Origin of the sequence: Kitasatospora sp. NPDC008115, assembly GCF_042957205.1 — a bacterium.
Lineage (GTDB): Bacteria > Actinomycetota > Actinomycetes > Streptomycetales > Streptomycetaceae > Kitasatospora.
This window is the reverse complement of record NZ_JBIBHU010000011.1, coordinates 178404-236074: the sequence shown is the minus strand read 5'-3', so window position 1 is coordinate 236074 and position 57671 is coordinate 178404. Positions and strand designations below refer to the sequence as shown.

Annotated in this window: 50 protein-coding genes, 2 pseudogenes and 1 riboswitch (2 of these 53 cut by a window edge); of the genes and pseudogenes, 13 read left to right on the top strand and 39 right to left on the bottom strand. The window is 73.4% G+C overall.

Annotation, left to right across the window (positions count from 1 at the left end; genetic code table 11):
- A protein-coding gene (locus ACFZBX_RS16760; RefSeq protein ID WP_391534498.1) for a DUF664 domain-containing protein crosses the window boundary here: on the top strand, nt 1-450 show its 3' portion. The gene continues 42 nt to the left of window position 1, outside the view; only the last 450 of its 492 coding nucleotides appear in the window; its start codon lies off the left edge, out of view; it ends in the stop codon at nt 448-450.
- Between the two features lie 4 nt (nt 451-454).
- Here the strand turns inward: ACFZBX_RS16760 and ACFZBX_RS16755 are convergent, their stop codons facing one another.
- Complete coding sequence (locus tag ACFZBX_RS16755; protein ID WP_391534475.1) at nt 455-1462, bottom strand: helix-turn-helix domain-containing protein; 1008 nt, start codon at nt 1460-1462, stop codon at nt 455-457.
- Between the two features lie 56 nt (nt 1463-1518).
- On the opposite strand from ACFZBX_RS16755, the gene ACFZBX_RS16750 reads away from it, so the two are divergent.
- Both ACFZBX_RS16750 and ACFZBX_RS16745 read left to right on the top strand, forming a co-directional pair.
- Nucleotides 1519-2754 carry an MFS transporter gene (locus ACFZBX_RS16750; RefSeq protein ID WP_391534474.1) on the top strand — a complete coding sequence of 412 codons (1236 nt, stop codon included), beginning with the start codon at nt 1519-1521 and terminating at the stop codon, nt 2752-2754.
- Between the two features lie 120 nt (nt 2755-2874).
- Nucleotides 2875-3333, top strand: coding sequence for a hypothetical protein (locus ACFZBX_RS16745; protein WP_391534473.1), 459 nt, complete (start codon nt 2875-2877; stop codon nt 3331-3333).
- 31 nt (nt 3334-3364) lie between these two features.
- Here the strand turns inward: ACFZBX_RS16745 and ACFZBX_RS16740 are convergent, their stop codons facing one another.
- The gene (locus tag ACFZBX_RS16740; RefSeq protein ID WP_391534472.1) at nt 3365-4729 is read right to left on the bottom strand and encodes an FAD-dependent oxidoreductase; all 1365 of its coding nucleotides are present in this window, start codon (nt 4727-4729) and stop codon (nt 3365-3367) included.
- Nucleotides 4730-5041: 312 nt separating this feature from the next.
- Here ACFZBX_RS16740 and ACFZBX_RS16735 point away from each other — a divergent pair, with 312 nt between their 5' ends.
- The 5 genes and pseudogenes from ACFZBX_RS16735 (at nt 5042) to ACFZBX_RS16715 (ending at nt 10373) form a co-directional block, all read left to right on the top strand.
- Nucleotides 5042-6163: a hypothetical protein gene (locus ACFZBX_RS16735; RefSeq protein ID WP_391534471.1), complete on the top strand. Its 1122-nt coding sequence runs from the start codon at nt 5042-5044 to the stop codon at nt 6161-6163.
- 612 nt (nt 6164-6775) lie between these two features.
- Nucleotides 6776-7933: pseudogene (locus tag ACFZBX_RS16730) on the top strand (type III PLP-dependent enzyme); the annotation flags it as partial.
- Between the two features lie 105 nt (nt 7934-8038).
- Nucleotides 8039-8392: a DUF6204 family protein gene (locus ACFZBX_RS16725; protein ID WP_391534497.1), complete on the top strand. Its 354-nt coding sequence runs from the start codon at nt 8039-8041 to the stop codon at nt 8390-8392.
- A gap of 47 nt (nt 8393-8439) precedes the next feature.
- A complete protein-coding gene (locus tag ACFZBX_RS16720) occupies nt 8440-9441 on the top strand; it encodes a ChbG/HpnK family deacetylase (RefSeq protein WP_391534470.1) in 1002 nt (333 codons plus the stop codon).
- A complete protein-coding gene (locus tag ACFZBX_RS16715; RefSeq protein ID WP_391534469.1) occupies nt 9438-10373 on the top strand; it encodes a hypothetical protein in 936 nt (311 codons plus the stop codon). The genes ACFZBX_RS16720 and ACFZBX_RS16715 overlap by 4 nt, the downstream gene beginning before the upstream one ends.
- Nucleotides 10374-10380: 7 nt before the next feature.
- On the opposite strand, the gene ACFZBX_RS16710 is transcribed toward ACFZBX_RS16715, so the two are convergent.
- On the bottom strand, nt 10381-11121 hold the full coding sequence (locus ACFZBX_RS16710; RefSeq protein WP_391534468.1) for a helix-turn-helix domain-containing protein: 741 nt from the start codon (nt 11119-11121) through the stop codon (nt 10381-10383).
- Nucleotides 11122-11452: 331 nt separating this feature from the next.
- Between ACFZBX_RS16710 and ACFZBX_RS16705 the strand changes: the two genes are divergently transcribed.
- The gene (locus ACFZBX_RS16705; RefSeq protein WP_391534467.1) at nt 11453-12412 is read left to right on the top strand and encodes a LysR family transcriptional regulator; all 960 of its coding nucleotides are present in this window, start codon (nt 11453-11455) and stop codon (nt 12410-12412) included.
- Nucleotides 12413-12763: 351 nt separating this feature from the next.
- Here the strand turns inward: ACFZBX_RS16705 and ACFZBX_RS16700 are convergent, their stop codons facing one another.
- The 5 genes and pseudogenes from ACFZBX_RS16700 to def all read right to left on the bottom strand — a co-directional run bounded on the left by ACFZBX_RS16700 (nt 12764) and on the right by def (nt 20867).
- Nucleotides 12764-16957 carry a hypothetical protein gene (locus ACFZBX_RS16700; protein WP_391534466.1) on the bottom strand — a complete coding sequence of 1398 codons (4194 nt, stop codon included), beginning with the start codon at nt 16955-16957 and terminating at the stop codon, nt 12764-12766.
- Nucleotides 16958-17277: 320 nt separating this feature from the next.
- A pseudogene (locus tag ACFZBX_RS16695) lies at nt 17278-17605 on the bottom strand (transposase); the annotation flags it as partial.
- Nucleotides 17606-17770: 165 nt separating this feature from the next.
- Entirely contained in the window at nt 17771-19261 is a 1491-nt protein-coding gene (locus ACFZBX_RS16690) for an RsmB/NOP family class I SAM-dependent RNA methyltransferase (RefSeq protein WP_391534465.1), read from the bottom strand.
- Nucleotides 19262-19330: 69 nt separating this feature from the next.
- On the bottom strand, nt 19331-20272 hold the full coding sequence (gene fmt, locus ACFZBX_RS16685; RefSeq protein ID WP_391534464.1) for a methionyl-tRNA formyltransferase: 942 nt from the start codon (nt 20270-20272) through the stop codon (nt 19331-19333).
- A gap of 49 nt (nt 20273-20321) precedes the next feature.
- Complete coding sequence (gene def, locus ACFZBX_RS16680) at nt 20322-20867, bottom strand: peptide deformylase (RefSeq protein WP_391534463.1); 546 nt, start codon at nt 20865-20867, stop codon at nt 20322-20324.
- 264 nt (nt 20868-21131) lie between these two features.
- Here def and ACFZBX_RS16675 point away from each other — a divergent pair, with 264 nt between their 5' ends.
- A complete protein-coding gene (locus tag ACFZBX_RS16675) occupies nt 21132-21788 on the top strand; it encodes a hypothetical protein (RefSeq protein WP_391534462.1) in 657 nt (218 codons plus the stop codon).
- Between the two features lie 99 nt (nt 21789-21887).
- Here ACFZBX_RS16675 and ACFZBX_RS16670 read toward each other — a convergent pair whose 3' ends face one another.
- The 14 genes from ACFZBX_RS16670 to pyrR form a co-directional block, all read right to left on the bottom strand.
- Nucleotides 21888-23978 (bottom strand): primosomal protein N', encoded by a 2091-nt coding sequence (locus ACFZBX_RS16670; RefSeq protein WP_391534461.1) that lies wholly within the window; start codon nt 23976-23978, stop codon nt 21888-21890.
- 100 nt (nt 23979-24078) lie between these two features.
- Nucleotides 24079-25287, bottom strand: a complete 1209-nt coding sequence (gene metK, locus ACFZBX_RS16665) for a methionine adenosyltransferase (protein ID WP_391534460.1) — start codon at nt 25285-25287, stop codon at nt 24079-24081.
- A 152-nt stretch (nt 25288-25439) separates the two neighbouring features.
- Entirely contained in the window at nt 25440-26675 is a 1236-nt protein-coding gene (gene coaBC, locus ACFZBX_RS16660) for a bifunctional phosphopantothenoylcysteine decarboxylase/phosphopantothenate--cysteine ligase CoaBC (RefSeq protein ID WP_391534459.1), read from the bottom strand.
- A 159-nt stretch (nt 26676-26834) separates the two neighbouring features.
- On the bottom strand, nt 26835-27101 hold the full coding sequence (gene rpoZ / locus ACFZBX_RS16655; protein ID WP_030056185.1) for a DNA-directed RNA polymerase subunit omega: 267 nt from the start codon (nt 27099-27101) through the stop codon (nt 26835-26837).
- A gap of 36 nt (nt 27102-27137) precedes the next feature.
- The gene (gene gmk, locus ACFZBX_RS16650) at nt 27138-27695 is read right to left on the bottom strand and encodes a guanylate kinase (RefSeq protein WP_380750268.1); all 558 of its coding nucleotides are present in this window, start codon (nt 27693-27695) and stop codon (nt 27138-27140) included.
- A 48-nt stretch (nt 27696-27743) separates the two neighbouring features.
- Nucleotides 27744-28070: an integration host factor, actinobacterial type gene (gene mihF / locus ACFZBX_RS16645; RefSeq protein ID WP_030056187.1), complete on the bottom strand. Its 327-nt coding sequence runs from the start codon at nt 28068-28070 to the stop codon at nt 27744-27746.
- Between the two features lie 360 nt (nt 28071-28430).
- Nucleotides 28431-29264, bottom strand: coding sequence for an orotidine-5'-phosphate decarboxylase (gene pyrF / locus ACFZBX_RS16640; protein WP_391534458.1), 834 nt, complete (start codon nt 29262-29264; stop codon nt 28431-28433).
- Nucleotides 29265-29296: 32 nt separating this feature from the next.
- The gene (locus ACFZBX_RS16635) at nt 29297-30409 is read right to left on the bottom strand and encodes a quinone-dependent dihydroorotate dehydrogenase (RefSeq protein WP_391534457.1); all 1113 of its coding nucleotides are present in this window, start codon (nt 30407-30409) and stop codon (nt 29297-29299) included.
- A gap of 66 nt (nt 30410-30475) precedes the next feature.
- Entirely contained in the window at nt 30476-33787 is a 3312-nt protein-coding gene (carB, locus tag ACFZBX_RS16630; RefSeq protein ID WP_391534456.1) for a carbamoyl-phosphate synthase large subunit, read from the bottom strand.
- Nucleotides 33780-34937, bottom strand: coding sequence for a glutamine-hydrolyzing carbamoyl-phosphate synthase small subunit (gene carA / locus ACFZBX_RS16625; RefSeq protein ID WP_391534455.1), 1158 nt, complete (start codon nt 34935-34937; stop codon nt 33780-33782). Before carA ends, carB begins: the two co-directional genes overlap by 8 nt.
- Nucleotides 34934-35503: a hypothetical protein gene (locus ACFZBX_RS16620; RefSeq protein ID WP_391534454.1), complete on the bottom strand. Its 570-nt coding sequence runs from the start codon at nt 35501-35503 to the stop codon at nt 34934-34936. The genes carA and ACFZBX_RS16620 overlap by 4 nt, the downstream gene beginning before the upstream one ends.
- Nucleotides 35500-36804: a dihydroorotase gene (locus tag ACFZBX_RS16615; protein ID WP_391534453.1), complete on the bottom strand. Its 1305-nt coding sequence runs from the start codon at nt 36802-36804 to the stop codon at nt 35500-35502. Before ACFZBX_RS16615 ends, ACFZBX_RS16620 begins: the two co-directional genes overlap by 4 nt.
- Nucleotides 36801-37778 carry an aspartate carbamoyltransferase catalytic subunit gene (locus ACFZBX_RS16610; protein ID WP_391534452.1) on the bottom strand — a complete coding sequence of 326 codons (978 nt, stop codon included), beginning with the start codon at nt 37776-37778 and terminating at the stop codon, nt 36801-36803. Before ACFZBX_RS16610 ends, ACFZBX_RS16615 begins: the two co-directional genes overlap by 4 nt.
- Nucleotides 37779-37783: 5 nt before the next feature.
- A complete protein-coding gene (pyrR, locus tag ACFZBX_RS16605) occupies nt 37784-38407 on the bottom strand; it encodes a bifunctional pyr operon transcriptional regulator/uracil phosphoribosyltransferase PyrR (RefSeq protein WP_391534451.1) in 624 nt (207 codons plus the stop codon).
- A gap of 329 nt (nt 38408-38736) precedes the next feature.
- On the opposite strand from pyrR, the gene ACFZBX_RS16600 reads away from it, so the two are divergent.
- A complete protein-coding gene (locus ACFZBX_RS16600) occupies nt 38737-39240 on the top strand; it encodes a transcriptional regulator (RefSeq protein ID WP_045692870.1) in 504 nt (167 codons plus the stop codon).
- 148 nt (nt 39241-39388) lie between these two features.
- On the opposite strand, the gene ACFZBX_RS16595 is transcribed toward ACFZBX_RS16600, so the two are convergent.
- The 6 genes from ACFZBX_RS16595 to ACFZBX_RS16570 form a co-directional block, all read right to left on the bottom strand.
- A complete protein-coding gene (locus ACFZBX_RS16595; protein ID WP_391534450.1) occupies nt 39389-40309 on the bottom strand; it encodes a hypothetical protein in 921 nt (306 codons plus the stop codon).
- Between the two features lie 228 nt (nt 40310-40537).
- The gene (locus tag ACFZBX_RS16590) at nt 40538-41377 is read right to left on the bottom strand and encodes a thioesterase family protein (protein ID WP_391534449.1); all 840 of its coding nucleotides are present in this window, start codon (nt 41375-41377) and stop codon (nt 40538-40540) included.
- Between the two features lie 164 nt (nt 41378-41541).
- A complete protein-coding gene (gene nusB / locus ACFZBX_RS16585; protein WP_391534448.1) occupies nt 41542-41979 on the bottom strand; it encodes a transcription antitermination factor NusB in 438 nt (145 codons plus the stop codon).
- Nucleotides 41980-41983: 4 nt separating this feature from the next.
- On the bottom strand, nt 41984-42544 hold the full coding sequence (efp, locus tag ACFZBX_RS16580) for an elongation factor P (RefSeq protein ID WP_391534447.1): 561 nt from the start codon (nt 42542-42544) through the stop codon (nt 41984-41986).
- Nucleotides 42545-42609: 65 nt separating this feature from the next.
- Nucleotides 42610-43716: a M24 family metallopeptidase gene (locus ACFZBX_RS16575; protein ID WP_391534446.1), complete on the bottom strand. Its 1107-nt coding sequence runs from the start codon at nt 43714-43716 to the stop codon at nt 42610-42612.
- 80 nt (nt 43717-43796) lie between these two features.
- Entirely contained in the window at nt 43797-44918 is a 1122-nt protein-coding gene (locus tag ACFZBX_RS16570) for a HoxN/HupN/NixA family nickel/cobalt transporter (protein ID WP_391534445.1), read from the bottom strand.
- A 29-nt stretch (nt 44919-44947) separates the two neighbouring features.
- Nucleotides 44948-45141, bottom strand: a riboswitch (cobalamin riboswitch).
- Nucleotides 45142-45223: 82 nt separating this feature from the next.
- Between ACFZBX_RS16570 and ACFZBX_RS16565 the strand changes: the two genes are divergently transcribed.
- Both ACFZBX_RS16565 and ACFZBX_RS16560 read left to right on the top strand, forming a co-directional pair.
- A complete protein-coding gene (locus ACFZBX_RS16565; protein ID WP_391534444.1) occupies nt 45224-45598 on the top strand; it encodes an ArsR/SmtB family transcription factor in 375 nt (124 codons plus the stop codon).
- Nucleotides 45599-45650: 52 nt separating this feature from the next.
- Entirely contained in the window at nt 45651-47336 is a 1686-nt protein-coding gene (locus ACFZBX_RS16560) for a hypothetical protein (protein ID WP_391534443.1), read from the top strand.
- Nucleotides 47337-47341: 5 nt separating this feature from the next.
- Here ACFZBX_RS16560 and ACFZBX_RS16555 read toward each other — a convergent pair whose 3' ends face one another.
- From ACFZBX_RS16555 to ruvX, 11 genes are all read right to left on the bottom strand, one after another.
- On the bottom strand, nt 47342-47509 hold the full coding sequence (locus ACFZBX_RS16555) for a hypothetical protein (RefSeq protein WP_391534442.1): 168 nt from the start codon (nt 47507-47509) through the stop codon (nt 47342-47344).
- Between the two features lie 64 nt (nt 47510-47573).
- Nucleotides 47574-48404, bottom strand: a complete 831-nt coding sequence (locus ACFZBX_RS16550; RefSeq protein WP_391534441.1) for an Fpg/Nei family DNA glycosylase — start codon at nt 48402-48404, stop codon at nt 47574-47576.
- Nucleotides 48405-48496: 92 nt separating this feature from the next.
- Entirely contained in the window at nt 48497-49387 is an 891-nt protein-coding gene (locus ACFZBX_RS16545; RefSeq protein ID WP_391534440.1) for an AAA family ATPase, read from the bottom strand.
- Between the two features lie 124 nt (nt 49388-49511).
- A complete protein-coding gene (aroQ, locus tag ACFZBX_RS16540) occupies nt 49512-49940 on the bottom strand; it encodes a type II 3-dehydroquinate dehydratase (protein WP_380764119.1) in 429 nt (142 codons plus the stop codon).
- Nucleotides 49941-49948: 8 nt separating this feature from the next.
- Entirely contained in the window at nt 49949-51037 is a 1089-nt protein-coding gene (gene aroB, locus ACFZBX_RS16535; protein WP_391534439.1) for a 3-dehydroquinate synthase, read from the bottom strand.
- Entirely contained in the window at nt 51030-51551 is a 522-nt protein-coding gene (locus ACFZBX_RS16530) for a shikimate kinase (protein WP_391534438.1), read from the bottom strand. Before ACFZBX_RS16530 ends, aroB begins: the two co-directional genes overlap by 8 nt.
- Nucleotides 51548-52732: a chorismate synthase gene (aroC, locus tag ACFZBX_RS16525; protein ID WP_391534437.1), complete on the bottom strand. Its 1185-nt coding sequence runs from the start codon at nt 52730-52732 to the stop codon at nt 51548-51550. Before aroC ends, ACFZBX_RS16530 begins: the two co-directional genes overlap by 4 nt.
- Before the next feature lie 368 nt (nt 52733-53100).
- Nucleotides 53101-53934: a shikimate dehydrogenase gene (locus ACFZBX_RS16520; RefSeq protein WP_391534436.1), complete on the bottom strand. Its 834-nt coding sequence runs from the start codon at nt 53932-53934 to the stop codon at nt 53101-53103.
- Nucleotides 53935-53974: 40 nt separating this feature from the next.
- Complete coding sequence (gene mltG, locus ACFZBX_RS16515) at nt 53975-55855, bottom strand: endolytic transglycosylase MltG (protein WP_391534435.1); 1881 nt, start codon at nt 55853-55855, stop codon at nt 53975-53977.
- Between the two features lie 166 nt (nt 55856-56021).
- Nucleotides 56022-57275: an endolytic transglycosylase MltG gene (gene mltG / locus ACFZBX_RS16510; protein ID WP_391534434.1), complete on the bottom strand. Its 1254-nt coding sequence runs from the start codon at nt 57273-57275 to the stop codon at nt 56022-56024.
- Between the two features lie 116 nt (nt 57276-57391).
- A protein-coding gene (gene ruvX / locus ACFZBX_RS16505) for a Holliday junction resolvase RuvX (protein WP_344325577.1) crosses the window boundary here: on the bottom strand, nt 57392-57671 show its 3' portion. 200 nt of this gene lie beyond the right edge of the window; 280 of the gene's 480 nt are visible here — the last part of the coding sequence; the start codon falls outside the window, past its right edge — the gene reads right to left on this strand; it ends in the stop codon at nt 57392-57394.

Here is a 57671-nt window from a genome sequence, read left to right as displayed (position 1 = left end):
CCCGTACTGCCCTCCGGCCGGCACTGCCTCGGGCCGGTCCAGCACCTCGCGCTGGACGTCGAACGGTTCTGGTTCCGCGCGGTGGCCGCCGGGGACGAGGCGGTCATCCGGCACCTCGCGGAGGAGGACGACGCCTGGCGTGTGAGCGCCGATGTGCCCGCCGCCGAAGTCCTCGCCCGCTACCGCCGGGAAGCCGGGCGCGCCGACGCCGTCATCGCCGCCGGCCCGGCCGACCGCGCCCTCGCCCGGCGGCCGCACGACCTGTTCGGCGAGCCGCATCCGCACGACCTGTTCGGCGAGCCGCATCCGCACGACCTGTTCGGCGAGCCGCATCCGCACGCCCTGGGCGACGTCCTGCTGCACGTGATCACCGACACCGCCTGCCACGCCGGCCATCTGGACGCCGCCCGCGAACTCCTCGGCGGGCGCCGCCGGCCGGTGCTGCCCTGAGCGATCACCCACCGCCGCCCGCCAGTCGGTCGCCGAGCGCGGTCCGCCGGTAGAGCACCTGGCGGCCGTCGCGGGCCCGGACGAGCAGGCCGGCGGCGCGCAGCACCCGCAGGTGCTGGGAGACGGCGCTGGGCGTCACCCGCAGCCGCCGGGCCAGTTCGGCGGTGGAGAGCGGCTCGTCGAGCATGGTGAGCAGCCGGGCCTTGGCGGCCCCGACCAGCGGCGCCAGCACGGCGAGCGCGGGGGCGTCGACGACGGGCGGCGGGGACCAGAGGGTCGCCAGGCCCCGGCAGGGATAGGCGAGCACGGGCGCGCCGTCCGCGCCGAGCGGCGGGGCCGGCTTGTGGGAGAACACGGACGGGATCAGCAGCAGGCCGCGCCCGGCGGCGGCGACGTGGTGGTGGCTGAGCATGTCCGAGATGTGCAGGACACCGCGGTTCCAGCGCAGGAACGGGTGCATGTCCGCGAAGAGCAGCCGGGCGCCGCCGACGGCCAGCCGGCGGGCGCGGTAGGTCATGTCGGCCTCCAGCAGCAGCCGCATCCTCGGCCACTCCGACCGGAGCGCGATCTCCCAGTACCGGCCGAGGAGTTCGCAGATCCGGTCGCGCAGCGCCCGCACCTCGGCATCGCCGGCGCCGGCGAGGGCGGTGCGCAGCGGCCCGGGCGGCGGGTCCGGCAGGTGGGTGTCCGCCAGGTCGCGCCGGACCACCTCGGCGGCGGTCCGGCGGACGGCGGCCAACTCCTCCTCGAAGGCGGGCGCGAAGACCGGTGGGCGCGGCGTGAGGAAGTCCGGCACGGTCCGCCGCGCGGCGACCAGGGAGAGCAGCAACCCGGCGTCGAGGTCGCCGAGTTCGCCGATCGCTCGGAGCGCCGCCCGCCGCCACGGCAGGTGCAGCGCCGACAGCCCTGGATCGCGCAGCACGCGAAGGCTGAGCACGGTCTCGTGCAGCGGGGAGAGGGCGAAGCGGGTGTCCGCGAGGTCCTCGACGCCCAGCTCGAAGGTGACGACCATGAAGCCCCACGCTACATCGTTTGTGGGCGGGCCCGGTGGCGCGCCAACCTCCCCCCATGACCCGCCGACTCCTCCTGCTGCTCTCCCTCACCTGCGCGGTCGGGGTGGGCACCATCTACTTCGCGCAGGCGATCACACCGCTGATCGCCGCAGGCCTGGGCATATCCAAGGGCGCCGCCGCCTCGGTGGTGACGGCCACTCAGATCGGCTACTCCACCGGGATATTCCTCCTGGTCCCGCTCGGCGACCGGCTGCCCAACCGCCCGCTGCTGGTCAGCCTGCTCGGGCTGACCGGGCTCGAACTGCTCGCGGCGGGCTGCGCGCCGACGCTGCCGGTGCTGCTCGTCGCGAGCTTCGCCGTCGGCGTCACCACGGTCGCCGCCCAGGTGATCTCGCCGATGGCGGCCGGGCTGGTGGCCGCCGACCGGCGCGGGGCGGTGCTGGGCACGCTGCTGAGCGGATCGACCGGCGGCATGCTGCTGGCCCGGACGTTCGGCGGCACCCTCGGCGAGTGGCTGGGCTGGCGCGCGCCGTACCTGGCGGCCGGGGCGCTGACGCTGCTGCTCGCCGCCGTCCTGACCCGGGCGCTGCCGGGCGTCACCGCCGCCGTCCCGCCCGGCCGGGCCCCGTACCGGGCGCTGCTCGCGGCGCCGCTGCGGCTGCTGCGCACGGAGCCGGAGCTGCGCCGCTCCGGCTTCTACCAGGCGACGGTCTTCGCGGGCTTCTCCGCCGTCTGGACCTGCCTGCCGCTGCTGCTGACCGGCCCCGAATACGGGCTGGGCGCCTCGGCGGCGGGGCTGGTCGCACTGGTCGGCGCGGCGACGATGGTCTGCACGCCGTTCGCCGGACGGGTGGTGGACCGCCGGGGCGCCGAGCCGGTGAACCTGGTCTCGATGCTCGGCGTCCTGGCCTCGGCCGCCGTCCTGTCGGCCGCGGGCGGTGGCGGCGCGGCGGGCCTGGCCGTCCTGGTGGCGGGCACGCTGCTGCTGGACGTCGCGATGCAGTCCGGCATGATCGCCAACAAGACCCGGGTGTACGACCTGCGCGCCGACGCCCGCAGCCGGCTCAACACCGCGTACATGACCGTCGGCTACCTCGGCGGCAGCGCCGGCTCCTGGCTCGGGTCGCGCGCCCACGCGCTGGCCGGCTGGCCCGGCGTCTGCGCCCTGCTCGCCCTCCTCGCCACCCTCGCCCTCACCCGCCACCTCACGGCAGGACGGAAGCGGAGGGCCGGGGCGGCACCTGATCCGGAGCCCGCGCTTCTCCTGCCGGACCCGCCGCCGGAGCGTTAACGTCACGTTCATGACAGCAGACAGTGAGGACAACCACCCTCCCCGCGACCACCTGTCCTAGCCGCCCGCTAGCGTGTGGGGCGCCCGTCCGAACCGCTCCATCCCGACCGGAGGTCGCCCGTGGCCAGGCTCCACGTCCGCAGCGGCATCAACCCCGACGACCCGGACGCGCCCGTGGTGGCGCTGCTCGTCGACCCGGACGGCCCGCCCGGGGAGCGGGCCGTCGCGAAGCTGGGCCGCTACGGCCACGAGGGGGACGGCGCGTTCTTCCTGCTGCCCACCGACGGCTGGGCGGAGCACGCCCTCGACGGCGGCCGGCTGACCGTCGCGGTGGCGGCGTACCCGTTCGCGCTCCGGCAGATCGGCGCCGACCCGGAGGCCTTCCCGGAACGCTCGCCCGCCGTCCCCGGGGCGGCACTGCTGCTGCGCGCGGACGCGGCCGTCGACCCGGAGCTGTACGCCCGGGCCGACGCCGCGACCGCCGTGTTCACCGCAGGGCCTGGGCTCGCGCTGGACGACGTGCTGGCCGGCGAGGACGCCTGGCCGCTCGTCCTCGCCCCGCCGCCGTCGGAGGCCTGACGGCCCGAGGCCCGACCCGAAGGCTTGGCCCTCAGGCCCCGCTGCGCCGGAGCATCTCCTCGCGCTCCACCACCTTGACCCGCTCGCGCCCCTCCGCCGCGCCCAGCGCGCGCTCGTGGGCGTCCAGCTCGTGCCAGCCCTGCCAGGTGGTGAACCGAACCCCGCGCTCGCGCAGGTGGCCGACGACCGCCTCGGGGTCGGGCTCGGCGGCGCCGGGCAGGCGGCCCTCGGTGTGGTCGGCGAGCAGGCAGGCGACGGTCTCGTTGGCGTCGCCCTTGGTGTGGCCGATGAGGCCGACCGGCCCGCGCTTGATCCAGCCGGTCACGTACACGGCGTCCTGGTGCGAGCCGTCGGCGGCGAGCACCCGGCCGGCCGCGTTGGGGACGGTGCCGGAGACCGGGTCGAACGGCAGCTTGGGCAGTTCGTCGGAGTAGTACCCGATGGCCCGGTAGACGGACTGCACGTCCCAGTCGGTGAACCGGCCGGTGCCGCGCACGTTGCCGGTGCCGTCGAGCTCGGTGCGCTCGGTGCGCAGGCCGACCACCCGGCCGTCCTCGCCCAGCACCTCCACCGGGGACTCGAAGAAGTGCAGGTAGAGCCGGTGCGGGCGGTCGCCGACATCGCGGATGGCCCAGTTCTCGATGGTCGAGGCGACCATGTCGACGTGCTTGGCGCCACGCCGCTCGGCGATCGAGCCGTCGTCGTACTCGATGTCCTCGGGGTTGACGATCACCTCGATGTTCGGCGAGTGGTCGAGCTCGCGCAGCTCCATCGGGCTGAACTTGGCCTGGGCCGGGCCGCGGCGGCCGAAGACGTGCACCTCCAGCGCCCGGTTGCGCTTCAGGCCCTCGTGGACGTTCGGCGGGATCTCGGTGGGCAGCAGCTCGTCCGCGGTCTTGGCGAGGATGCGGGCGACGTCCAGGGCGACGTTGCCCGCGCCGAGCACGGCGACCTTCTCGGCCTCCAGCGGCCAGGTGCGCGGCACGTCCGGGTGGCCGTCGTACCAGGAGACGAAGTCGGCGGCGCCGTACGAGCCGTCGAGCCCCACACCGGGGATGTCGAGCGCGCGGTCGGCCATCGCGCCGGTGGAGAAGACCACGGCGTCGTAGAACCGGTGGAGGTCGTCCAGCGCGAGGTCGGAGGGGTAGTCGACGTTGCCGAACAAACGTATCTGCGGCTTGTCCAGCACCTGGTGCAGCGCGGTGATGATGCCCTTGATCCGCGGGTGGTCGGGCGCCACGCCGTACCGGATCAGTCCGAACGGCGCGGGCATCCGCTCGAAGAGGTCGATGGAGACCCCGGGCTGCTGGGCGGCGTCGGACTTCAGCAGGGCGTCGGCGGCGTAGATGCCGGCGGGGCCGGCGCCGACGATCGCGACGCGGATCGGGCGGGTCATGGCGGGACCATCCTCCGAACGGGGACGAACGAAACGGGGACGAACGAAACGGGGCGGAACAGGGCGGAACCCGTCCGGACAGGACAGGCGGGACGGGCGAGGGTGACCCACTCCCACCCAACCGGGCCGGACCTCGCCACTGTAGGCGGTGTCGATCTATGACCCCATAGACCGAACCTATGGCCGAACCGGGAACAGCACCCGCCTCCCCCGTCCGCACAAGGTCCAAAAACCGACGCCGCAAGGCCGCCCGGGTGCCCTAGCGTTGCCCTCGCACCACGACATGAGGTCTAGACCACAGAGTGGGGATTCATGAATTCGCGTGTGTGGAAAGCCCATTGGAGCGGAGCCCTGGCAGCTGCCGCGGCGCTCCTGCTGACCGGGGCCGGCGCCGGGGCAGCCGTCGCCGACCCGGCACCGGGAGCCGGCACCACCACCGCCACGGCCAACGGCACCGCCGTCGGCTGGCGGGCGCTCGGGCTGGCCGTCAGCCCGGAGGGGACCAAGGCGTACGTCGTGGCGGCCGACCGGGCCGGCGCCCGCACGCCGGTCGCGCTGCGGACCGTGGACCTCCGCAGCGGCGCGGTCGTCGCCGAGCTGCCGCTGGCCGAGGACGGCGCCGCCGGGAGGCCCGTGGTGAGCCAGGACGGCCGGCGGCTCTACGTGGTCGTGGCGGACCGACTGGTGGCGGTGGACACGACCACCGGCACCGTGCTCTCACGCACCCCGGCACCGGAGCAGCCGCGCCCGGCCGGCTGGACGCCGGGCGCGCTCACCGGGCTGGCGGTGAGCCCGGACGGCTCGAAGGTCTACGCCGGCCAGTACGGCCCGGCCGCCGACGGCCAGGGCGTGCTCCCCGGCCGGGTCCTGGTGTTCGGCGCCGACCGGGGCGCGTTCACCGGCGCCCTGCCGCTGCGCGGCCACGGCGTGAACGGGCTGGCCCTCCAGGCGGGCGGCGCCGCCGCGTACGTCGCCACCGACCTCGGCGTCGAGCACCTCGACACCACCACCCCGGTGCCGACCGCGCTGCGCACCGTCGAGCGGCTCGGCGCCGCCACCGAGCTGGCCGCCTCGCCGGACGGCCTGCGGCTGTACGCGCTGGGCGCGCAGGCCTCCGCCGGCACCGGCTACGCCGTGAACACCGGAACCGACGTCGCGCGGCCGCTCTTCACCTTCGCCAACTCACCCGTAGACCTCCACTACGTGGCGGTGAGCCCGGACGGCGGGCGGCTCTATCTGCTCAAGGACAGCTGGACGCCGCAGGCCTCGGTACTCGCCTACGACACCGCCACCGACGCCAACCTCCCGGGCGAGACGCTCACCGGCTTCGGCCTGGACGGCGTCTCGGCCGCCGCCGTCGCCCCGGGCGGCCACGCCCTGCTGCTGGCCGGGATCCGCGGCGACGGTTCGTACCTGCGGACCGTCGCGCTCTGAGCCGGCCCAGGCCGCTCCCCCTCGGGCCCGGGGGCCCGAGGGGGAGCGGCCTCGGCCATGCTCCTCGGGCCGGTGGCGATCGCACCGGCACCTGACATCAGGGACACATCACGATGGCCTCGCACCCGACCCGGACACCCGCCCGGATCCCGCGGACACGCCATCTCGCCCGCCCCGGGCGCCACTTGCCCCTTGAGGAAGCCGCCTGCCCGAACAGGCACCCCCCGATTCCCCCTTCGATCTGACGTTGCGCCAAACCCGCCGCACCCGAACTCCGTTGCAGGTCAAGGCCGGTCGCCCACTGACCGACGATGGCGGCCGGTGGCCGGAGGGGCGAGGGTTGACACTGAAAGTTGGTCTAGTCCACCGTAGGGCCACCTTCCGTTGGCGCGGCTGAAACAAGCGGCGGCACCCATCTGCCGGACGCGAAACCCCTCCCTGATCCCCGCGCCCCGGCCCCGCACCGCCCTGCCCCGCGGCCACCCCTCCGACCGCCGCGCAGGGCCACCGACCGACCAGACCTCCGACCCGAACCGTGGAGTGACGTGATGCCTAAGCCCGACTCCTGGCACCCCTCCAGCACCGGCACCGACGCCGACACCAACGCCGCCGATGCCTGACTACGGACGCCTGCGCACCGCCCTGGCCTCCGCCGAGGACGACCGGATCATCTTCGACCTCGACGGCATCGAGGCCCAGTACGACGCCCTGCTGCGCGAACTGCCGGGCTTCGACGTCCGGTTCGCCATGAAGGCCTGCCCGGTCGACGAGGTGCTCGCCTGCCTGGCCGCCCGGGGCGCCGGCTTCGACGCCGCCGGTCCGCAGGAGATCGCCCAGGCGCTGCGCACCGGTGTGCCGGCCGGGCGGGTCCACTACGGCAACACCATCAAGTCCGACCGCCAGATCGCCGAGGCGTACCGGCTCGGCGTGCGCGACTTCGCCACCGACAGCCTGGCCGACGTCGCCGCGATCGCCGAACACGCCCCCGGAGCAAGGGTGTTCTGCCGGCTCGCCACCACCGGCGAGGGCGCCCTGTGGGGGCTGAGCCGCAAGTTCGGCTGCTCGCCCGAGGACGCGATCCGGATACTGGCGGCGGCCCGGGCCGCCGGACTGGTCCCGGCCGGCCTGTCCGTGCACGTCGGATCGCAGCAACTCACCTCCGAGGCCTGGCAGTACGCCCTGGAGACGGCCGCCCCGCTGATCGAGGAGGCCAACCGGCTCGGCATCGCACTGGACCACGTCAACCTCGGCGGCGGCCTGCCCGCGCTCGGTGTGCTGGACCGGCGCGGGAACCCGCTCCACCCCCCGCTGGACAAGATGTTCGCGGTGATCCGGGAGGGCGTGCAGCACCTGCGCGAGGTCTCCGCCGGGCCGCTGGAGTTCCTGCTGGAGCCGGGCCGCCACCTGGTCGCCGACCACGGCGCGATCCGCTCCCACGTCACCCGGCTGACTGAACGCCAGAAGCTCGACGGGGAGCGGGTCCACTGGCTCTACCTGGGCTGCGGCAAGTTCAACGGCCTGTACGAGATGGACGAACTGCGCTACCGGCTGGAGTTCCCGACGCACCCCGGTGCGCCGACCGTGCCCGCCGTGGTCGCGGGCCCCACCTGCGACAGCGACGACGCCTACGACGACGAGTGCGCCGGCGTGCCCGTCCCCCAGGACGCCGCCTCGGGCGACCCGGTGTGGATCCTCTCCTGCGGCGCCTACGCCACCTCGTACACCACCCGGGGGTTCAACGGCTTCCCGCCGCTCCCCTACAGCTGCGTCCGGGCGGACCACGGCTCCCACCTCGACGAGGACGCCCCGGGCCGCCCCGCCGGCTCCCCCGAAAACCCGTCGCCCGCCCCGCCGGGCACCGCATACGCTCGCCCGATGACCACCCGCACCTTCCGCATCACCGTCCGCGGCGTCTTCGACGGCCTCACCCCCGAGCAGCACGCCGAGTTGCAGTCGCGCGCCGCGGAGCACGACATCCTCTTCGCCGCCTTCACCCCCGAGGGCAGGCTCAGCTACGACCTGAGCGCCCGCGCCGTCTTCACCTTCCGCTACCAGGACACCGGCGAGGCCGAGGAGGACATCCTCGACGCCACCGAGCGCGCCGAACGGTCCGCCCGCGACTGGCTCGACGAACGCGGCTACGGCTACAAGAACCTCCGCTCCCAGGCCGAGGACCTCTCCCAGGCCCCGCTCGGCAAGCGACAGCGCCGCGCCGCCCGCGAAGGCTGAGGAAAACCCGGCTGCGCCGCCCGCTCCGCCCCGGCAGACTTGCGGAGGTGACCCAGCCGACCACCCTCGCCACCGAGCTGCTCGGCCACCCGCCGGGCACCCGCCTGCTGCTCCTCAACTGCGACGACTTCGGCCTGAACGAGGACGTCAACCTCGCCGTCGTCGAGGCGATCGAACACGGCGTCGCCGCCTCCTGCAGCCTCATGACCGGCTGCCCGGGCTCCGCACACGCGCTGCGCCTGCTGCGCGAGCGCCCCGGGCTGCCGTTCGGGATCCACCTCACCCTGGTCTGCGACACCGACGAGCCCGGCCACCGCTGGGGCCCGGTCGCCCCGGCCGCCGCCGTCCCCTCACTGCTCGACCCCGCGGGCCGGCTCCTCCCCGCCACCCCCGAGGGCCGCGCCCGGCTGCTCGCACGGGCTCAAGCAGCCGAGGTCGAAAGGGAGTTCAGGGCCCAGATCGAGGCCGCCACCGGACCGGGACCGCACCCGACCCACCTCGACTTCCACTGCTTGGCCGACGCCGGCCGCCCCGACCTCCTCGACCTCGCGCTCGCGCTCGGCGCCGAGTACGGCCTGGCCGTGCGGATCTGGCTCGCCCCCGCGCTGGAACGCCTGCGCGCCCGCGGGCTGCCGGTGGTCGACCACCCCTTCCTGGACAGCTTCTCGGTCCCGCTCGACGACAAGCCCGCCCACTACGCCCGCCTGCTCGCCGCACTCCCCCCGGGCCTGACCGAGTGGGCCGTCCACCCCAGCCTCGCCACGCCCGCCACCCGTCCGGGCGACGGCGGCTGGCGGGTGCGCCGCTCCGATTACGTCTTCCTCCTCGCCCCGCGCACCCGCGAACTGCTCGCCGAGCACGGTGTCACCGTGACCGACTACCGCCCGCTGCAGTCCTGCTGGGCCCGGGCGGCCGCGTCCGGCACAGCGTCCGACGGTACGTCCCGCACCGCGTCCTACGCCGTGTCCGACACCGTGTCCGACGCCGCGTCCTCCGCGTCCGAATCGTTCAAGACCGCCGCCCCCGCGCCCCCTACGGTCGAGTCATGACCCGCACCACACGCCTCACGGCCACCAGGCTCGACGCCGCCGCCCGCTTCCTCTGGACCTCCGGGCGCGTCATCGAGCAACGCCGCTTCGCCCACCTCTTCGGCGCCGAGCCCGACCCCGAGGGCGTCCTCGCCGCCCTGAACGCCCACCTCTCCCCCGACGGGGGCTTCGCCTACGGCCTCGAACCCGACGTCCGGGGCCCGGCCTCCCAGCCCATCGCCGTCCCGACCGCGCTGCTCGCCCTGGAGGAGGCCGGGGCCCTGGACCAGGCCCGCGCCGGGCTGGTCTGCGACTGGCTGGCCGAGGTCGCCGCACCCGACGGCGGCGTCCCCGTCGCCCTGCCGACCCTGCGGCCCTACCCGCGGCCGCCGTTCCTGCCGGTGCCCGATGAAGGCGCGAAGCCCGTCGGCGAACTGCTGTCCACCGGGCAGATCGTGGCCCCGCTGCTGCGCCAGGGCATCGAGCACCCGTGGCTCACCGCCGCCACCGCGTTCTGCCGCACCGCCGTCGAGAACCTCGGCGCGACCCACCCGTACGAGGCGGGCGCCGCGCTGCGCTTCCTCGACGCCGCCCCGGACACCGTCTGGGCCCGCGACGCGGCGGCCCGCCTGGGCCGGCTCGTCCGCGAGCAGCGGATCGTCCTCCTCGACCCGGACCGGCCCGAGGAGGCGCGGATCGCCCCGGGCTACGCCCCGGGCGAGCACCACCTGCCGCACGACTACGCCCGCACACCCGACAGCCTGGCCCGCGACTGGTTCACCGAGCAGGAACTGACGCGCAGCCTCGACCACCTCGCCGCCACCCAGCAGCCGGACGGCGGCTGGCGGATCCACTGGGCGCTCTGGTCGGCGACCACCGAGTCCGAGGCCCGCCCCGGCGTGACCCTCCAGGCACTGATCACACTCCGCGCCTACGACCGGGCGTCCGCCTAGCATCCGGTCAGTCCGCTCCCCTTCGGCCCAACAGCACCGTCGGCGGCACCCCCGCCCACCGGCGCACCTCCCTGGTGAGGTGCGCCTGGTCGGCGTACCCGGCCCGCAGCGCCACCTCCGCCAGCCCTCTCCCACCCGGCCGCGCGCAGGCCAGCGCCCGCTGGAAGCGCAGCACGGCGTGCAGGGTCTTCGGCCCGTAGCCGACCGCGTCGACCAGTCGGCGGCGCAACTGCCGCTCCGAGAGCCCCAGTTCCGCCGCAAGATCCGGCACGCGCGCCCCTCGCACGCGCCCCAGGGCGGCCACCGCCCGTTCGACCACCCGGTCCGGCTCCCACCCGGACACGAGCGCGGCCGCGAACGCGTCCAGCTCCGCCACCGCCTCACGCGACCCGCGAGCCCCCGCCAAACGCTCCCCGAGCCGCTCCGCCGCCGGCGCGCCGACCAGCTCGGCCAGCGGCACCTGGCGGTCGCAGAGCTCCCGCACCGGCACGGCGCCCAGCAACAGCCCCGCCGCACCGGGCCGGAACCGCACCCCGGCCAGCTCCGCCCCGCCGCGCACCGGAACGCTGCGGGGCGCGCGGTCCGGGCCGACCACCTCCAGCCCCGCGTCCGACCAGACCAGGTCCACGCAGCCGTCCGGTACGACGAGCTGGTCGTACGACTCCCGGGCGTTGTGCCGCGTCCAGAGGCAGGCCACCTGCCGCCCGGGCGCGTGCACCGGCCGGCGCTCCGTGTACGAGACGGTCACCACCCCTCTCCCGCCCGGACACCGGGAGGTGCGCCGTCCTGGAGCGGGCGCACTCCGGCGCGAGCCCTCCGGTCCAGACCACCAGTCCCCGGCCGGCGTACGCCGTCGGCCGCCGCGAAGGTGGGCATACGGCCTCCTTGGCAGGTCTCCACCGACATGTCATTGTCAATCATCACGTCAGATCCTTTACTCCCAAGGGGAGTTGTGGCGATCGACGCCATATGCCGAGTCGCCATGCGCTCCCGCGAAGCCAAGGTCAGCACACTTTCCATTTCCGGTCATCCCCACCCCCATCCCCCCACCCAGCCGACCGACCACCGCGGAGAACCCCATGCCGGACCTCGATCTCAACCTGCTCGTCGCCCTGGACGCCCTGCTGGAGGAGGGCAGCGTGACCGGTGCCGCCGAACGGCTGCACACCTCGGCCCCGGCGATGAGCCGCACGCTCGGACGGCTACGCCGGGTACTGGGCGATCCGCTCCTGGTCCGGGCCGGCCGCGGGCTGGTGCCGACGCCACGCGCGGTGGAACTGCGCTCCGAGGTCCGCTCCCTGGTCAGCCGGGGCCAGGCACTGCTGATACCGCCCTCCGCCGCCGAACCCGCCGAGCTCAACCGGCGCTTCACCCTCCAGACCGGCGACATCCTGCTGACCACGATCGGCGCGACCCTGCTGGCGGCGGTCCGCACCCAGGCCCCGAGCGTGACCCTGCGCTTCCTCGGGGACGACCTGGAGGGCACCAGCGCGATGCGCGACGGCCTGATCGACCTGGAGGTCGGCGTCACCGACCACCTCGACCCCGAGACCCGCACCGAACCCCTCACCACCACCCGCCTCGTCGGCATCGCCCGCACCGGCCACCCGCTGGGCGACGGCACGCCCCCGACCGCCGAGGAGTTCGCCGCCGCCGACCACCTCACGGTCTCCCGGCACGGCCGCGGCCCCGGCCAGGTCGACCAACGGCTCGCCCAACTCGGGCTCTCCCGGCGGGTCGTCGCCAGCGTACCGAGCTACCCGGCGGCGCTCTTCCTGCTCCGCGACACCGACCTCGTCGGCCTCGCCCCCGCCCGCCTCGGCAACCCCGCGGCCGAGGCCCTCGGCCTGACCACCTTCCCCCTCCCGCTGGACCTGCCCGACGTGGTCCTGAGCATGGCCTGGCACCCGCGCAACGACCAGGACGCCGGCCACCGCTGGCTGCGCGACATGGTCCGCGGCGCCGTCACCTCCCACGCCGACCCCACCCGCACCCTCCCCGCCCGCCCACTCCCCCGCCCCGCCCTCACCGCCCACTGACACCCCCACCCCTCGCCGCCCACCCGGGACGGGCGGCGAGGACGATACGGCACCACCGCCACCAACCTGCCGCCTCGGAAAGTGTTGGGTAATTGATCAACTGCGTGCCGTGATGCTCCGGCGGTGATCGAGCCGCTTCTGTCGGAGCGGATCCGCGCCGGGGTGGAGTCCGAACCTCTTATCCCCTGCCTCTGCCCACCAGGGCAAACGATGGTCCGGACCGCTCAGCGGTCCGGACCATCGTCGTCTCATGGTTGCAGGTTTGCTTGCAGTTGCTCTGGCGCAGGTGCGGCCCTGGGGAGGGGTGTCCGTGGCCGGCTGCCACGGGCACCCCTCTCAGGTCCGTCTACCTCAGTTGTTGCGGCGACGCCTGCTGAGGGTGAGGGCGAGTCCGCCGATGGCCAGCAGTGCGGTGGCGATTCCGGCTGTGGTGAGGACGGCGGTGCCGGTGCGGGCGAGGATGCCGGTCGGTCCGGGCTCCGGGGACGCGGGCTTGGCGGGCGTGACCGGGTCGGGTTCGACCTTGACCGTGGCGGTGGCCTCGGGGGAGGTGGCTCCGGTGCCGGTGGCGGTGGCGGTGTTGACGACCTTGCCGCGCTGGGCGTCCTCGGTGGTGATGGTGTGCGGCTTGGTGGTGCACACCATCGTCTCGCCTGGGGCGAGGCTGGTCCTGGGGCAGGTCACTTCGCCGGCGGTGGGGTCGTTGACCTTGATGCCGGTGACGGTGGTGGTGCCCTGGTTGGCGACGGTGAGCTTCCAGTCGATGCGGTCGCCGGTGTCGGTCTTGCCGTTGCCGTTGACGTCGGTGACGTCGGCGGTCTTGGTGAGACCGAGCGCGCCCTGTCCGTTGGACGGGACGGTCACCTCCGACGGAGGCGACACCGGCGGCTCGCCCTTGGGCGGGGTGCCGGTACCCGTGGCGGTGTTGCGGATCGTGCCCTCGTCGACGTCGGCCTGCGTCACCGTGTAGCCGGCCGTGCACTGCACCGTCGCACCCGGAGCCAGGGAAGCGGCCCCGTCCTTCGGGCAGACCACCGGCGACAGCTTGCCGGTGCCGGTGAACTCGCCCTCATTCACCTTCACGTCCTTGATGGTGACGTTGCCGGTGTTGGTGACGGCGAACTTGTAGGCGACCTTCTCACCGGCGACGAGCTTGCCGGGCTTCTCGGTCTCGGCGGACTTGACGACGGTCAGCGCCGGCTTGGGCGTCTGCGGCAGTTCCACCTCAGAGGGCGGGGACACCGGCGGCTCGCCGCGCGGCGGGGTACCCGTCGCGGTGGCCGTGTTCTTCACCGAACCCGCGTCCACGTCGGCCTGGGTGACCGTGTACGTGGTGGTGCAGGTGACGGTGGTGCCGGGCGCCAGGTTGGCGGCCTCCTTCGGGCAGGTGATCGGGTCGAGCGTGCCGTGGCCGGTGAACTCGCCCTCGGTGATCTTGATGTCCTTCAGCGTCACGTTGCCGGTGTTGCGCACCGCGAAGCTGTAGGTGATCTTCTCGCCGGCGACCAGCTTGTCGTCCGTGCCGCTGGTGGCGGACTTGACCACGGACAGGCCGGTCTGGTCCTGGGTGTTGATGGTCGTCTCCGACGGCGGCGACACCGGCGGCACGCCCTTGGGCGGGGTACCTGTCGCGGTCGCGGCGTTCTTCACCGAGCCCGCGTCCACGTCGGCCTGGGTGACCGTGTAGGTGGCGGTGCAGAGCACCGTGGCACCCGGGGTCAGGGAGGTGGCCGTGTCCTTCGGGCAGATGACCGGCGACAGCTTGCCGCTGCCGGTGAACTGGCCCTCCTTGATCGTGACGTCCTTCAGCGTCACATTGCCGGTGTTGGTGACGGCGAACGCGTAGGTGATCTCCTCACCGGCGACGAGCGTGCCGGTGGAAGAGGTCTTCACCACCGCCAGGGCGGGCTTCTCCGGCGCCGGGACGACGGTCTCGGACGGCGGGGAGACCGGCGGCTCACCGCGCGGCGGGGTGCCGGTGGCGGTGGCCGTGTTCTTGATCGAGCCCGCATCCACATCCGCCTGGGTGACGGTGTAGGTGGCGGTGCAGGTCATCGACGCACCGGGAGCCAGCGAGGCGGCCTCGGTGGCCGGGCAGGTGACCGGCGACAGGGTGCCGCTGCCGGTGAACGCGCCCTCGGTGACCTTCACGTCCTTCAGCGTGACGTTGCCGGTATTGGTGACCGCGAAGTCGTACCGGACCTGCTCACCGAGGACGAGTTGGTCCGGCTTGCTGCTGTGGCCGGTCTTGACCACCACCAGGCCCGGCTGGTCGGTCGTCGTGATGGTCGTCTCGGTCGGCGGGGAGACCGGCGGCTCGCCACGCGGCGGCGTACCGGTACCGGTCGCGCTGTTCTTCACCGAACCCGCGTCCACATCCGTCTGCGTCACGGTGTAACCGGCGGTGCAAACGACGGACTCGCCCGGAGCCAGCGAAGCGGCCCTGCTCGGGCAGACGACCGGGTCGAGCGTGCCGCTACCGGTGAACGCGCCCTCGGTGACCTTCACATCCTTCAGCGTGACGTTCCCGGTGTTGGTGACGCGGAAGCTGTACGTGACCTTCTCCCCAACCACCAGACTGCCCGTCGAAGCCGACTTCACCACGGTCAGCGCCGGGTCGGACGGTGCCGGGACGGTCACCTCGGACGGCGGCGAGACCGGCGGCGGACCGGTCGGCGGGTTGCCGGTGACGGTGGCCGAGTTCTTGATCGAGCCGGCGTCCACGTCCGCCTGCGTCACCGTGTAGGTGGCCGTGCAGGTCATCGACGCGCCCGGGGCCAGGGAGGCGGTCTGGGCGGCGGGGCAGGTGGCGACCGGCGGGGTGCCGGTGCCGGTGAACGTGCCCTCGGTGACCTTCACGTCCTTCAACGTGACGTTGCCCGTATTGGTGACGACGAACGAGTAGGTGAGCGTCTGACCCGCCGTGAACGACTCCTCATCGGACGGGGAAACCGACTTCACCAGCGAGATCTTCGGATCCGGCGTCGTCAGCGGCGTACGCGTCTGCGCCTCGCCCGACCGCACGCTCGCCCCCGCGGGCGAAGTGCCGGACGCGGTCGCCGTGTTCTCCACCGCCCCCGCTGCGGCATCCGCCCCGGTCACCGTGTAGACCTTGTTCGCCGTACACGTTGTCGAGGCACCCGGCGCAAGCGTCGACGCCTGACACGCCACCGCACCCGCCAGTGGGTCGTTCACCACGATCCCACTGACCGTCACATCACCCGTGTTCTCCACCTTGAACCGGTACTGGATCGTGTCTCCGGCATCCGCGAGACCATCACCGTTCACATCGACCGGCGCATCCGCGCTCTTCACCAGCGACAGGGCGGGCTTCTCGAACACCACGGTGCTCGACCCCGGCAGGTTCAGACCCGTCACCGTGACATTGCCCGGCCCATTCGTGAAGCTCCCCGAACTCGATGACGTCACATCCACCGAAGCCGTGCATGAGGCCATGCCCGCATCCAGGTTCCCGGACACCTGCACACTCGTAGCACCCGCCGCGGCCGTCACCACACCCGCGGGACACGTCGTCGACACGGCCGGACTCGCCGCGACCGTCAACCCCGCAGGAAGCGAATCCTTGAACGACCAACCGTTCTTCGCCGCCAGCTCGTTCGTGTTCGTCACCGTGAACGTCAGCTTCGATATCCCGCCCGTCGTGACCGATATCGGGCTGAACGACTTGTCCAGCTGCGGGGTCACGTCGAGAATTCGGAAGTTGTCAAAAGACTGATCGTTCCCACTACCCGAAGCCCGTCGGTTCTCCAGTCGGAATCCAACGGTGGAGCCTGCGACCAGTTTCGCCTGATCGCCCACAAAAGTACCGACCGAGACAATGGCTCCGTTGACGTTGTACGTCTTCCGCCCCGGGTCGGCACAGATGTTGTAGTCGATCGAGTTCAGCGCCACGACCGAAGCCCCGTCAAGGAGGTAGAAACGGTCGAGCGCCTGCACTCCCGCATTGCAGAGGTTCCCCACGTCCAGCGAGAACGTCAGGAAACGCCCTGGGGCGGGGAGCGCGATGCCCGTTCCTTGCAGCATGACACCGGCGTAGGCGTTGCCCGCCCCTGTTTGTTCCGCGACAGCCAGGTTGGTGGTCGGGGCCGCCAGACCCCGGTACTGCCCCAGCGCATTCGGGATGGTGCGCGCGGACGGATACCACGCAGCGAAGCAGAAACCCTGCGCCGTGAGCGCCGCGTCGGTGGCCTGGCTTCCGAACACGAGCCCGTTGCAGAGCGCCGGGTTCAAATAGGCCGGATCCGCCGTATATGCCATACCCGTGGCACTCCGGTACTGATCGATCCGGGTCGCCCCGGCGACCGGCGCGTTCTGGAAGTCCTCCGAGTAGACCAGCGTCGGCGCCTGTGGGGTGCCCGGCGTTCCGGGTGAGGTGGCGGATGCGGAAGGGGCGACCCCACCGAGGGTGAGCAGCGGGACAGCTGCGATCACGATCAGCACCGCGGTCGCCACCGGGGCCACGCGGCGCAGGCCGCCGGACCGCCCGATGAGAGCCCCGAACGTACCGAGCAGGCCGGAGAGCAAGCGTGAACTCCGGGGCGCACTCCGTCTGCCGGCGCGGGCGCCGCCGCTCCTCGCGGTCCCCGGCTTCGCCCGACGCGGGCGATCGAACCCACGCAGTGTCATATGAATTCCTGCCTCAAGGAGGTGGCCGACGCCACGCGCCACGGGCCGATGACAGCCCACCTGCATGGAACTATCACAGATGATGCGTAGTTCATACGATTTGCGTAAAAGGTTCAGCGCGAGCCGCCCTGGGCCCGGTGGCCGCCGCGACGTGACCCTCGGCTTCTGCGGCGTGGGGCCGAGCCCAAGGAAGGAGCTTCGTGGGCAGTTGCGAAGCAGCCCGCCGCCTCGCCGACGAAGGCCGAGTGCACCACCGCCCGCAGGACGAGCCCGCAGGTGTCCACGAGCAGGTGCCGCTCACGGCCCCGCACCCGCTTGCCCGCGTCGCAGCCGATCGCCTCTCCACCCTGATGAATGCGGCACCAGCCTCCATGCACAGCCCGTGACCAGCACGGACAGCACGGTGTCCACAGCCGGCCGACGCGGGAACTCCAACGGCCGCCCACCCCGCCGCGGATCCCGCACCGGCAGCAGCGCCTCGATCACCGCCCACTGAGCAGCCGTCAACGACGAGTCACAGGAAGGCTTGCACGCACCGACACACATCGCGGTGATCTTCGCCGACGCCACCCCAAGCGAAGATCACCACCAGCACGTCACGGCACGCGGTTGATCAATTACCCCAACACTTTCTCAGCCGGACAACCGGACCGGCACCAAGGACCCGAACCCCGGACGGGCCCAAAGGCACCGCCCGGCCGCCCGACCCCGCTACGCCGTGCGGCGCAGGAGCGCCAGGTACATCGCGTCCGTGCCGTGCAGATGCGGCCACAGCTGGATGTCAGGGCCGTCGCCGAGGGCGGGGACGCCGGGGAGCAGGGGGCGGGCGTCGATCCACTCGACCCGGGTGCCCTCGGCGCGCAGGACGTCGTCGACCACCGCGCGGGTCTCCGCGAGGTGCGGGGAGCAGGTGGCGTAGCCGACCACGCCGCCGATGCGGGTGGCCTCGATGGCCGAGCGCAGCAGGTCGCGCTGGAGCGGGCCGAAGGCGGCGACGTCCTGCGGGCGGCGGCGCCAGCGGGCCTCCGGGCGGCGGCGCAGGGCGCCGAGGCCGGAGCACGGGACGTCGACGAGGACGCGGTCGAAGCCGCCCGAGCGCCAGGCGGGGCGGGTGCCGTCGGCGGCGATCACCGTGTACGGGCCGGGGTTGCCGTCCAGTGCCCGGGCGACCAGCCGGGCCCGGTGCGGCTGCTTCTCGCTGGCGACCAGCGCCGCGCCGCGCTCGGCGGCGAGCGCGGCGAGCAGCGCGGCCTTGCCGCCGGGGCCGGCGCAGCCGTCCAGCCAGAGCCGGTCGGGGCCGTCCAGCGGCGCGGCGGCGAGGGCGAGGGCGACCAGCTGGCTGCCCTCGTCCTGGACGCCGGCCCGGTTCTCCTGCACCGCCGCGACCGCGCCCGGGTCGCCGCCCTCGGCGAGCCGCAGGGCGAACGGGGACCAGCGGCCCGGCTCGGCCTCGGGCAGCGCGTCGGCCAGCTCGCCGACGGTGGCCCGGCCGGGGCGGGCGATCAGGGTGACCTCGGGGCGCTCGTTGTCGGCGCGCAGCAGTTCCTCGACGGCGGTGCGCCCGGCGGCGTCCGGCTGCCAGCGGCCGAGCGAGTCCCACAGGGCGGCGACCACCCAGCGCGGGTGGGAGTGCACGACGGCGAGGTGGTCCTCGGCGTCCTGGTCGTACGGCGGGGCGACCCGCTCGATCCAGGCGTCCAGGTCGTGGGCGCTGATCCGGCGCAGCACGGCGTTGACGAACTTGGCCTTGCCGTCGCCGAGCACCACCCGGGCCAGCTCGACGGTGGCCGAGACGGCCGCGTGGCTGGGGATGCGGGTGGTGAGCAGCTGGTGGGCGCCGAGCGAGAGCACGTCGAGGACCGGCGGGTCGACCTTGCTGAGCGGGCGGTCGATGCAGGCGGCGATGACCGCGTCGTAGGTGCCCTGGAGCCGCAGGGTGCCGTAGACCAGCTCGGTGGCGAGGGCGGCGTCGCGCCGGTCCATGCCCTTCTGCTCGGCCTCGCGGAGCAGCGACGGGAGGATCAGGTTGGCGTACGCGTCGCGCTCGTCGACGGCCCGCAGGGCGCGGAACGCGACGATTCGCGCCGGGTCCTTCTTCGGGCGCCGGTGCGGGCGCGGGGCGCGCTTTCCGCCGGACGCGCCGGGGGTTCCGGACGCGCCGGAGGCGCCGGAGGTGCGGTGGGTACTGCCGGGCGTGCTCATGGGATGTGCCTCAAAGTGCTGCGGGGGCTATTTCTGGATCTCTCGAAACAGTAACGCGGACGACCGGGCTCAGCCGCTCTCCCCCAGCCGCTCGCCGGACTCGATGCGCGCGCCGCGCGCCCAGTCCGCCGCCCGCATGGCCTTCTTTCCCTGCGGCCGCACCTCGCCCAGTTCGACCTCGTGGCTGCCGGTGCCGACCCGCACGCTGTTCTTGCCGACGGCCAGCTCGCCCGGGGCGAGGTCCGTGGAGGCCGGCAGCAGCCGCACCGGGCCGGTGACCTTGAGCCGCTCGCCGCGGAACTCCGTCCACGCGCCGGGGGCGGGGGCGCAGCCGCGCACCACCCGGTCGACCCGCAGCGCGGGCGCGCTCCAGTCGATCCGGGCGTCCTCGACGGTGATCTTGGGGGCGAGGGTGACGCCCTCGGCCGGCTGGGGGACGGCGTGCAGGCTGCCGTCGGCGATGCCGTCCATGGTGGCGGCGAGCAGCCGGGCGCCGGAGTGCGAGAGCCGCTCCAGCAGCTCGCCGCTGGTGTCGGCGGGGCGGACCTCCTCGGTGATCACGCCGTAGACCGGGCCGGAGTCGAGGCCCTGCTCGATCAGGAAGGTGGACGCGCCGGTGACCTCGTCGCCGGCCAGCACCGCGTGCTGGACGGGGGCGGCGCCGCGCCAGGCGGGGAGCAGCGAGAAGTGCAGGTTGACCCAGCCGTGCTCGGGAATCTCCAGGGTGCCGGGGCGCAGCAGGGCACCGTAGGCGACCACCGGGCAGCAGTCGGGGGCGAGCTCGGTGAGCCGGGCGACGAAGTCGGGGTCGCTGGGCTTCGCCGGCTTGAGGACCTCGATCCCGGCCTCCTCGGCGCGCTGGGCGACGGGGCTGGCGACGAGCTTGCGGCCGCGGCCAGCGGGGGCGTCGGGGCGGGTGACCACCGCGACGACCTCGTGCCGGTCGGAGGCGAGCAGGGCGTCCAGGGCGGGAACGGCGACCTCGGGGGTGCCGGCGAACACGAGGCGCATCAAGTGCCTTTCTGCAATGCGGAGTTGACGTGGTTCGAAGCGGTGGGCGTCAGCGCGCCGCGCCGAAGGTGCTGTGCGGGGAGACCTTGACCACCGGCGCGGGGCCCGAGCCCCAGTCCGCCTCGCGGATCGCCTTGAGCGCGGCCTTCCGCTGCTCGGTGTCGAGGCGGTCGATGAAGATGATGCCGTCGAGGTGGTCGGTCTCGTGCTGGATGCAGCGGGCGAGCAGTCGGGTGCCCTCGACGGTGACCGGGTCGCCGTACATGTTGAAGCCCCGGGCGACGACGCCGTGCGCGCGCCGGGTGTCGTAGCGCAGGCCGGGCAGCGAGAGGCAGCCCTCGGGGCCCTCCTGCTCCTCCTCGCTGAGCGACAGGTCGGGGTTGATCAGGTGCCCGGTGACGCCGTCCACGTGGTAGGTGAACACCCGCAGGGAGATGCCGAGTTGGGGCGCGGCCAGGCCGGCTCCGGGGGCGTCCAGCATGGTGTCGGTGAGGTCCTTGACGAGGGTGCGGAGCTCCTTGTCGAAGGTGGTGACGGGCCGGGCGGTGGCGCGCAGTACGGGGTCTCCGAAGATGCGGATCGGCTGGATCGCCACGGATGCGGGCTCCTGTCCGTCGGGTCCGGGTGCGGGGGTCTGGCTGCTGGCGCATGGTGGGCCGAGCGGCGTGCACGCGGCCGTCGGCCAGTCTATGCAATCCGCCCGAACCGGGTCCCGGCACATCCCGCTCACCCCGCCTGCGTGACCCCGGCGGGCGGTCCGGCGTTGGTCAAGTGGGATTGACCGTGATTGACCGTGGCCGGAGCGCGCGGGAAGGGCGCTCCGGCCGAGCCGAACCGTACGGAAGGTGGCACGTAGGCCATGGCCGAGCAGATCAACCACGACGCCCGGGCGCGGGCGAGCCTGCACCTGCTGGTGCGGGACATCGAGCGGGTGAGGCGACAGGTCGACGCCCTGCGGACGCTCACCGCCCAGTTGGGCAACGTCTACCGGCCGCGCCGCCCCAGCACCTCGGCGGGCTTCGTGGTGTACGGGCGGGCCCCGGCGCCGACGGTGCGCCTGGCGCAGGAGTTGCGGGAGAGCGTGGAGACGCTGGTGGCGGCGGCGGTCGAGTTCGACCGCGCGCTGGGCTTCTCCTGGGACTCGGTGGGCTCGGCCCTCGGGGTCACCAAGCAGGCGGTGCACCGCCGGTACGGGATGCGCCGGCCGACCAGCGAGCTGCTGGCGGCGGGCGGCGCGCTGCCGAGCCCGAGCCGTCCGGACCGCTCCGAGGAGCTGGCCGCCCACACCCCGGCGGTCGCCCACACCCCGGCGGTCGCGCACGCCCCGGCCGCCCACGCCCCGGAGCGCGACCGCTCCCCCGCCCCGACCGGACTGGCCACCACGGTCCCGGCGGCCCGCCAGGGCGGCCTCGACCGCAGCAGCCTCGACCGCCCCGCGCTGGACCGTCCCCCACTCGACCGTCCCCCACTCGACCGCCCCACGCTGGACCGCCCCGGCATCCCGCTGCGCGGCTGACGCACCCCCGCACACCGGCTGAGGGCCGCGGCACCGGACCCGCCGCGGCCCCTCACCCGACGAACCTCAGGCACCCCCGACGAACCTCCCCGACGAACCTCACCCGATGTCCGTCGGATCGATCCGCACCTTCACCGTCTCCGGCGTCCGCAGCGCGATCCGCGCGATCTGCGCCGCCTTCAGCGCCGCCGCCAGCGCCGCGCCCTGCCCGGGCGGTACCCGCAGGAGCGCGCGCTCCTGCTCCTCCCCCCGCAGCGCCGCCACCGGCACCGGCCCGAGCACGTCCGCCTCCTCCGGCAGCCGCACCAGGTTCAGCAGGTCCGCCACCGCCGCCGGGCTGCCGCTCACCGAGGCCATCCGGGCGACCGGCGGGAAGTGCAGCTGGGAACGCTCCTCCAGCTCCAGCCCGGCGTGCCCGAGCGGGTCCCAGCGCACCAGCGCCTGCACCGGCCGCGCCGTCGGCTCGGCGACCACCACCACCGTCCCGCCCTCCTCCGACGGCCGCACCAGCGCGGCGGCGGCCAGCCAGAGCCGCAGCGTCTCCTCCCCGGCCCGCAGGTCGGGCCGGCTCAGCAGCGCCCAGCCGTCCAGCAGCAGCGCCGCCGCGTACCCGCCGCCGCCCTCGACCACCGGCTCGGCGCCGGGCGTGGAGATCACCAGCGCCGGCTCGTCCGGGACGGTGACCAGCACCGCGTCCCGCCCCGAGGTCCGCACCGGGACGCGCGGGAACGCCTTGCCCAGCTCCTCGGCCGTCCGCCGGGCGCCCACCACCTGCGCCCGCAGCCGGAACGAGCCGCACTCCGGGCAGTGCCACTCCCGCTCCTCCTCGCCGCACCACTGGCAGCACAGCGGCGCGTCCGCCCCGGCCGCCTCCAGCGGGCCCTCGCAGCGCCGGCAGCGGGCGGGCGTGCGGCAGCGCCCGCAGGCCAGCCGGGGAACATAGCCGCGCCGGGGCACCTGGATGAGCACCGGCCCGCCGGCCGCCAGGCCCTCGCGCGCCGCCTCCCAGGCGACCGAGGGCAGCCGGGCGGCCTGCGCCGCGGCGTCCCGGTGCTGGTCCTGGTCGGTGACGGTGCGCACCCTGGGCGCGGTGCGCCGGACGGTCTCCCGGTCGGCGGCCAGCGGCCGGGCCCAGCCGGTGCGCACCAATTGCGCGCCCTCCACGGTGACGGCGTGCCCGCCGAGCAGGACGGCCGCGCCCTCCTCGGCGGCCCGCAGCAGGGCGACCTCCCGTACGTGCGGGTGCGGGTTGCGCGGGTCGCTGTGGCTGGAGTCGCCGTCGGACCAGACCACCACCAGACCGAGGTCGTGCACCGGCGCGAACATCGCGGCCCGGGTGCCGACGGCGGCGCGCACCGAGCCCCGGCTCACCTGGAGCCAGCGCCGGTAGCGCTCGCGCGGGCCGAGGTCGGCGGCCAGGACGGCGTGCATGCCCTCGCCGAGCAGTTCGGTCAGCGCCCGGTCGACCCGGGCCACCGAGCGGCCGTCCGGCAGCACCACCAGGGCGCCGCGCCCGCCGGCCAGGGTGGCGGCGACGGCGCGGGCGATCTCGTACGGCCAGCCGGGGCCGGGCAGCGCCGTCCAGACCGCCCGGGGCGAGCCGCCGCCGGCGAGTGCGTCCAGGAAGTCCGGGCCGGCCGGGTAGCGGGACCAGCCGCCGGGCGCGGGCGCGGCCGGACGGGGGCGGGGCGGCGGCGAGGGCTCGGCCTCCGCCTTGGCGTGCCGGGGCGGCACCGCCAGCTGGAGGACGTCGGCCAGGGTGCCCGCGTACCGGTCGGCGACGGTGCGGCAGAGCCGCAGCAGGTGCGGGGTGAGCACCGGCTCGGGCGAGAGGACCTGGGCGAGCGGGGCGAGCGGGCCGGGGAAGTCGCTCTTCTCCAGCCGGGCGACGATGAAGCCGTCGTGCAGTTCCCCGCCCTCGCGCTGGCCCTTCACCACCCGCGCCCCGAAGCGCACCCGCACCCGCACGCCGGGCCGGGCGTCCTCGGCCATCGCCGCGGGCACCTCGTAGTCGAAGAACTTGTCGATGGTGAGCACGCCCTTGTCGACGACCACCCGGGCGACCGGCAGGTGCTCGGCCCGCTTGGCGCCGCGCCAGGTGCGCGGCTTGGCCCGGCGGACCGTCTCCCGGATGAACGCCAGCTGCTCCGGCGCCCCGCCCTCGTCACTGCCCTGCGTGCTGCTGCTCATCGCCCCAAGTAGTACCAGGTCCCACCGACAAAACAGCAGGTGGCGGCCGCCCGGAAGGCCGGGCGGCCGCCACCTGCCGTCAAACGCTCAGCGAAGGCGATCAGGCCTCGACGGCCTTCTTCAGCTGCTCCACGCGGTCGGTCCGCTCCCAGGTGAACTCCGGCAGCTCGCGGCCGAAGTGGCCGTACGCGGCGGTCTGCGAGTAGATCGGGCGCAGCAGGTCCAGGTCGCGGATGATCGCGGCCGGACGCAGGTCGAAGACGTCGCTGACGGCCTTCTGGATGGTGAGGACCGGCACGGTCTCGGTGCCGAAGGTCTCCACGAACAGGCCGACCGGCTCGGCCTTGCCGATCGCGTACGCGACCTGCACCTCGGCGCGGCGGGCGAGGCCGGCGGCGACGATGTTCTTCGCCACCCAGCGCATCGCGTACGCGGCCGAGCGGTCCACCTTGGACGGGTCCTTGCCGGAGAAGGCGCCGCCGCCGTGGCGCGCCATGCCGCCGTAGGTGTCGATGATGATCTTGCGGCCGGTGAGGCCGGCGTCGCCCATCGGGCCGCCGATCTCGAAGCGGCCGGTCGGGTTGACCAGCAGGCGGTAGCCCTCGGTCACGAGCTTGATGCCCTGGTCGGCCAGCGCCTTCAGCTCCGGCTCCACGACGAACTCGCGGATGTCCGGGGTGAGCAGCGACTCCAGGTCGATGTCGCTGGCGTGCTGGGTGGAGACGACCACGGTGTCCAGGCGCAGCGCCTTGTCGCCGTCGTACTCGATGGTGACCTGGGTCTTGCCGTCGGGGCGCAGGTACGGGATGGTCCCGTTCTTGCGGACCTCGGTCAGCCGCCGCGAGAGGCGGTGGGCCAGGGTGATCGGCAGCGGCATCAGCTCGGGCGTCTCGTCGGACGCGTAGCCGAACATCAGGCCCTGGTCACCGGCGCCCTGCTTGTCCAGGTCGTCCTCATCGCCCTCGACCCGGGCCTCGTACGCGGTGTCGACGCCCTGCGCGATGTCGGGCGACTGGGCACCGATCGAGACCGAGACGCCGCAGGAAGCGCCGTCGAAGCCCTTCTTGGAGCTGTCGTAGCCGATCTCCAGGATCTTGTCCCGGACGAGCTGGGCGATCGGGGCGTACGCCTTGGTGGTCACCTCGCCGGCCACGTGCACCTGGCCGGTGGTGATGAGCGTCTCCACCGCGACCCGGGAGGTCGGGTCCTCACGGAGGAGAGCGTCAAGGATGGTGTCGCTGATCTGGTCAGCGATCTTGTCGGGGTGTCCCTCGGTCACGGACTCCGAGGTGAACAGGCGGCGAGACACAGCGCTCCCTGGGGTTGCAGCGGCTGCTGACTGAAAGACCCCGGACGGATCCGGGGGCTTCCGGAAAGACTTGATTCCTGGAGTGTAACGGTCAGCTATCGGGAAACGTCACGCGATTCCGCAATTGAAGACCGCCCGCCCACCCTTCGAGATCACCCGACGGAGGGATCAAGCCGTTCCGCGACGAGGTCCCAGACGACGTCCGCCAGAACCTCCTTGGGACCCACCGGAACCGGCGTCTCGCTGCCGTCGGCGCCCAGCACCACGGCCTCGTTGACGTCCTGGCCGAAGGCCTTGCCGTCGCCGACCTCGTTGACGACCAGCAGGTCGCAGCCCTTGCGGGCGAGCTTGGCACGGCCGTTGGCGAGCACGTCGTCGGTCTCCGCCGCGAAGCCCACGACGAGTTGGCCCGAACGGGTGCGGTGGGCGGAGAGCTCGGCCAGCACGTCGGGGTTGCGGACCAGCGCGACGGGCGCCGGCTCGACGCCCTCGACCTTCTTGATCTTGCCCTCGGCGTAGACCGCGGGCCGGAAGTCGGCCACCGCCGCGGCCATGACCACGGCGTCCGCGTCCTGGGCCGCCTTCAGCGCGGCCTCCCGCAGCTCCAGCGCGGTCGCCACCCGGACCACGTCCACCCCGGCCGGGTCGGGCAGTGCGGCATTGGCCGAGATCAACGTCACACGGGCGCCCCGGGCGGCGGCGGTCGCCGCCAGCGCGTAGCCCTGCTTCCCGGAGGAGCGGTTGCCGAGGTAGCGGACCGGGTCCAGCGGCTCACGGGTGCCGCCCGCCGAGACCACCACGTGCCGGCTGGCCAGGTCGGCCCGCTCGCCGCCGTGGCGCAGCACCGCGCGGCAGGCGTCGAAGATCGCGGCCGGCTCGGGCAGCCGGCCCTTGCCGGTGTCCTTGCCGGTCAGCCGCCCGCTGGCGGGCTCCAGCACGATCACGCCCCGGCGGCGCAGGGTGGCGACGTTCTCCCGGGTCGCCGGGTGCTCCCACATCTCGGTGTGCATCGCGGGCGCCAGCACGACCGGGCAGCGCGCGGTGAGCAGGGTGTTGGTCAGCAGGTCGTCGGCGAGCCCGTGGGCGGCCTTGGCCATCAGGTCGGCGGTGGCCGGGGCGACCACCACCAGGTCGGCGTCCTGCCCGATCCGCACGTGCGGGACCTCGTGCACGTTCTCCCAGGTCTCGGTGGCGGCCGGACGGCCGGAGAGCGCCGCCCAGGTGGCCTCGCCGACGAAGTGCAGCGCCGCCGCGGTGGGCACCACGGTCACCTGGTGGCCGGACTCGGTGAACCGCCGCAGCAGCTCGCACGCCTTGTACGCGGCGATGCCGCCGCTGACGCCGAGGACGACGCGCGGTGCGTCCGTCCGCTCCGTGCCGCTGCTCATGATCCCCAGCTCTCCTCAGTGGCGGTCCTCAGGTGCCTGCCAACCCTACGGCGCCCCGGTGATCACCCGCACCGCGGCACCCCCCACAGGCCCGGGAACGCCGGAGGGCCCGTCGGAGCGGAAACTCCGACGGGCCCTCCGGGCGTGGATGGGACCGCCTCAGGCGGCCTCGACCGCCTCGGCGGTCAGCATGCCGGCGTTGATCTCGCGCAGCGCGATCGACAGCGGCTTCTCGTGCACGTGGGTGTCGACCAGCGGGCCGACGTACTCCAGCAGGCCCTCGCCGAGCTGGGAGTAGTACGCGTTGATCTGGCGCGCACGCTTGGCCGCGTAGATGACCAGGCTGTACTTGGAGTCGGTGGCCTCAAGCAGCTCGTCGATCGGCGGGTTGATGATGCCCTCGGGCGCGGTCATGGAAGAGGACACGCGAAAACCTTCCGAAAGGGTGGAAAAGACAACAGGTCAGCCTACACCGAGCAAGGCTAGCAGTTCGCTCGCCACCTGCTCGACGGAGGTGTTGACCAGGGTCGTGTCGAACTCCGGCTCGGCGGCCAGTTCGACCTTCGCGGCCTCCAGCCGCTTCTCGATCACGTCCTGCGGCTCCGTGCCCCGGCCGGTGAGCCGGCGGACCAGCTCGTCCCAGCTCGGCGGGGCCAGGAAGACCAGCTGCGCCTCGGGCATGGACTCGCGCACCTGGCGGGCGCCCTGCAGATCGATCTCCAGCAGCACGGGTTCGCCGCGCTCCAGCTTCTCCTCGACCGCCGCGCGGGGGGTGCCGTAGCGGTTTCCCGCGAAGACGGCCCATTCCAGCAACTCGCCGTTGGCGATCAGCTTGTCGAACTCGTCGTTGTCGACGAAGTGGTACTGGACCCCGTCCTGCTCGCCCGGCCTCGGGTGGCGGGTCGTCGCCGACACCGAGAGCCAGACCTCGGGGTACTGATTCCTCATATGAGCGACGACCGTGCTCTTGCCGACCCCCGAGGGGCCGGAGAGCACGGTCAGCCGCGGACGCTCACTCATGCACCGATTATCCCGGATCGCGGGCGATCCCGGGACCACGGGGCACGGTCAGGCGGCACCGCCGCCGAACTCCCGCTCCAGGGAGGCGATCTGGTTCGTGCCGAGACCACGGACACGGCGGCTCTCGGAGATGCCGAGCCGCTCCATGATCTGCTTGGCGCGGACCTTGCCGACACCCGGCAGGGACTCCAGCAGGGCGGAGACCTTCATCTTGCCGATCACGTCGTTGTCGGCCTTGCCGGCCTTGATCACCTCGTGCAGGGAGGCGCCGGAGTGCTTGAGCCGGTTCTTGACCTCGGCGCGCTCCCGGCGAGCCTCGGCGGCCTTGGCGAGCGCGGCGGTGCGCTGTTCGGGGGTAAGGGGCGGAAGAGCCACGCCGTTCACCTCAGGGTGGATGGAAGGGATTGAAACTATGACTGTTGTGCTTCCCAGGGCACCGGTCAGAGAGCGAACTCGCCGCCCCTGACCTGCGGGAGCAGCAGGTTTCGCGGCTCCTCGGTGACCTATCGCCGGACACTACCCGGATTGCGGCTCCGCGTCAGGAAAAGAACACGAAAAGTCCTGGTCAGCCAAGGCCGACCAGGACTTTCCCGGGCAAAATGACCGTGATTGCGAACCTTTGGCGGCACCGATGTGACGGCGCTCACGTCAAGTCCCCGCTCCCGCGGACGGTCGCAGCCCGTCATGACGGCGCTGCGAAGCGTTCGCCAGGAGCGAACCCCACCGTCCCGTGCGCTACTTGACCGCGTCGGCGTACTCCTGGACAAAACGGTCCGCGGCGGCGCGCAGCGCCTCCACCGAAGGGCCGTGCTTCAGCACGTCCCGGCTGACGCTCGGCACCACGTTGCGCACCGAGGCGCCGAAGACCCGCGGCAGGTCCGCCATGGTCGCGCCCTGGGCACCGATCCCGGGGGCCAGCAGCGGGCCGTTGATCGCCAGGTCCACACCGGCGTCGGCCAGCGTCGCGCCGACCACCGCGCCGAACGAGCCCAGCGGCTCGGCGCCGGCGTTCTCGGCGGCCAGCTGCCGCAGCACCGCGGCCGCCACCGGCTCGCCGTCCGCGCCGACGGCGCGCTGCACCTCGGCGCCCTCCGGGTTGGAGGTGAGCGCCAGCGCGAAGACGCCCGCGCCGTTGGCCGTGGCGAGGTCCAGCGCCGGGCGCAGCGAGCCGAAGCCCAGGTAGGGGCTGACGGTGACGGCGTCCGAGAACAGCGGGCTGCCGGGCGACAGGAAGGCCTCGGCGTAGGCGGCCATGGTCGAGCCGATGTCGCCGCGCTTGGCGTCCATCAGCACCAGCGCGCCGGCCGCCCGGGCCTCCTCGACCGACTTCTCCAGGACGGCGACGCCCCGCGAGCCGAAGCGCTCGAAGAAGGCGGCCTGCGGCTTGAGCACGGCCACCCGGCCGGCCAGCGCCTCGACGACGGTGCGGCTGAAGGTCTCCAGGCCCGCGACGGTGTCCTCCAGACCCCAGGCGGCGAGCAGCGAGGCGTGCGGGTCGATGCCGACGCAGAGCTGGCCGCGGGTGTCGAGGGCGTGGCGCAGGCGGGTGCCGAAGGGGGCGAGGGTCATGACGTCCTTCCGGGAGGCTGTGGGGAGGGGGTTCAGGCGGTCTTGCGCGCGTCCACGGCGCTGCCGACGGCCGCGGCCAGGTTGCGGTGGCCACCGGCCCGGACGCGGGCGGACAGGCCCTTGTGGATGCGCCGGCACCAGAACGGGCCCTCGTAGATGAAGGCGCTGTAGCCCTGGACGAGGTCCGCGCCGTGCACGATCCGCTGCCAGGCGTCCTCGGCGGTCTCGATGCCGCCGACCGAGACCAGCACCAGCCGGCCCTCGGTGCGGGCCCGCAGCCGCTGGAGGACCTCCAGGGCGCGCTCCTTGAGCGGGGCGCCGGACAGGCCGCCCATGCCGATCTCCTTCACCCGGGCGGCGTCGCTGCGCAGGCCCTCGCGGCCGATCGTGGTGTTGGTGGCGATGATGCCGTCCAGGCCCAGCTCCAGCGCCAGGTCGGCCACCTCGTCGATGTCCTCGTCGGCCAGGTCGGGGGCGATCTTGACCAGCAGCGGGACGTGGTGCGGGGTGGTCCGGTCGGCGGCCTCGCGCACCGCGCTCAGCAGCGGGCGCAGGTGCTCGACGGCCTGGAGGTTGCGCAGCCCGGGGGTGTTCGGCGAGCTGACGTTGACCACCAGGTAGTCGGCGTAACGGGCCAGCCGCTCGGTGGACTTGACGTAGTCGGCGACCGCGTCGGCCTCCTCGACCACCTTGGTCTTGCCGATGTTGACGCCCACCACCGGGGTGGAGCTGGTGTGCGGACGGGCGGCGAGGCGGGCGGCGACCCGGGCCGAGCCCTGGTTGTTGAAGCCCATCCGGTTGATCAGGGCGCGGTCCTCGACCAGCCGGAACAGCCGGGGCTGCGGGTTGCCCGGCTGCGCCTCGCCGGTCACGGTGCCGATCTCGACGTAGTCGAAGCCGAGCATCGACAGGCCGTCGATGCCGACGCCGTTCTTGTCGAAGCCGGCGGCCAGGCCGAACGGGCCGGGCAGCGCGAGGCCGAGCGCTTCGGTGCGAAGCGCCCGGTCGCGCGGGGCGAGCACCAGCCGCACCAGGCCGCGCAGGCCGGGCACCGAGGAGGCCAGCCGGATCCAGAAGAAGGCCAGGTGGTGGGCCTTCTCGGGGTCCATCTTCTTGAAGACGAGGTCGAACAGCAGCTTGTACACAAAGTCCTCCCAGGGCATGGAAGTGGGGGGCACCCGGCGGTACTGGTGCCCCCCACTGGAGTGGTGCTACTTGGCGCGGCCGGCGTTGATCAGCTCGGCGTGCTCCTGGAGCGACATGACACCGACCTCGTCGCGCAGCAGCCGGTCGATGCCCTGGACGGCGGCGCCCATGGCCTGGACCGTGGTCAGGCAGGGCACCGCGCGGGCGACGGCGGCGGTGCGGATCTCGTAGCCGTCGAGACGGCCACCGGTGCCGTACGGCGTGTTGATGATGAGGTCGACCTCGCCGTCGTGGATCAGCTGGACGATGGTCTTCTCGCCGTTCGGGCCCTCGCCCTCGCTGTGCTTGCGCACCACGGTGGCGGGGATGCCGCCGCGCTGCAGCACCTCGGCGGTGCCGGCGGTGGCCAGCAGCTCGAAGCCGAGGCCGACCAGCGCCCGGGCCGGGAAGACCAGGTTGCGCTTGTCGCGGTTGGCGACCGAGACGAAGACCTTGCCCTTGGTCGGCAGCGCGCCGTACGCACCGGTCTGGGACTTGGCGTAGGCGGTGCCGAAGACCCGGTCCAGGCCCATGACCTCGCCGGTGGAGCGCATCTCCGGGCCCAGCACGGTGTCCACCCCGCGGCCGTGGACGTCGCGGAAGCGGCTCCACGGCATCACGGCCTCCTTGACCGCGATCGGCGCGTCGGCGGGCAGCGTGCCGCCGTCGCCCTCGGCGGGCAGCAGGCCCTCGGCCCGCAGCTCGGCGATGGTGGCGCCGAGCGAGACGCGGGCGGCGGCCTTGGCCAGCGGCACGGCGGTCGCCTTGGAGGTGAACGGCACGGTGCGCGAGGCCCGCGGGTTCGCCTCCAGCACGTAGAGGATGTCCCCGGACAGCGCGAACTGGATGTTGATCAGACCGCGCACCCCGACACCGCGGGCGATGGCCTCGGTGGAGGCCCGCAGCCGCTTGATGTCGTAGCCGCCGAGGGTGATCGGGGGCAGCGCGCAGGCGGAGTCGCCGGAGTGGATGCCGGCCTCCTCGATGTGCTCCATGACGCCGCCGAGGTAGAGCTCGGTGCCGTCGAAGAGGGCGTCGACGTCGATCTCCACCGCGTCGTCGAGGAAGCGGTCGATCAGGACCGGGTGCTCGGAGATCAGGCCGGCGTGGCGCTCCAGGTAGGAGGCGAGCGAGGCCTCGTCGTAGACGATCTCCATGCCGCGTCCGCCCAGGACGTAGGAGGGGCGGGCGAGGACCGGGTAGCCGATCTCGTCGGCGATCGCCTTGGCCTCCTCGAAGGAGAACGCGGTGCCGTGCTTGGGGGCCGGCAGGCCCGCCTCGCGCAGGACGCGGCCGAACGCGCCGCGCTCCTCGGCCAGGTCGATCGCCTCGGGCTGGGTGCCGACGATCGGCACCCCGTTGTCCTTCAGCGCCTGCGCCAGGCCGAGCGGGGTCTGGCCGCCGAGCTGGACGATCACACCGGCCAGCGGGCCGGCCTGCTGCTCGGCGTGGACGATCTCCAGCACGTCCTCCAGCGTGAGCGGCTCGAAGTAGAGCCGGTCGGAGGTGTCGTAGTCGGTGGAGACGGTCTCCGGGTTGCAGTTGACCATGACGGTCTCGTACCCGGCCTCGGCGAGCGCGAAGGAGGCGTGCACGCAGGAGTAGTCGAACTCGATGCCCTGGCCGATGCGGTTCGGGCCGGAGCCGAGGATGATCACCGCGGGCTTGGTGCGCGGCGCGACCTCGTTCTCCTCGTCGTAGGACGAGTAGAAGTACGGGGTCTTCGCCGCGAACTCGGCCGCGCAGGTGTCGACGGTCTTGAACACCGGGCGGATGCCCAGGGCGTGCCGCACCTCGCGGACCACGTCCGGCTTCAGGCCGCGGATCTCGCCGACCTGGTGGTCGGAGAAGCCGTGCCGCTTGGCGTGCCGCAGCAGCTCGGGGGTGAGCTTCTCCGCCTCCGCCAGCTCGCGGGCGATCTCGTCCAGGAGGAAGAGCTGGTCGACGAACCACGGGTCGATCTTCGTGGCGTCGAACACCTCCTCCGGGGTGGCTCCGGCGCGGATCGCCTGCATGACGGTGTTGATCCGGCCGTCGGTCGGCACGACCGCCTTGGCCAGCAGCTCCGCCTTGTCGCCGACCGGGCCGACCCAGGTGAACTGCGAGCCCTTCTTCTCCAGCGAGCGCAGCGCCTTCTGGAGCGCCTCGGGGAAGTTGCGGCCCAGCGCCATCGCCTCGCCGACCGACTTCATGGTGGTGGTCAGCGTGGCGTCGGCGCTCGGGAACTTCTCGAACGCGAACCGCGGGACCTTCACCACGACGTAGTCGAGCGTCGGCTCGAAGGAGGCCGGGGTCTCCTCGGTGATGTCGTTGGGGATCTCGTCCAGGGTGTAGCCGACGGCCAGCTTGGCGGCGATCTTGGCGATCGGGAAGCCGGTGGCCTTGGAGGCGAGCGCGGACGAGCGGGAGACGCGCGGGTTCATCTCGATGACGATCACCCGCCCGTCCTCCGGGTTGACGGCGAACTGGATGTTGCAGCCGCCGGTGTCGACGCCGACCTCGCGGATCACGGCGATGCCGATGTCCCGCAGGATCTGGTACTCGCGGTCGGTGAGCGTCATCGCCGGGGCGACGGTGATCGAGTCACCGGTGTGCACGCCCATCGGGTCGAAGTTCTCGATGGAGCAGACGACCACGACGTTGTCGCTCTTGTCGCGCATCAGCTCCAGCTCGTACTCCTTCCAGCCGAGGATGGACTCCTCCAGGAGCACCTCGGTGGTCGGGGAGAGCGTCAGGCCCTGGCCGGCGATGCGGCGCAGGTCCTCCTCGTTGTGGGCGAAGCCGGAGCCGGCGCCGCCCATGGTGAAGGAGGGGCGCACGACGACCGGGTAGCCGCCCAGGGTGTCGACGCCGGCCAGCACCTCGTCCATGGTGTGGCAGATCACCGAGCGAGCGGACTCGCCGTACCCGATCTTGGCGTTGACGGCCTCGACGACGCCCTTGAACAGGTCGCGGTCCTCGCCCTTGTTGATCGCCTCGACGTCGGCGCCGATCAGCTCGACGCCGTACTTCTCCAGCGTCCCGGCCGCGTGCAGCGAGATCGCGGTGTTCAGCGCGGTCTGCCCGCCCAGGGTCGGCAGCAGCGCGTCGGGACGCTCCTTGGCGATGATCTTCTCGACGAACTCCGGGGTGATCGGCTCGACGTAGGTGGCGTCGGCGATCTCCGGGTCGGTCATGATCGTCGCCGGGTTCGAGTTCACCAGGACGACCCGCAGGCCCTCGGCCTTCAGGACCCGACACGCCTGCGTGCCCGAGTAGTCGAACTCGGCGGCCTGGCCGATCACGATCGGGCCGGAGCCGATCACCAGGACGGACTTGATGTCAGTGCGCTTAGGCACGCTGGCCCTCCATGAGCTTCACGAAACGATCGAAGAGGTACGCCGCGTCGTGCGGGCCGGCGGCGGCCTCCGGGTGGTACTGCACCGAGAAGGCGGGCACGTCCAGCGCCTGGAGGCCCTCGACCACATCGTCGTTCAGACAGACGTGGGAGACCTCGACCCGGCCGTAGGGCGTGTCGCTGACCTTGTCGAGCGGTGCGTTGACGGCGAAGCCGTGGTTGTGCGCGGTGACCTCGACCTTGCCGGTGGTGCGGTCCTGGACCGGCTGGTTGATGCCGCGGTGGCCGTACTTGAGCTTGTAGGTGCCGAAGCCCAGCGCCCGGCCGAGGATCTGGTTGCCGAAGCAGATCCCGAAGAACGGGGTCTTGCGCTCCAGCACGCCCTGCGCCACGGCGACCTGGTGGTCGGCGGTGGCCGGGTCGCCCGGACCGTTGGAGAAGAACACGCCGTCGGGCTCGACCGCGTAGACGTCCTCCAGGGTGGCGTTGGCCGGCAGCACGTGCACCTCGATGCCGCGCTCGGCCATCCGCTGCGGGGTCATCGCCTTGATGCCGAGGTCCAGGGCGGCGACGGTGAAGCGCTTCTCACCGACCGCCGGCACCACGTAGGGCTCGGTGGTGGCGACCTCGGCGCACAGGTCGGCGCCCTTCATCTCGGGCGAGGTCTGCACCTTGGCGAGCAGCGCGGCCGGGTCGGCCAGCGACTCGCCGGAGAAGATGCCGCAGCGCATCGCGCCGCGCTCGCGCAGGTGGCGGGTGAGCGCCCGGGTGTCGATGCCGCTGATGCCGACGATGCCCTGGTCGACCAGTTCCTCGTCCAGCGAGCGGCGCGAGCGCCAGTTGGAGGCGACCCGGGCGGGGTCGCGGACGACGTACCCGGCGACCCAGATCCGCTTGGACTCGTCGTCCTCGTCGTTCCAGCCGGTGTTGCCGATCTGCGGCGCGGTCATCACGACCACCTGGCGGTGGTAGGACGGGTCGGTCAGGGTCTCCTGGTAGCCGGACATGCCGGTGTTGAAGACCGCCTCGCCGTAGGTCTCGCCGGTCGCGCCGTAGGCCTGGCCGCGGAAGGTCCGGCCGTCCTCCAGGACGAGCACGGCGGGGACGCGTTCCCGCCGTTGGCGCTGCGTGGTGGGGGCAGGTGCGGTCATGACGCGGCCTCTTCCGTCTTCTTCGTCGTACGTGTTGCGGTGAACTGGGTGATCGCCTCGACCCAGGCGGTGTGCTCGTCGGGGTGGTCGGCCCGGAACCCGGAGTCCAGGTCCGTTCCCTCGTGCGTCCAGGTGACGACGAGGATCCCGGAGGGGACGACCTTGCCGGCGATCCCGGAGTCCGTGCGGGCACCGGTCAGGTGCTCGGCGGGGATCCAGAAGTCGACGTCACCGGGCCGCCGCACCAGCAGGCCGTGCTCGCCGAGGGTCAGGTCGGCGCGGCTGCGGGTGCCCAGGCCGTGCGCGACGACCCGGTCGAGCCAGTTGCCGGCGGTGGTGGTGCCGTGGTACCGGCCGCTGGTCTCCAGGATGGTGCGGCCGGCCCGCTCTGGCACGGCCGGCAGCGCGGGGATGCCCGACTGCAGGGTGCGGCGCCAGTTCCAGCCCTGGCGCATCAGCCAGTAGACCAGGCCGATGACCAGCAGCAGGCCGACCGTCCAGCCGAGGTAGCCGGGCCAGTTGGTGACCCTGGCCTGCTCCTGGGCCAGCAGGACGGCGGAGCTCACGCGAGCCCGCCCTGCTCGACCAGTTCGCCGGCCAGCACGGTCGCGGTGCCGCGCAGGAAGGTGGCGTGCACCCGTCCGGGCAGGTCGAGCCCCTTGTAGGGGGTGTTGCGGGAACGGGTGGCGAAGCTGTCGGGGTTCACGGCACCACGGTACGCGGGATCGAACAGCACCAGGTTGGCGGGCTCACCCACCGAGACCGGGCGGCCGTGTCCGGCGAGACGGCCGATCCGCGCCGGGCGGTGCGACATCCGGTCGGCGACGCCCTCCCAGTTCAGCAGGCCGGTGTCCACCATGGTCTGCTGCACCACGGACAGCGCGGTCTCCAGGCCGACCATGCCCATCGCGGCCACGGCCCACTCGCAGTCCTTGTCCTCGGCCGGGTGCGGCGCGTGGTCGGTGGCGACGGCGTCGATGGTGCCGTCGGCCAGCGCCTTGCGCAGCGCCTGGACGTCCTCGGCGGTGCGCAGCGGCGGGTTGACCTTGTAGACCGGGTCGTAGGAGCGGACCAGCTCGTCGGTCAGCAGCAGGTGGTGCGGGGTGACCTCGGCGGTGACGTCCCAGCCCTTGGCCTTGGCCCAGCGGACGATCTCCACCGAGCCGGCGGTGGAGACGTGGCAGACGTGCAGCCGGGAGCCGACGTGCGCGGCGAGCAGCACGTCGCGGGCGATGATCGCCTCCTCGGCGACGGCCGGCCAGCCGCCCAGGCCCAGCTCGCCGGAGACCTGGCCCTCGTTCATCTGGGCGCCCTCGGTCAGCCGCGGCTCCTGCGCGTGCTGGGCGACGACGCCGTCGAAGGCCTTCACGTACTCCAGGGCGCGGCGCATGATCACCGCGTCGTCGACGCACTTGCCGTCGTCGGAGAAGACCCGGACGCCGGCCGCGGAGTCGTGCATGGCGCCGAGCTCGGCGAGCTTCTTGCCCTCCAGGCCGACGGTGACGGCGCCGACCGGCTGCACGTCGCAGAAGCCGGACTCCTGGCCCAGGCGCCAGACCTGCTCGACCACACCGGCGGTGTCGGCCACCGGGAAGGTGTTGGCCATCGCGTGGACGGCGGTGAAGCCGCCCTTCGCCGCGGCCCGGGTGCCGGTGAGGACGGTCTCGGCGTCCTCGCGGCCGGGCTCGCGCAGGTGGGTGTGCAGGTCGACCAGGCCGGGCAGGACGATCAGGCCGGTGGCGTCGATCTCGATGTCGGCCGTGACGTCCAGGCCGGTGCCGATCGCCCGGATCACGCTGTCGGCGAGGTGGAGGTCCTGCGGGGCGCCGCCGAGGACCTGGGCGTTGCGGATCAGGTAGGTGGTCACTGGGCGGTCTCCACGGAGTCGGTGCGGGGGTTGTCGGTGAGGGTGGCTCCGCCGAGCAGCAGGTAGAGCACGGCCATCCGGATGGAGACGCCGTTGGCGACCTGCTCGACCACGGTGCAGCGCGGGGAGTCGGCGACCTCGGCGGTGATCTCCATGCCGCGGACCATCGGGCCCGGGTGCAGCACGATGGCGTGCTCGGGCAGCTGGGCCATCCGGACGCCGTCGACGCCGTAGCGCCGGGTGTACTCGCGCTCGGTGGGGAAGAACGCGGCGTTCATCCGCTCGCGCTGGACCCGGAGCATCATCAGCGCGTCGGTCTTGGGGAGCACGCTCTCCAGGTCGTAGCTGACCTCGCAGGGCCAGTTCTCGATGCCGATCGGCAGCAGGGTCGGCGGGGCGACGAAGGTGACCTGGGCGCCGAGCGTGGTGAGCAGGTGGACGTTGGAGCGGGCGACCCGGCTGTGCAGGATGTCGCCGACGATGGTCACCCGCCGACCGGCGAGGTCGTGGCCGGAGCCCGGGTTGAGGTGGCGGCGCATGGTGAAGGCGTCGAGCAGCGCCTGGGTGGGGTGCTCGTGGGTGCCGTCACCGGCGTTGATGACGCTGCCGTGCAGCCAGTCGGACTGCGCGAGGCGGGCCGGCGCGCCGGAGGCGTGGTGCCGGATGACGACCGCGTCGGCGCCCATGGCCTGGAGGGTGAGGGCGGTGTCCTTGAGGCTCTCGCCCTTGGAGACCGAGGAGCCCTTGGCGGAGAAGTTGATGACGTCGGCGGACAGTCGCTTCTCGGCGACCTCGAAGGAGGTCTTGGTGCGGGTGGAGTCCTCGAAGAAGAGGTTGACGACGGTCCGGCCGCGCAGGGTGGGGAGCTTCTTGACGGCCCGGCCGGAGAGCTGGGCGAGTTCCTCGGCGGTGTCCAGGATGAGCAGCGCGTCGTCGCGGCTGAGATCGGCTGCGGACACGAGGTGGCGCTTCACGCGGGTTACTCCGGGAGGTGCGGTTCGGTGGGCTGGGCGGCCAGCGCCTGGGACGAGCGGGCCGCGTAGTCGCGGTCGCCGACGAGCACGGCGTCGACGCCGTCGCGGTCGGCCAGGCGCACCTGGACGGCCTCGCGCAGCGAGGTGGGGAGGTTCTTGCCCACGTAGTCGGCGCGGATGGGCAGCTCGCGGTGGCCGCGGTCGACGAGGACGGCGAGCTGGACGGCGCGCGGGCGGCCGATGTCGTTGAGGGCGTCGAGCGCGGCGCGGATGGTGCGGCCGGAGAAGAGCACGTCGTCGACGAGGACCACGAGGCTGCCGTCGATGCCGCCGGGCGGGATCTCGGTGTGCTCCAGGGCGCGGGCGGGCTTCAGCCTCAGGTCGTCCCGGTACATCGTGATGTCCAGGGTGCCGAGCGGGATGTCGCGGCCGGTGATCTGGGCGAGCCTGGCGTGCAGGCGCCGGGCGAGGTGGACGCCCCGGGTGTGGATGCCGAGCAGCACGACGTCCTCGGCGCCCTTGGCGCGCTCGACGATCTCGTGCGCTATCCGGGTGATGACCCGGGCGATGTCCGTGCCGTCCAGCACCTGGTGCGGCGGCCTCGGAGCGGATTCCTGGTGTGCGGTCATGCCGAAGCGGACCTCCTTCCCCGCCTCACGGGACGGGTCTTAAAGGATGTCTGGAACGCCCCGCCGGACTCCGGCGCGGGCTCCGGTCATCCTACCAGCGCCTTTTACGGCCAACCGACGGCCATCATTCCGCTTCCCGGGGTTCACGCGCCGGACGCACCGGTGATGCGGGCCATTCGCACGACTGCCCCATTCGGCTTGACGCAACTACCTCACTCTACGTAACCTCACAGTGAGTTACGAGACGGACGTCGAACCCACCGGTAACGGCGTCGGCAATCGCCCGTGACCCACCACTGAACGCGAAGCAATCTCGTCCGGGGAGATCAATGTCCAGCGACTACGCGAAGCAGCTCGGAGGCAAGCTCCGAGCCATCCGCACTCAGCAGGGACTCTCCCTGCACGGTGTCGAGGAGAAGTCCCAGGGGCGCTGGAAGGCAGTCGTCGTCGGCTCGTACGAGCGCGGCGACCGTGCGGTCACCGTGCAGCGGCTGGCCGAACTGGCGGAGTTCTACGGGGTCCCGGTGCAGGAGCTGCTGCCCGGCGGGACGCCCGGCGGCGCGGCCGAGCCGCCGCCGCGCCTGGTGCTCGACCTGGAGCGACTGACCCAGGTCCCGTCCGAGAAGGCCGGCCCGCTGCAGCGCTACGCGGCGACCATCCAGAGCCAGCGCGGCGACTACAACGGCAAGGTGCTGTCGATCCGCCAGGACGACCTGCGCACCCTGGCCGTGATCTACGACCAGTCGCCGTCGATCCTCACCGAGCAGCTGATCTCCTGGGGCGTGCTCAACCCCGACGCGCGCCGCGCGGTGCGCGAGGAGGAGGCGGGCTGAGGCCTGCCGTGCCGGCTCCCGCCGGTTCCCCCGCCGGCCTGCGCGTCCGCGGGGGCGGCGGACAGCAGCAGAAACGTCACGGCGCGGCCCCCGCGAGGGGTGCCGCGCCGCGGCGCGTCCGATCGGGGTCCAGTCCGGTCCGGTCCGGTCAGCAGACCGTCTCCAGCCGGTAGCCCGGCTCGGCGGCCACCCCGTCCAGCCGCACCGGCCCGGCCGCGGGCGCCCAGACCCGGCCCTCGCTGGCCCAGGCCCAGGCCGTCGGCCGGTACTCCCCGCAGGCCGCCGCACTGCCCTGGGCGCCGTGCAGCACCGCCAGGCCGGGCAGCTCGCGGGCCAGCCCGGCGCAGAGCACCGCGCAGAGCAGCTCCAGGTCCTCGTCGTTGATCCGCACCACGCCGTCCTCCCACTGGAGCACCCGGGCGGCCGCGGCCAGCGGCCCGCCGGGGGCGTCCACCGACAGGCGCAGCTCGTAGACCCCGCTGCCGGCGCCCAGCAGCATCCGGCGGAACACCTCGGCGCCGCGCTCGTAGGCGCCGGCCACCGCGTCGTCGCGCTCCCCGCACAGCCGGCCGTCGAGCAGCAGGTCGGCGTGGCGCAGGGTCAGGCCGTTCTCGCGGGCCCGCACCAGCCGGGGGACGAAGTCGCCGGCCAGCTCCTCGCCCTGGTAGGCGAGCAGTTGGGTGCGCAGCGCCGGGTTGACCAGGTAGCGGTCGCGGGCGGCCGGCTCGGCCGGGTCGAGGCCGTGCAGCAGGCAGAACTCGGCGAAGTCCTGCGGGTGGAACATCCGGGCCCGGACGGTGTCGAAGCGACAGCGGGCGTCGGCGAGCAGTTCGGCGGTCTCCTTCAGGTACTGCTCGTGGTCGGGGGCGTCGGACAGCCGCCAGGCGCGGGCCTGCTCGAAGTCCGCGGGGCTGGTGAGCACGCCGATCACGAAGGCCTGCCCGGCGCCCTCGGAGCGCTGCCGCTCACAGGCCCCGTCGCGGTCGGCCGCCGCCCGCGAGCGGGCCCGGGGGCGGGAACCCGCGGCGGTGCAGTCGGGGGTGCGGCGGGCGCGGCCGTTGCGGCTCATCGGGGCTCCTCGGACGGGGCGAACGGGTCGGCGGCGGGTGGTACCGCCGACCTTGTCCTCCCCCGCCCCGCGTGGCGCACACGTACGACGTGTCACAGGACTGTAACCGAGGGTGAATCGGATGTTTGGAGTCACGCACGGTTGTGCGGATCGCCGCTCACGCCCCGCGCACCCACCCCGCGCACGGCGCACTCGTCACTCGCCGTACACGCCCGCTCACGCCGCCCTCTAGTGTGGAACGCGGGCCAGTTGGCGGGCCTGGGCGACCAGGCGGCCGGTCTCGTCCCAGACCTCGGCGTCCTCCTCGAAGTACCCGCCGGCCAGGTTCCGGGTGGCGTGGACCAGCCGGAGCCAGCCCGGCGCGGGCTTGGCCCGCAAGTGGACGGTCAGCTCGACGGTCGGCGCCCAGCCCGGCATCCCGAGGTCGAAGGTGACCGGCGGCAGCGCGTCGGCGGCGAGCAGGAGCAGCAGCGGGTCGGGCCGGCGGCCGTCGGCGAGCCGGAACCAGCCCTGGATCCGGCCGGTGCCCGAGGGCTGCCCGAGCGCCCAGCCGACGGTGGCCGGGTCGAGCCGCATGTCGAAGCGCTCCAACAGGGCGGCCTGGGTGAGCAGTTCCTTGGGCGCGTGCTCGACGCCGATGCACTGGTCCGGCGGCGGCAGCTGCGGCGGGACCGCGCTGGTGCGCACCTCGCCGTCGAGGGCGGCGAGGTCGCCGTGGGTGGCGACCACCCGCAGCCGCTCCACGCCGTCCTGGCTGAGCGCGGCGGTGCCGGTGGACAGCCCGCGGCCGGTGCGGATCACCTCGGTGCGCACGGTGGCCGGGCCGGGGGTGGCGGAGGAGAGGTAGTAGCCGCTGATCGAGACCGGGTCGGCGTGGCCGGCGCCCCCGGGGCGGGCGGTGTGCGCGAGCGAGAGCGCGTGGCCGGCCACGGCCAGCAGCAGTCCGCCGTTGACGCCGCCGCCGATCTGCCAGCCGTCGCCGAGTTCGCCGTCGTAGCGGCCGGGCTCGTCCGGGTGCGGGGTGAGCGCGATGCCCTGGTCGAACTCGCTGCGGATCGCCGTGGTCATGGGGGTGGCCTGCCCTTCGCTGCGGGGGTCGCCGGCGGGCACGGGGCCGCCGGCACGCCGGGTTACTGGCGAGTAGAGGCCACCATACGCCGACCGGGTGAACGCGCACGACGGCCGCCGGACCGTTTCCGGTCCGGCGGCCGTTCGGCGTGCGACGCGCGGCGTCAGCGGCGGATGCCGGGCTTCAGCTCCATGAAGCGGGCCAGCAGGCCGTTGACGAACGCCGGGGAGTCGTCGGTGGAGTACTCCTTGGCGATCTCCACGGCCTCGTCCACGACGACCGCGTCGGGGACCCGGTCCTCCCAGATCAGCTCGTACGCGCCGAGCCGCAGGACGTTGCGGTCCGCGATCGGCATCCGGTCGAGCGTCCAGCCGACCGCGTACTGCGAGATCAGCTCGTCGATCCGGCGGGCGTGCTGGACGTAACCCTCGACCAGCTCCATGGTGTACTCGCCGACCTGCGGGGTGCCCTCGTCCGGCTTGGGCTCCCGGGCCCGGGCCACCCAGTCGGCGAGGACCGTCAGCGGGTCGACCCCGCGGTGGTCGGCCTCGAACAGGATCTGGAAGGCTCGCGTGCGGGCCTTGGTGCGTGCGGACGACACGGACTTACTTCACCCGGCCGAGGTAGCTGCCGTCGCGGGTGTCGACCTTGACCTTCTCGCCGGTGGTGACGAACAGCGGCACCTGGATCTCGGCGCCGGTCTCCAGCGTCGCGGGCTTGGTGCCACCGGTGGAGCGGTCGCCCTGGACGCCCGGCTCGGTCTCGGCGATCACGAGCTCGACGGCGGCCGGGAGCTCGACGTACAGCGGCTTGTTCTCGTGCTGGGCGACCAGGGCGTCGAAGCCCTCCAGCAGGTACTTGGCGGCGTCGCCGACCACGCCCGGCTCGATGGTGAGCTGGTCGAAGGTGTCCATGTCCATGAACACGTAGTTCTCGCCGTCCTTGTACGAGAACTGCATGGTGCGCTTGTCGACGTTGGCGGTCTCCACCTTCACGCCGGCGTTGAAGGTCTTGTCGACGACCTTGCCCGAGAGGACCTCCTTGAGCTTGGTGCGCACGAAGGCCGGGCCCTTGCCGGGCTTGACGTGCTGGAACTCGACGACGGACCAGAGCTTGCCGTCCAGGTTGAGGACCATGCCGTTCTTGAGATCGTTCGTGGAAGCCACGGGCGCACTTACTCCTGGATATAGCTGTCAAGGAACCAAGGGACGCGTCCTGTGGCACACCTGCGTCACAGGGCGAGGAGCTCCTTGGTGGTGATGGTGAGCAGCTCGGGCCCGCCCTCATCCAGGGGGCGCACGACGAGCGTGTCCTCGATCCGGACCCCGCCCCGCCCCGGGAGGTGGACCCCCGGGCCGACGGTGACCGGTACGCGGCTGTCCAGTTTACCCATGTCCGTGGGACCGAGGCGCGGGGCCTCCCGGATCTCCAGCCCGATGCCGTGGCCGACCGGGTGCGGCGAGCTCTCGGTGTGACCGGCGGCCCGGAGGATGTCCCGCGCGGCCTGGTCGGGCACGCACTGTTCGACCCCCGGCCCGAGCGCCTCCCGCCCGGCCCGCTGGGCGCGGAAGACCAGCCGGTGCAGCTCCACCTGCCAGGGCGCGGGGGCCGCCCCGATCACGAAGGTCCGGGCGGTGGAGACCCCGTAGCCGCGGTAGCGCGCGCCGAGCACCACGGTCAGGAAGTCGCCCTCCTCCACCCGCCGGTCGGTGGGCTGGTGCGCCTGCTGGCCGGAGTGGCTGCCGGTGCCGACCGACACCGGGAAGGCCGCCCGGTCCGCGCCGTGGTCGATCATCCGGCGCTCCAGCTCCATCGCCAGGTGCCGTTCGGTGCGGCCGACCAGGATCGACTCCAGCAGTTCGCCGAGCGCCTGGTCGGCGATCTCGGCGGCGATCCGCAGGTCGGCGATCTCGTGCTCGTCCTTGACCACCCGCAGCCGCTCGACCGCCTGGCCGACGTCCGCCAGCCGCACCCCCTCGGCCAGCCCGGCCACCGCCCGGTGCCGGGTGACCGTCAGGTCGTGCTCCTCCACCGCGAGCCCGGCCGCCCCCAGCCGCGCCACGGCGGAGGCGGCGGCCAGCGCGGTGTCCGTCCCGGCCGCCACCGGCAGCCGGGTGACGTCGGGGGCGATCAGGTGCTCCCCGGTGTCGTCCGGCGGCAGGTCGTCCGGCAGCGCCAGCACTGCCCGGTCCCGGGTCAGCAGCAGCGTCGCCCCGCACGGCGGACACCCGGTGAGGTACCGCACGTTCGCCGCCCGGGTGATCAGCGCCGCGTCGGCCCCGGACGCACCGCAGTGCTCCCGCAACCGCTCCCGGCGGCCCGCGTACGCATCAGCCATGCGTCGAGCCTACGAACCCGCCCCCCGATCCGCCCGCCGAACGCCCCCACCCGGGCCGCCGCACCGGCCCGGGTCGGCCGCTACCGGGCGCCGCCGGTGGGCCCGGGGGTCCACTTCTTCTCCACGCCGGCCAGGCGCCAGTAGGCGATGGCGGCGGCCCAGACGACCACGAAGAGGCCGACGATCGCGTAGCCGACGTTGTCCAGGGAGATCTCGGCGATCCAGCCGGTCACCGGGTCGGTGAGGTCGAGCTTCTCATGGAGGACGCCGACCAGTTCGATGGTGCCGATGATGAAGGCGACCGCGATGGACAGGCCGGTGATGGTCAGGTTGTAGTACACCTTGCGGACCGGGTTGGAGAACGCCCACTGGTAGGCGAAGTTCATGAAGGTGCCGTCCAGGGTGTCGAACAGGCTCATGCCGGCCGCGAACAGCAGCGGCAGGCAGACGATCGCGTACCAGGGCAGGCCGGAGGCGGCGCCGGAGCCCGCCATCACCATCAGGGTGACCTCGGTCGCGGTGTCGAAGCCCAGGCCCAGCACCATGCCGACCGGGAACATCTGGCCGGGCCGGGTGATCGAGCGGGTGACCCGGTTCAGGACGCGGGCCAGCAGGCCGCGGGAGTTCAGGTGCTCCTCCAGTTCGGCCTCGTCGAACCGGCCGGCCCGCATCGAGCGGAACACCCGGAGGATGCCGAACAGCGCGGCCAGGTTGAGCGCGCCGATCAGGTAGAGGAAGACACCGGAGGCCGAGGTGCCGACCACGCCCAGCCACTGGTGGGTGGTGGACTCGTCGTCCATCAGGGTGTTGGCCAACTGGGCGCCGCCCGCCACCAGGGCGGCCATCAGCACCACCATCGAGGAGTGGCCGAGGGCGAACCAGAAGCCCACCGAGACGGGGCGCTTGCCGTCCGCCATCAGCTTGCGCGTGGTGTTGTCGATCACCGCGATGTGGTCGGCGTCGAAGGCGTGCCGCATGCCGAGGGTGTAGGCGGTGATGCCCAGGCCCACCCCGAAGACCTGGGTGCCCACCGCGTACTCCTCCGGCGCGACCAGGAAGATCAGCGTGCCGAACGCCACCACGTGCATGGCGAGGATCACGGCCATCAGCCCGGCGGTGCGGACGGTGTCCTCACGGCGCCAGCGGAAGGCGGGCAGGGGGGCGGGCGGCGCCGCGGCGGCGGCGGTTTCGGGCAGGGTCATGCGGATCACGCTCCAGCACCTCGTGGAATGACTTCGTGAGATGCCGCGGCCGGTCTCCTGGCTGACGGGGCTCCCGTACCCGCCTTCCCAAGCGCGCGAGGCGCCCAGTGGCGTCGTGGGTACGGACACTCTCCCCCGATCACAGTGGCGAGGGCCGCTCCGGACTGGGACCCCTGAGGGTCCGTCACCGGTCTTCCCGAGCACCACGGCGGGGAACACCGTAGGGGCCCGGGGCGACCCATGCAAGGCTGCGCACCTACGCAGGTGTTCAGGATCACAACCTCCCGCCTGCCAGAATGGGGCGTATGCATCTCGTACCGGCCGACCGCGCGGGCCACCGCACCATCGACGGCCACCGGGTCTGCGAGGCCATCGCCGCGATCGGGGACACCTCCCACGTCCGCACCTGGGCCGACCGGTTCGCCCTACTCGCCGATCCCGGCAGGCTCGCCCTCCTGCTCGCCCTGCACCGCACCGGCCCGCTCGCCGTCACCGACCTCGCCGTCGCCACCGGCATGCGCGACCCCGCCGTCTCACAGGCCCTGCGCCTGCTCCGGACAGCCGGAGTGGTGGCCGGCGAGAAGGAGGGGCGCGTGGTGCGCTACCGGCTCGTGGACGCCACCCTGCGCCCCCTGCTCGACCAGTGCGCCGGTGACGCGCCCGCCGTGGCAGCCGGCTGACCCCCCGTCCGAACACCGCGCCCGCCCGGGACCCGTTCAGTACGATCATGGTGTGCTGAACCGCCGCCGGCTCCGGACCCGGCCCGACGACGACCGCTGGAACACCCGGCCCGTCCGGGCCCGCGTCCTCGCGGTGGCCCGCACCCTCACCTCCGCCACCCGGGTCCTGGACGTCCTCACCCTGCTGCGCGAGCAGGACGGCATAGGCATCGCCGTCACCATCAACCCCGGCTCCGCGTTCGCCGCCGGACTCGACGACTACCTCCGCGCCCAGCCCGGCCTCACCGTGCTGCCCTGGCGCGACGCCGTCCGCCGGCCGTTCGACCTCGCCGTCGCCTGCGCCGTCCACGCCTCGATGCACCGACTGCGCGCACCCCTGGTCGTCCTGCCGCACGGCGCCGGCTACAACCGCCTGGTCCCCGAGTCCACCGGCGACACGGTGACCGCCGCCGGCCTCTCCCGGCGCGAACTCACCCACCGCGGACGGGTCTTCCCCGCCGTCATCGGCCTCTCCCACCGCGAACAGTTCGAACGCCTGCGGGCCGCCTGCCCCGAGGCGCTGCCCCGCGCCCGCGAGGTCGGCGACCCCTGCTTCGACCGGATGCTCGCCGGCCTCGCCGCCCGCGACGGCTACCGGGCCGCCCTCGGCGCCGTCGACGGCCGCCGCCTCGTCGTGGTCAACTCCACCTGGAGCGAGCACTCGTTACTCGGCCGCCACCCCGGCCTGCCGCTGCGGCTGGTCGGACAACTGCCCGCCGACGAGTACACCGTCGCCGTCGTGCTGCACCCCAACGTCTGGGCCCGGCACGACCCGCGCGCCCTGCTCGCCGCCGCCGAACGCTCCGGCCTGCGGCTGGTCCCGCCGCACCAGGGCTGGCAGGCCGCCCTGATCGCCGCCGACTGCGTGATCGGCGACCACGGCTCGGTCACCTTCTACGGCGCCGCCCTCGAACGCCGCACCCTGCTGGTCGCCACCGGCGCCGCCGAACTCGACCCCCGCTCCCCCAGCTACGCCTTCGGCCAGGCCGCCCCGGCCCTCGACCCCGACGGCGACCTGCTCGCCCAGCTCGAACAGGCGATGGCCGGCCAGGACCCGGCCGCCCTGCGCCCGGTCACCGACCGCTCGCTCGGCCGGCGCGGCGAGTCCGCCCGGGTGCTGCGCGACCTCCTGCTCTCCTACCTGCCCGGCATCGAGGAACCGCCCGGCGACCCCCAGCCCCTGCCCTACCCCCGGCCCGTCCCGCTCGCCGCCGAACGGCCCACCGCCTACGACGTCGTCGCCACCGGGGAGGGCGCCGACGTCCACCTGCGCCGCTACCCCGTCGGCCCCGGCCACCACGCCCCGCGCGGGTTCCACGCGGTCGCCGCCGACGAGCCCCGCCTCGCCCTGCGGCACACCGCCGAGGTCCTGGCCCGCACCGAGACCGACGCCGAGCAGCCCGCCGAGCGCTGGCTCGCCGCCACCGCCGCCGAACTCCCCGGCCTCGCCGTCGCCGTGGCCGCCCTCGGCCCGGCCCGCCACCTGCTGCGGCTCCCCACCGGCCTGCTGCTGGAGGCGCACGCCGACCGCCCCTGGGGCGCCCCCGCGCCCCGCCTCGACCCGCTCCTGCTCGGCTCCGCCGTCGCCCACTGGCTGACCACCCCCGGCGCCCGGGCGGCCGACCTCACCCGGCACCCCCTCACCCTGCACACCGGCCCCCACCGCATCACGGCCGCCTTCACCGCCCGGCCGGACTGACCCGCTCAGTGCCCCCGCAACTCCCGCAGCCGGGAACGGTTGCGGTCGGCCGGCGCCGCGACCCCCAGCTCCTCCGCCGGCCGGGCGAACTCGTCCTCCCGGTTGACGAAGGCCCGGCGCGGCCCGCGGATCTGGCGCGGCACCAGGGCGGGCGTCCGGTGGATCTCCGTCATCCGCGTGCTCCCTCCGAACCGGCCGAGTGCCGGGCCCCAGCCTACGGCCGGAACTGATCCCGGATCACCTCGCGGCGTGCGGCGGTTGACAGGCCGGGCACCAGAAGAGGTTGCGGGAGGCGTGCTCCTCGGTGCGGATGTCGGTGGTGCAGATCAGGCAGGGCAGGCCGGCGCGGCGGTAGACGTACACCTCGCCGCCGTGGTCGTCGACGCGCGGCGGGCGGTTCATCGCCTCGGGGGTGTGCTCGGGGCGGACGGTGTCGATCCGGCCGGCGCCGACGCCCTCGCGCATCAGGGCGACCAGGTCCGCCCAGATCGCGTCCCACTCGGCGCGGCGCAGCGAGCGGCCGGGCAGCTGCGGGTCGATGCCGTGCCGGAACAGCACCTCGGCGCGGTAGACGTTGCCGACGCCCGCCAGCACCTTCTGGTCCATCAGCAGGGCGGCGATCGTCGTACGGCTGCCGGCTATCCGCCGCCAGGCGGCGTCCGGGTCGGCGTCGGCGCGCAGCGGGTCCGGGCCGAGGCGGGCGGCGACGGCGGCCTTCTCGGCGTCGGTGATCAGCGCGCAGGTGTTGGGACCGCGCAGGTCGGCGTAGTGCTCGTCGTTCTCCAGGCGCAGCCGGACCAGGCCGACCGGCTCGGGCACCGGTCCGTCGCCGGGTTCGCCGAAGGTGAAGCCGCCGTACAGGCCGAGGTGGACGTGCACCCAGACGTCCTCGCCGAAGCCGAGGAAGAGGTGCTTGCCGGTGGCCTCGGCCGCGATCAGCTCCTTCCCGTCGATCAGCTTGGCGCCGTCCGCGAAGCGGCCCTGCGGGCTGCTGGCACGGACCGGCCGGCCGCCGAAGGCGCGGTGGTTCTCGGCGGCGAGGCGGTGGATGATGTGGCCTTCCGGCACGGGCGCGGCTCCCCCGGTGGTTCGTTCAGGACCCGTCCATCATCGCAGCCGGCACTGACACTCCGGCCCGGCCGGCGGGGCGCCCGGGGGCCTCAGCGCACCGGGACGCCCATCAGCCGGGCCAGGATCACCCGGTCGAGTTCGGCGGCGGTGGCGGCCACGTCGAGGTGGGAGTTGTCGATGATCGGCAGCCCGGAGTTGTACCAGCCGGCCATCCGGCCGTGGATCCGGGCCACCTCCTCGTCACCGAGCCTCCGGTTGCCGCCGCGCCGGGCGTTGCGCCCGAGCACCGAGTCCAGGCTGGGCAGCAGCACCACCGGGATCATGCCGGGGCCGATGTGCCGCTTCCAGCCGCCGAGGCCGATGGCGGGGCGGTCGGGGAAGACGGCGTCGTCGATGATGCAGGAGATGCCGTTGGCGAGGTAGTTGCGGCAGGCGAAGCCACAGGTGCGGCGGGCCAGCCGGTACTGCGCCTCGGAGGCGTTGTTCCAGCCGGACTGCGGGTTGGCGAAGCCGGACTGCACCCATTCGCGGACGTCGTCGAGGCTGATGTGCGCGGTCGGGGTGGGGCGCCGCTCGGCCCAGAAGCGGGCGACGGTGGTCTTGCCGGCGCCGGCCGGGCCGATCAGCAGCACCGCGATCGGGCCGGCGGCGTGCTGCTGCGGCGGGCGGGCGGGCAGCTGGACGGGCGCGCCGGACGGCAGCAGGAAGTGGCCGGTGGACCCGGCGGGCACCGGCGCCACCGGGGCGGGCGCGGGGGCTGCGGGAGCCGGAGCGGGAGCGGCGGGCGGGCCCGGCGGGACGGCCGGCACCGGCACGGTCGGCGGCCCGGACGACGCGCCCGGAGCGGGCACGGCGGCAGCAGGCGCAACAGGACCGGCGGGCGCGGCAGGAGCCGGCGCGGACGCCGGGTACGCCGGTACCGGCGGAGCGACGGGACGCGGGGGAACGGGCCCTCCCCCGGTGTACTGCGTCACGGCCACCTCCCGACTTCCTTCAGCGGGACACTACACGCCGGTGCGGCGGTGGACACAGTCCGCCGCCGCACCCTCGCTGGTCACCGCCCACCGGCCACCGCCCCGGCGCCGCCCGGGCGCCGACGAGCCGTCAGCCCGCGGCGAGCCGGTCGGCCAGCGCGCGCAGTGCCAGCTCGTACGAGCCGATCCCGAACCCGGCGATCGTTCCGGAGGCCACCGCGGAGATCACCGAGGTGTGCCGGAAGGTCTCCCGGGCGTACGGGTTGGAGATGTGCACCTCGATCAGCGGCGCGGTGCGCTGCGAGGCGGCGTCCCGCATCGCGTACGAGTAGTGGGTGAACGCGCCCGGGTTGATCACCACCGGCACCCTGCCGTCGGCGGCCTCGTGCAGCCACTCCACCATTGTCTGCTCGGAGTTGGTCTCGTGCACCTCGACCTCGAAGCCCAGCTCCTTGCCCAGCGCGGTGCAGCGCTCGACCAGCCCGGCGTACGAGGTGGAGCCGTAGACGTCGGGCTCGCGGCTGCCGAGGCGGCCCAGGTTGGGGCCGTTGAGCACCATCACCCGGGTCACGAGGACACCTCCGCGTAGGCGGCCACCAGCAGGGACGGGTCGGGGCCCTCCAGCACGGAGGTCTTGCCGAGGCCGTCCAGGACGATGAAGCGGATGAGGTCGCCGCGCGACTTCTTGTCGATCTTCATGGCGTCCAGCAGCTTGGGCCAGGCGTCCGCGCGGTAGCTGAGCGGCAGGCCGACCGAGGCCAGCACGGTGCGGTGGCGGTCGGCGGTCGCGTCGTCCAACCGCCCGGCGAGGCGGCCGAGTTCGGCGGCGAACACCATGCCGATCGAGATCGCCGCGCCGTGCCGCCACTTGTAGCGCTCGTTGCGCTCGATGGCGTGGCCGAGGGTGTGGCCGTAGTTGAGGATCTCTCGCCGCCCGGATTCCTTGAGGTCTCCGGAGACGACGTCGGCCTTGACCTGGATGGCCCGCCGGATCAGCTCGACGGTGTGCGGCCCGGCCGGGGTCTTGGCGCCCTCCGGGTCGGCCTCGACCAGGTCCAGGATCGCCGGGTCGGCGATGAAACCGCACTTGATGACCTCGGCGAGGCCGGAGACGTAGTCGTGCCGGGGCACGGTCTCCAGGGTCGCGAGGTCGGCCAGCACGCCCACCGGCGGGTGGAAGGCGCCGACCATGTTCTTGCCCTCGGCGATGTTGATGCCGGTCTTGCCGCCGACCGCCGCGTCGACCATGCCGAGCAGCGTGGTGGGCATGGAGATCCAGCGGACCCCGCGCAGCCAGGTGGCGGCGACGAAGCCGGCCAGGTCGGTGGTGGCCCCGCCGCCGAGGCCGACGACCACGTCGGTGCGGGTGAACCCGGTCTGCCCGAGCACCGACCAGCAGTACGCGGCGACCTCGGCGCTCTTCGCCTCCTCGGCGTTGGGCACCTGGAGGGCGATCGCCTCGTAGCCCTCGCCGGCCAGGTCCTCGCGGATCGCGTCGGCGGTGGCCGACAGCGCCTCCGGGTGGATGATCGCCACCCGCCGGGCCCTGGTCCCGATCAGCGGCGCCAGCTCGCCGAGCAGCCGGTGCCCGATCAGCACGTCGTACGGGTCGTGGCCGGCGCTGCCGCCGACGTGAATCCTGACGATGTCAGTCATGGGGGGTCTTCAGCTCCAGTGCTTCCAGTACGGCGTCCGCGACCTGCTCGGGGGTGCGGCCGGCGGTGTCGACGGCGGCGGTGGCCACCTCCAGGTAGAGGGGGCGGCGGGCCTCCATCAGCTCGCGCCAGCGGGCCCGCGGATTGACCGCGAGCAGCGGGCGGGGGGCGTCCAGGCCGACCCGCTTGACCGCGTCGGCGAGCGGCACCTCCAGGAACACCACCGGCAGGCCGCGCAGCAGCTCACGGGTGGGCTCGGCCATCACCGCGCCGCCGCCGAGCGCCAGCACACCGCCGTGGGTCCCGGCGGCGGCGCGCACGGCGGCCGCCTCCAGGGCCCGGAAGTGCGGCTCGCCCTCGTCGACGAAGATGTCCGGGATCGGCTTGCCGGCCTGCTCCTCGATGTCCGCGTCGGTGTCGCGGAAGCCGACGCCGAGGCGCTCGGCGAGGACCCGCCCGACGGTGGACTTGCCACTGCCGGGCGGGCCGACCAGCACGACGACCGGAGTCGTCATCGGACGATCAGGTGGTCGAGGTAGTTCCGCACGTTGCGCCGGGTCTCCGACACGTGGTCGCCGCCGAACTTCTCGTTGACCGCGTCGGCCAGCACCAGGGCGACCATCGCCTCGGCGACGATGCCGGCCGCCGGCACCGCGCAGACGTCGGAGCGCTGGTGGTGGGCCTTGGCCGGCTCGCCGGTGCGCACGTCCAGGGTGCGCAGCGCGCGCGGGACGGTCGCGATCGGCTTCATCGCGGCGCGCACCCGCAGCAGCTCGCCGGTGGACAGGCCGCCCTCGGTGCCGCCGGAGCGGCCGGAGGCGCGCTTGGCGCCCTCGGGGGTGGGCACGATCTCGTCGTGCGCCTGCGAGCCGGGGACACGGGCCAGCTCGAAGCCGTCGCCGACCTCGACGCCCTTGATCGCCTGGATGCCCATCAGCGCGGCGGCGAGGCGGGCGTCCAGCCGGCGGTCCCAGTGGACGTGCGAGCCGAGGCCGACCGGGACGCCGTAGGCGAGCACCTCGACGACGCCGCCGAGGGTGTCGCCGTCCTTGTGGGCCTGGTCGATCTCGGCGACCATCGCCTTCGAGGCGTCGGCGTCCAGGCAGCGCACCGGGTCGGCGTCCAGCTTCGCCTCGTCGGAGGGCAGCGGCAGCACGCCGGCCGGGGCCTTGGCGGCGGCCAGCTCGACCACGTGGCTGACGATCTCGATGCCGCAGGTCTCCTTGAGGTAGGAGCGGGCGACGGCGCCGAGCGCGACGCGGGCGGCGGTCTCCCGGGCGCTGGCGCGCTCCAGGATCGGGCGGGCCTCCTCGATCGAGTACTTCTGCATGCCGGCCAGGTCGGCATGGCCGGGGCGCGGGCGGGTCAGCGCCTCGTTGCGGGCGAGACCGGCGAGCACCTCGGGGTCGACCGGGTCGGCCGACATGACCTGCTCCCACTTCGGCCACTCGGTGTTGCCGACCATGACGGCGACCGGGCTGCCCATGCTGAGGCCGTGCCGGACGCCGCCGAGGAAGGTGACCTCGTCCTGCTCGAACTTCATCCGTGCGCCGCGACCATAGCCGAGCCGGCGACGCGCCAGCGCGTCGGCCACCACGGCGGTGGTGACCGGTACACCGGCGGGCAGGCCCTCCAGCGTCGCGACGAGTGCGGGGCCGTGCGACTCCCCCGCCGTCAGCCAGCGCAACGTACCCAACGGAGCTCCTTCATCAGCGGACCGGTGCAGCGCTGCCGCCGCCCGTCCGGACGTGCCTTCTCCCCGAATCCTTTCATGCCGGACCGGTCGATCGGCCGCGGAGTCCGATCACCGGACAGCATTCGGCCGACCGGCGGACGGTCGTGTCCGGCCGGCACGGCGCCCGGGCACTCCCGGAGGGCTTCCGGGACGCTCCCGGAGCGCCCTAGGGCGCGTCTTGTGGATCTTGTCGGATCAGGCCGCGGCGTTGGGGTGCGTGCATCGCAAGGCGGAGGAGGGAGCCACTGCGGAGCATTGGCGACCGACGACAACGCGGCGAGGTGCGTGCCCCGGCGCCGCGGACCCGGCAAAGATCCGCAAGACACGCCCTAGCCCGCCGCCGCCAGCGCGCCCTCGCCGGCGGCGCGGATCGCCGCGAGCGGGCCGGGAGCGCGCCCGGTGAACAGCTCGCTCTGCAACACCGCCTGGTGCACCAGCAGGTCGAGCCCGCCCAGCACGGTGGCCCCGCGCTCGGCGCAGGCCCCGGCCAGCTTGGTCGGCCACGGGTGGTACAGCACGTCGAAGAGCGCGCCCGGCTCGGCGGTGAGTCCGTCGGCGAAGCCGTCGGTCGCCCCGGCCGGGGTGGTGGCCACGGTGAGCGGGTGGCTCAGCGCCTCGGCGCCGCGCGCCCAGTCGGCGGTGCGCACGGACACGCCCAGCCGCTCCCCGAGCTCCGCCATCTCCCGGGCCCGCTCGGGGCTGCGGACGTAGACGGTGACCTCGCGGGCCCCGAGCCGGGCCAGCGCGGCCAGCGCCGAGGAGGCGGTCGCCCCGGCGCCGAGCACCGCGGCGGCCGGCACCTCGGTGACGCCCCGCTCGCGCAGCGCGTTGACCAGGCCCGGCACGTCGGTGTTGTGCCCGACCCGGCGCCCGTCGGCGGTGAACACCAGGGTGTTGACCGCCTCGACGGACCGGGCGGTCGCGCTCACCTCGTCGAGCAGCGGGATGACCGCCCGCTTGAGCGGCATGGTGAGCGAGCAGCCCGCCCACTCGGCCTCGTCCAGGCCGGCGACGAAGCCGGGCAGCGCGGCCTCGTCCACCTCGAAGCGGTCGTAGCGCCAGCCGTCCAGACCGAGCGCCGCGAAGGCGGCCCGGTGCAGGGCGGGCGACAGCGAATGGGCGATCGGCGAGCCGAGGACGGCGGCCCGGTGCTTGCTGGTCACGCTGGTGTTCTCTCCCAACACGCCCCGGTGGGGGCGGTCGTCACTTGGTGGTGCAGTGCACGGCGACCGGGTCGAACTTCTGGCCGGCCGCGGTGCAGTACGCCTTGACGTTGGCGGCGTGCTCCGTGTCCGTCTCCGCGAACAGGGTCTGGGTCGGCGACATCGCGATGAAGTACAGCCACTTGCCGTCCGCCGGGTTGAGCGTCGCCTTGAGCGCGTCGTCGCCCGGGTTGGAGATCGGTCCCGGCGGCAGGCCCGCGTTGATGTAGGTGTTGTACGGGTTGGACCCGTCGTTGATCTGCGCCCGGTTCAGGTCCTTGGTCCCCAGCGCGTACTGCAGCGTGGTGTCCATGCCCAGCTTGCCGTTGACCTTGCCCTTGTCGGCCAGCCGGTTCTGGATGGTCTTCGCCATCTTGGCGAAGTCCTCCTTGTTGTTGCCCTCGGCCTGGAGGATGCTCGCCTCGATGACCACCTCGTAGCCGGACTTGAGGCCGATTCTCGCCGCCTCCGCGTCCAGGGCCGCGTAGCGCTCCGTCGCGTTCTTGACCATCTGCTTGAGCAGGTCCTCGGGCTTCATGCCCTCGGTGATCGAGTAGCGGGTCGGCCAGAGGAAGCCCTCGATGTTGCCGTTGGCGTACGCGGGCAGGCCGAGGTTGTTGACCTGCTCCTTGGCGACGTTGGCGGTGGTGCCCTTGGGCAGGCCCAGCCGCTCGTCGATCTTGACGTAGGTGGCGGCGGAGGTCAGGCCCTCCCGGATGATCAGCTTCTCGCCGCCGTTGGCCTCCACCAGGAACTCCACCGCGCCCACGGCGGACATCTCCGTCGGCATGCTGTAGGTGCCCGGCTGGATGGTGGTGCACTTGACGTTCTTGTCGCAGGCGTTGGTGAAGGCGTCGACGCTCTTGACCACGCCGGCCTGCTTCAGCGCCAGGCCCATCTGGGTGCCCGCCGCGCCCTGCTTGATCTCCACCTTGACCGAGCCGGAGCCCGGGCCGGGGAAGTCCGGCGGGGGGCCGAAGTGGTCCTTGTAGAAGCCGTAGCCCCAGTAGCCGGCGCCGCCCATGGCGCCGAGCAGCACCAGGGCGACCACCAGGCAAGCGCCGCCGTTGCGCCGGCCCGACTTCTTGCCCTTCTCCTTGCGCTTCTTCTTGGCCTCGCGGGAGTCGTCCTCCTCGCCGAGGAAGCCGCCCTGCCCGTCGTCGCGCGCGCCGTCCCCGTGGTACTCGTCCTCGGCGTACTCGCCTTCGTGGCCGTCCCACTCGTCCTCGGCGTGCTCACCGCCGTCGGTGCCCGCGGCCCGGCCGGCGCCGGCCTCCAGCGCGGCGGCCTCCGCCTCCCAGTCGATGCCGTCCGGCCCGGGGCCGGAGGGCTGCTCGGCGGCCGGCCGCTCCTGCCGCGGCGGGACGCCCTGCGGCGGACCCTGCGGCGGAACGCCCTGCTGGGGCATCTGCTGCTGCGGGTAGCCCTGCTGCTGACCGCCGTACTGCTGCTGACCCTGACCGCCCTGCGGGAAACCCTGCCGGCCCCCCATGCCCTGCTGGGGGTAACCCTGCCCGCCCATGTCCTGCTGCTGGCCACCCATGCCCTGCTGCGGAAAACCCTGCTGCTGGGGGTACCCCTGCTGGGGCATCTGCTGCTGCGGGTAGCCCTGCTGCTGACCGCCGTACTGCTGCTGACCCTGACCGCCCTGCGGGAAACCCTGCCGGCCCCCCATGCCCTGGTCCATGCCCTGCTGGTCCATGCTCTGCTGGGGCATCTGCTGCTGGGGGTAGCCCTGCTGACCGCCGTACTGCTGCTGGGGGTGCTGCTGCCACTGGCCGTCCTGCTGGCCGGGGACCGGCTGCTGACCGCCGTAGCCGGGGTCTCCCGGATTCCACGGCTCGGAGCCCTGGGGGCCGTAGCCCCGACCCAGATCGGTCATTGATCCCCTTATACCGACGGAGACAACCGGAGGATCGGCCCGGTCGCCCGGGACGGCGTCCCGGCTGCTTGTCGAACCGGCGTGCTAGCGCAACACCTGGACGGAGACGCTACCGTACCGCAGTCGGCCACCAGGCCGGACCGCCCGCCCGAGCCCCGAGGGCACCCTACGGCGCCCCCGGTGAGGCCGGGTCCGGAGCGGACGCGGACGGGGACGCGGAGGCGGAGGCCGCGGCGCTCGCCGACGCCGAGGCGCTCGCCGCCGCCCGGTTGGCGTTGAACTCCGCGACGTTCTTCTGCTGCACCTCGAAGCTGTCGGTGAACCGGGTGTCCCCCGGTTTCACGGTCACGAAGTAGAGCCAGTCCCCGGGCGCCGGGTCCACCGCCGCCATGATCGCCTGCCGCCCCGGGTTGGAGATCGGCGTCGGCGGCAGCCCCGCGTGCTTGTAGGTGTTGTACGGGGAGTCGAGCCGGGTGTCGGTGACGCTGGTGTTCAGCGTGGAACGCCCCATCGCGTAGTTGATGGTGGAGTCCAGTTGCAGCGGCATGTTCCTGGCCAGCCGGTTGTAGATCACCCGCGCGACCTTGCCCATGTCCTCGACGTTGTCGGCCTCGGCCTGCACCATGCTGGCGATGGTCACCAGCCCGTACAGGGTCTGCCCGAAGTTGGTCGCGACGACCTCCGCGTCGTCCCGGAGGAACTCCTTCCCGGCCCGCTCGACCATCTGCTTCAGCAGGTCGACGGCGGTGGTGTCGTCGGTGACCGCGTAGGTCGCGGGGAACAGATAGCCCTCCAGGTTGCCGCCGACGTTCTCCGGCAGGCCCAGCTCGGCGATCTGCTCCTTGGCCGTCTGCTCCGTGGTGCCCGCCGGGAGCTGGAGCTTCTTGTCGATCGCCGCGTAGATCTGGCTGCCGCGCCACCCCTCGGGGATGGTCAGGCCGTTGGCGTTGGCCGGGTCGATCAGCACGGCGAGCGCCGCGGCCGCCGACATCTTCAGCCGCATGGTGTAGGTGCCGGGCTGGATCCGCCCGGCCGCCGCCGCGCTGCCCCTGGCGGCCCTGGTGAAGGCGAGCGAGCTGGCCACCACGCCGTTGCGCACCAGCGCCGAGGCGATCTGGCTGAGGCCGGCGCCCTCCGGCACCGACACCTGCACCGAGCCGGACCCGCCGCCCGGGTAGTCGGCGGCGGCCGGCGGCTTGCGCTGCCCCTGGATCCAGGTGAACCCGGCCAGCCCGATCCCGCCGAACACCGCGATCAGCGACAGCGCGGTCAGCAGGCAGGCCAGTCCGGTACGCCGTCGGTGTGGATCGGGCGCATCGGGGCGCGGGGCGGGCGCGCCCGGCGGACGGCCCTCCGGTTCGGTGACCGGCGCACCGAGGTGGCCCGGGCTCAGACCGGGTGTGAGGTCCAGATCGGTCACGGCGGGCGTCCCCTCGGCGGTCCGCGCGGCGGGCGGCGCGGCACGACGGCAACGGCGGAGGGGCCCGTGCGGACGCGTCCGCACGGGCCCCTCCTCGGGACGTTAGAACAGGCCGGTCAGCCCGCCGCCTCGACGCTCTCACCCGGCGGGCGTCCGCTCACCCGTTCGGACTCAAGCGCGGTCTGCAGGATCACCACCGCGGCGGCCTGGTCGACCACCGAGCGGCCCTTCTTGGCCTTGACCCCCGAGGCGCGCAGCCCGTGGGTCGCGGTGACCGTCGACATCCGCTCGTCGACCAGCCGCACCGGCACCGGCCAGAGCCGGTTCGCCAGCCGGGCCGCGTAGCCGCGGACCTTCTCCGCCGCCGGGCCCTCCTTGCCGCTGAGCGAGCGCGGC

Bases quoted from the DNA above. Each gene is read 5' to 3' on its own strand.
- ACFZBX_RS16755 (WP_391534475.1), bottom strand. From the start codon at position 1,462: ATGGTCGTCACCTTCGAGCTGGGCGTCGAGGACCTCGCGGACACCCGC.
- ACFZBX_RS16750 (WP_391534474.1), top strand. From the start codon at position 1,519: ATGACCCGCCGACTCCTCCTGCTGCTCTCCCTCACCTGCGCGGTCGGG.
- ACFZBX_RS16740 (WP_391534472.1), bottom strand. From the start codon at position 4,729: ATGACCCGCCCGATCCGCGTCGCGATCGTCGGCGCCGGCCCCGCCGGC.
- ACFZBX_RS16735 (WP_391534471.1), top strand. From the start codon at position 5,042: ATGAATTCGCGTGTGTGGAAAGCCCATTGGAGCGGAGCCCTGGCAGCT.
- ACFZBX_RS16725 (WP_391534497.1), top strand. From the start codon at position 8,039: ATGACCACCCGCACCTTCCGCATCACCGTCCGCGGCGTCTTCGACGGC.
- ACFZBX_RS16715 (WP_391534469.1), top strand. From the start codon at position 9,438: ATGACCCGCACCACACGCCTCACGGCCACCAGGCTCGACGCCGCCGCC.
- ACFZBX_RS16705 (WP_391534467.1), top strand. From the start codon at position 11,453: ATGCCGGACCTCGATCTCAACCTGCTCGTCGCCCTGGACGCCCTGCTG.
- ACFZBX_RS16690 (WP_391534465.1), bottom strand. From the start codon at position 19,261: ATGAGCACGCCCGGCAGTACCCACCGCACCTCCGGCGCCTCCGGCGCG.
- fmt (WP_391534464.1), bottom strand. From the start codon at position 20,272: ATGCGCCTCGTGTTCGCCGGCACCCCCGAGGTCGCCGTTCCCGCCCTG.
- ACFZBX_RS16675 (WP_391534462.1), top strand. From the start codon at position 21,132: ATGGCCGAGCAGATCAACCACGACGCCCGGGCGCGGGCGAGCCTGCAC.
- ACFZBX_RS16670 (WP_391534461.1), bottom strand. From the start codon at position 23,978: ATGAGCAGCAGCACGCAGGGCAGTGACGAGGGCGGGGCGCCGGAGCAG.
- coaBC (WP_391534459.1), bottom strand. From the start codon at position 26,675: ATGAGCAGCGGCACGGAGCGGACGGACGCACCGCGCGTCGTCCTCGGC.
- gmk (WP_380750268.1), bottom strand. From the start codon at position 27,695: ATGAGTGAGCGTCCGCGGCTGACCGTGCTCTCCGGCCCCTCGGGGGTC.
- pyrF (WP_391534458.1), bottom strand. From the start codon at position 29,264: ATGACCCTCGCCCCCTTCGGCACCCGCCTGCGCCACGCCCTCGACACC.
- carA (WP_391534455.1), bottom strand. From the start codon at position 34,937: ATGACCGCACCTGCCCCCACCACGCAGCGCCAACGGCGGGAACGCGTC.
- pyrR (WP_391534451.1), bottom strand. From the start codon at position 38,407: ATGACCGCACACCAGGAATCCGCTCCGAGGCCGCCGCACCAGGTGCTG.
- ACFZBX_RS16600 (WP_045692870.1), top strand. From the start codon at position 38,737: ATGTCCAGCGACTACGCGAAGCAGCTCGGAGGCAAGCTCCGAGCCATC.
- ACFZBX_RS16595 (WP_391534450.1), bottom strand. From the start codon at position 40,309: ATGAGCCGCAACGGCCGCGCCCGCCGCACCCCCGACTGCACCGCCGCG.
- ACFZBX_RS16590 (WP_391534449.1), bottom strand. From the start codon at position 41,377: ATGACCACGGCGATCCGCAGCGAGTTCGACCAGGGCATCGCGCTCACC.
- ACFZBX_RS16575 (WP_391534446.1), bottom strand. From the start codon at position 43,716: ATGGCTGATGCGTACGCGGGCCGCCGGGAGCGGTTGCGGGAGCACTGC.
- ACFZBX_RS16570 (WP_391534445.1), bottom strand. From the start codon at position 44,918: ATGACCCTGCCCGAAACCGCCGCCGCCGCGGCGCCGCCCGCCCCCCTG.
- ACFZBX_RS16565 (WP_391534444.1), top strand. From the start codon at position 45,224: ATGCATCTCGTACCGGCCGACCGCGCGGGCCACCGCACCATCGACGGC.
- ACFZBX_RS16555 (WP_391534442.1), bottom strand. From the start codon at position 47,509: ATGACGGAGATCCACCGGACGCCCGCCCTGGTGCCGCGCCAGATCCGC.
- aroQ (WP_380764119.1), bottom strand. From the start codon at position 49,940: ATGGTGCTCAACGGCCCCAACCTGGGCCGCCTCGGCAGCCGCGAGCCC.
- aroB (WP_391534439.1), bottom strand. From the start codon at position 51,037: ATGACTGACATCGTCAGGATTCACGTCGGCGGCAGCGCCGGCCACGAC.
- ACFZBX_RS16530 (WP_391534438.1), bottom strand. From the start codon at position 51,551: ATGACGACTCCGGTCGTCGTGCTGGTCGGCCCGCCCGGCAGTGGCAAG.
- mltG (WP_391534435.1), bottom strand. From the start codon at position 55,855: ATGACCGATCTGGGTCGGGGCTACGGCCCCCAGGGCTCCGAGCCGTGG.